The organism is Paraburkholderia sp. 35.1 (assembly GCF_050436525.1).
In the GTDB taxonomy this organism is placed as follows: domain Bacteria; phylum Pseudomonadota; class Gammaproteobacteria; order Burkholderiales; family Burkholderiaceae; genus Paraburkholderia; species Paraburkholderia tuberum.
In genome coordinates, this window is record NZ_JBNDMJ010000002.1 from 3,043,568 (window position 1) to 3,095,902 (window position 52,335).

At 61.0% G+C, this 52,335-nt stretch carries 39 protein-coding genes and 5 pseudogenes; 17 read left to right on the top strand and 27 right to left on the bottom strand.

Annotation, left to right across the window (positions count from 1 at the left end; genetic code table 11):
• Positions 1-381 precede the first annotated feature (381 nt).
• Positions 382-666, top strand: a complete 285-nt coding sequence (locus OKW27_RS19805; protein ID WP_128585829.1) for a hypothetical protein — start codon at positions 382-384, stop codon at positions 664-666.
• Between the two features lie 316 nt (positions 667-982).
• Here the strand turns inward: OKW27_RS19805 and OKW27_RS19810 are convergent, their stop codons facing one another.
• The 3 genes from OKW27_RS19810 to OKW27_RS19820 form a co-directional block, all read right to left on the bottom strand.
• Positions 983-2,095: a helix-turn-helix domain-containing protein gene (locus OKW27_RS19810; protein ID WP_429334531.1), complete on the bottom strand. Its 1,113-nt coding sequence runs from the start codon at positions 2,093-2,095 to the stop codon at positions 983-985.
• Positions 2,096-2,531: 436 nt separating this feature from the next.
• Positions 2,532-3,062 carry a GNAT family N-acetyltransferase gene (locus tag OKW27_RS19815; RefSeq protein ID WP_429334532.1) on the bottom strand — a complete coding sequence of 177 codons (531 nt, stop codon included), beginning with the start codon at positions 3,060-3,062 and terminating at the stop codon, positions 2,532-2,534.
• Between the two features lie 205 nt (positions 3,063-3,267).
• A complete protein-coding gene (locus OKW27_RS19820; RefSeq protein ID WP_429334533.1) occupies positions 3,268-3,726 on the bottom strand; it encodes an Lrp/AsnC family transcriptional regulator in 459 nt (152 codons plus the stop codon).
• Between the two features lie 124 nt (positions 3,727-3,850).
• Between OKW27_RS19820 and OKW27_RS19825 the strand changes: the two genes are divergently transcribed.
• Positions 3,851-4,381: an RBBP9/YdeN family alpha/beta hydrolase gene (locus OKW27_RS19825; RefSeq protein ID WP_429334534.1), complete on the top strand. Its 531-nt coding sequence runs from the start codon at positions 3,851-3,853 to the stop codon at positions 4,379-4,381.
• A gap of 239 nt (positions 4,382-4,620) precedes the next feature.
• Here OKW27_RS19825 and OKW27_RS19830 read toward each other — a convergent pair whose 3' ends face one another.
• From OKW27_RS19830 to OKW27_RS19840, 3 genes and pseudogenes are all read right to left on the bottom strand, one after another.
• Complete coding sequence (locus tag OKW27_RS19830) at positions 4,621-5,109, bottom strand: SRPBCC family protein (protein WP_429334535.1); 489 nt, start codon at positions 5,107-5,109, stop codon at positions 4,621-4,623.
• A gap of 436 nt (positions 5,110-5,545) precedes the next feature.
• Positions 5,546-5,664, bottom strand: a pseudogene (locus OKW27_RS19835) (IS5/IS1182 family transposase); the annotation flags it as partial.
• Entirely contained in the window at positions 5,652-6,284 is a 633-nt protein-coding gene (locus OKW27_RS19840) for a TetR/AcrR family transcriptional regulator (RefSeq protein WP_018421953.1), read from the bottom strand. The pseudogene OKW27_RS19835 and the gene OKW27_RS19840, both read right to left, overlap by 13 nt.
• Positions 6,285-6,569: 285 nt before the next feature.
• On the opposite strand from OKW27_RS19840, the gene OKW27_RS19845 reads away from it, so the two are divergent.
• The 3 genes from OKW27_RS19845 to OKW27_RS19855 all read left to right on the top strand — a co-directional run bounded on the left by OKW27_RS19845 (position 6,570) and on the right by OKW27_RS19855 (position 10,378).
• Complete coding sequence (locus OKW27_RS19845; protein ID WP_018421952.1) at positions 6,570-7,463, top strand: NAD(P)/FAD-dependent oxidoreductase; 894 nt, start codon at positions 6,570-6,572, stop codon at positions 7,461-7,463.
• Between the two features lie 95 nt (positions 7,464-7,558).
• Positions 7,559-8,422: a class I SAM-dependent methyltransferase gene (locus OKW27_RS19850; protein ID WP_429334536.1), complete on the top strand. Its 864-nt coding sequence runs from the start codon at positions 7,559-7,561 to the stop codon at positions 8,420-8,422.
• A gap of 561 nt (positions 8,423-8,983) precedes the next feature.
• The gene (locus OKW27_RS19855; RefSeq protein ID WP_429334537.1) at positions 8,984-10,378 is read left to right on the top strand and encodes a serine hydrolase domain-containing protein; all 1,395 of its coding nucleotides are present in this window, start codon (positions 8,984-8,986) and stop codon (positions 10,376-10,378) included.
• A 550-nt stretch (positions 10,379-10,928) separates the two neighbouring features.
• Here OKW27_RS19855 and OKW27_RS19860 read toward each other — a convergent pair.
• From OKW27_RS19860 to OKW27_RS19900, 9 genes are all read right to left on the bottom strand, one after another.
• Positions 10,929-11,645, bottom strand: coding sequence for an IS6 family transposase (locus tag OKW27_RS19860; protein WP_429334538.1), 717 nt, complete (start codon positions 11,643-11,645; stop codon positions 10,929-10,931).
• Positions 11,646-11,676: 31 nt separating this feature from the next.
• Positions 11,677-12,408: an SLATT domain-containing protein gene (locus OKW27_RS19865; protein ID WP_429334539.1), complete on the bottom strand. Its 732-nt coding sequence runs from the start codon at positions 12,406-12,408 to the stop codon at positions 11,677-11,679.
• Positions 12,409-12,657: 249 nt separating this feature from the next.
• On the bottom strand, positions 12,658-14,025 hold the full coding sequence (locus OKW27_RS19870) for a TRAFs-binding domain-containing protein (RefSeq protein WP_429334540.1): 1,368 nt from the start codon (positions 14,023-14,025) through the stop codon (positions 12,658-12,660).
• A 10-nt stretch (positions 14,026-14,035) separates the two neighbouring features.
• Complete coding sequence (locus tag OKW27_RS19875) at positions 14,036-14,569, bottom strand: hypothetical protein (RefSeq protein WP_429334541.1); 534 nt, start codon at positions 14,567-14,569, stop codon at positions 14,036-14,038.
• Between the two features lie 99 nt (positions 14,570-14,668).
• Positions 14,669-16,690 (bottom strand): CHAT domain-containing protein, encoded by a 2,022-nt coding sequence (locus OKW27_RS19880; protein WP_429334542.1) that lies wholly within the window; start codon positions 16,688-16,690, stop codon positions 14,669-14,671.
• A gap of 2 nt (positions 16,691-16,692) precedes the next feature.
• Positions 16,693-18,294: a metallophosphoesterase family protein gene (locus OKW27_RS19885; protein ID WP_090812383.1), complete on the bottom strand. Its 1,602-nt coding sequence runs from the start codon at positions 18,292-18,294 to the stop codon at positions 16,693-16,695.
• A 176-nt stretch (positions 18,295-18,470) separates the two neighbouring features.
• Entirely contained in the window at positions 18,471-21,911 is a 3,441-nt protein-coding gene (locus OKW27_RS19890) for a hypothetical protein (RefSeq protein WP_143037345.1), read from the bottom strand.
• A 386-nt stretch (positions 21,912-22,297) separates the two neighbouring features.
• Positions 22,298-26,485, bottom strand: coding sequence for a DUF4062 domain-containing protein (locus OKW27_RS19895; protein WP_090812385.1), 4,188 nt, complete (start codon positions 26,483-26,485; stop codon positions 22,298-22,300).
• 172 nt (positions 26,486-26,657) lie between these two features.
• Positions 26,658-26,927, bottom strand: a complete 270-nt coding sequence (locus OKW27_RS19900; protein ID WP_090812386.1) for a hypothetical protein — start codon at positions 26,925-26,927, stop codon at positions 26,658-26,660.
• A 463-nt stretch (positions 26,928-27,390) separates the two neighbouring features.
• Between OKW27_RS19900 and OKW27_RS19905 the strand changes: the two are divergent.
• Positions 27,391-27,774 (top strand): annotated as a pseudogene (locus OKW27_RS19905) (transposase); the annotation flags it as partial.
• Positions 27,775-28,413: 639 nt separating this feature from the next.
• On the opposite strand, the gene OKW27_RS19910 reads toward OKW27_RS19905, so the two are convergent.
• The 3 genes from OKW27_RS19910 to OKW27_RS19920 are packed head-to-tail and all read right to left on the bottom strand — an operon-like array spanning position 28,414 to position 31,359.
• A complete protein-coding gene (locus tag OKW27_RS19910; RefSeq protein ID WP_429334543.1) occupies positions 28,414-28,761 on the bottom strand; it encodes an NIPSNAP family protein in 348 nt (115 codons plus the stop codon).
• Complete coding sequence (locus tag OKW27_RS19915) at positions 28,758-30,479, bottom strand: FAD-dependent oxidoreductase (RefSeq protein WP_429334544.1); 1,722 nt, start codon at positions 30,477-30,479, stop codon at positions 28,758-28,760. Before OKW27_RS19915 ends, OKW27_RS19910 begins: the two co-directional genes overlap by 4 nt.
• Positions 30,480-30,513: 34 nt before the next feature.
• Positions 30,514-31,359, bottom strand: a complete 846-nt coding sequence (locus OKW27_RS19920) for an SDR family NAD(P)-dependent oxidoreductase (protein WP_429334545.1) — start codon at positions 31,357-31,359, stop codon at positions 30,514-30,516.
• Between the two features lie 123 nt (positions 31,360-31,482).
• On the opposite strand from OKW27_RS19920, the gene OKW27_RS19925 reads away from it, so the two are divergent.
• On the top strand, positions 31,483-32,415 hold the full coding sequence (locus tag OKW27_RS19925; protein ID WP_429334546.1) for a helix-turn-helix domain-containing protein: 933 nt from the start codon (positions 31,483-31,485) through the stop codon (positions 32,413-32,415).
• 24 nt (positions 32,416-32,439) lie between these two features.
• Here the strand turns inward: OKW27_RS19925 and benC are convergent, their stop codons facing one another.
• The 4 genes from benC to OKW27_RS19945 form a co-directional block, all read right to left on the bottom strand.
• The gene (gene benC, locus OKW27_RS19930; protein WP_429334547.1) at positions 32,440-35,229 is read right to left on the bottom strand and encodes a benzoate 1,2-dioxygenase electron transfer component BenC; all 2,790 of its coding nucleotides are present in this window, start codon (positions 35,227-35,229) and stop codon (positions 32,440-32,442) included.
• 1,478 nt (positions 35,230-36,707) lie between these two features.
• Positions 36,708-37,685: an AAA family ATPase gene (locus tag OKW27_RS19935; protein WP_429334548.1), complete on the bottom strand. Its 978-nt coding sequence runs from the start codon at positions 37,683-37,685 to the stop codon at positions 36,708-36,710.
• Between the two features lie 38 nt (positions 37,686-37,723).
• On the bottom strand, positions 37,724-39,709 hold the full coding sequence (locus tag OKW27_RS19940; protein ID WP_429334549.1) for an integrase: 1,986 nt from the start codon (positions 39,707-39,709) through the stop codon (positions 37,724-37,726).
• Complete coding sequence (locus OKW27_RS19945) at positions 39,706-40,062, bottom strand: hypothetical protein (protein WP_429334550.1); 357 nt, start codon at positions 40,060-40,062, stop codon at positions 39,706-39,708. Before OKW27_RS19945 ends, OKW27_RS19940 begins: the two co-directional genes overlap by 4 nt.
• A gap of 37 nt (positions 40,063-40,099) precedes the next feature.
• On the opposite strand from OKW27_RS19945, the gene OKW27_RS19950 reads away from it, so the two are divergent.
• From OKW27_RS19950 to OKW27_RS19960, 3 genes and pseudogenes are all read left to right on the top strand, one after another.
• A complete protein-coding gene (locus OKW27_RS19950) occupies positions 40,100-40,417 on the top strand; it encodes a transposase (protein ID WP_425199399.1) in 318 nt (105 codons plus the stop codon).
• A gap of 32 nt (positions 40,418-40,449) precedes the next feature.
• Positions 40,450-40,986: pseudogene (locus tag OKW27_RS19955) on the top strand (IS3 family transposase); the annotation flags it as partial.
• Between the two features lie 48 nt (positions 40,987-41,034).
• The gene (locus tag OKW27_RS19960; protein WP_167368848.1) at positions 41,035-42,408 is read left to right on the top strand and encodes an IS30 family transposase; all 1,374 of its coding nucleotides are present in this window, start codon (positions 41,035-41,037) and stop codon (positions 42,406-42,408) included.
• A 132-nt stretch (positions 42,409-42,540) separates the two neighbouring features.
• Here the strand turns inward: OKW27_RS19960 and OKW27_RS19965 are convergent, their stop codons facing one another.
• The 4 genes from OKW27_RS19965 to OKW27_RS19980 all read right to left on the bottom strand — a co-directional run bounded on the left by OKW27_RS19965 (position 42,541) and on the right by OKW27_RS19980 (position 45,865).
• Positions 42,541-44,622 (bottom strand): recombinase family protein, encoded by a 2,082-nt coding sequence (locus OKW27_RS19965; protein ID WP_429332267.1) that lies wholly within the window; start codon positions 44,620-44,622, stop codon positions 42,541-42,543.
• A complete protein-coding gene (locus tag OKW27_RS19970; protein ID WP_176079011.1) occupies positions 44,619-44,915 on the bottom strand; it encodes a hypothetical protein in 297 nt (98 codons plus the stop codon). The genes OKW27_RS19965 and OKW27_RS19970 overlap by 4 nt, the downstream gene beginning before the upstream one ends.
• A gap of 11 nt (positions 44,916-44,926) precedes the next feature.
• Positions 44,927-45,388, bottom strand: a complete 462-nt coding sequence (locus OKW27_RS19975) for a helix-turn-helix domain-containing protein (RefSeq protein ID WP_090812729.1) — start codon at positions 45,386-45,388, stop codon at positions 44,927-44,929.
• A 207-nt stretch (positions 45,389-45,595) separates the two neighbouring features.
• Positions 45,596-45,865 (bottom strand): DUF5372 family protein, encoded by a 270-nt coding sequence (locus OKW27_RS19980; protein WP_090812730.1) that lies wholly within the window; start codon positions 45,863-45,865, stop codon positions 45,596-45,598.
• Positions 45,866-45,873: 8 nt separating this feature from the next.
• Here OKW27_RS19980 and OKW27_RS19985 point away from each other — a divergent pair, with 8 nt between their 5' ends.
• The gene (locus OKW27_RS19985) at positions 45,874-46,188 is read left to right on the top strand and encodes an integrase core domain-containing protein (RefSeq protein WP_429334551.1); all 315 of its coding nucleotides are present in this window, start codon (positions 45,874-45,876) and stop codon (positions 46,186-46,188) included.
• Here the strand turns inward: OKW27_RS19985 and OKW27_RS19990 are convergent.
• Entirely contained in the window at positions 46,185-46,571 is a 387-nt protein-coding gene (locus OKW27_RS19990; protein ID WP_429334552.1) for a hypothetical protein, read from the bottom strand. The two genes, OKW27_RS19985 and OKW27_RS19990, sit on opposite strands and share 4 nt — an antisense overlap.
• 147 nt (positions 46,572-46,718) lie before the next feature.
• Between OKW27_RS19990 and OKW27_RS19995 the strand changes: the two genes are divergently transcribed.
• From OKW27_RS19995 to OKW27_RS20020, 6 genes and pseudogenes are all read left to right on the top strand, one after another.
• Positions 46,719-47,024 (top strand): reverse transcriptase domain-containing protein, encoded by a 306-nt coding sequence (locus OKW27_RS19995; RefSeq protein ID WP_429334553.1) that lies wholly within the window; start codon positions 46,719-46,721, stop codon positions 47,022-47,024.
• Between the two features lie 237 nt (positions 47,025-47,261).
• Positions 47,262-47,561, top strand: coding sequence for a group II intron maturase-specific domain-containing protein (locus OKW27_RS20000; RefSeq protein WP_221312266.1), 300 nt, complete (start codon positions 47,262-47,264; stop codon positions 47,559-47,561).
• Between the two features lie 79 nt (positions 47,562-47,640).
• A pseudogene (locus OKW27_RS20005) lies at positions 47,641-47,882 on the top strand (DDE-type integrase/transposase/recombinase); the annotation flags it as partial.
• Between the two features lie 126 nt (positions 47,883-48,008).
• Positions 48,009-49,139 carry an IS110 family transposase gene (locus OKW27_RS20010; protein ID WP_429334554.1) on the top strand — a complete coding sequence of 377 codons (1,131 nt, stop codon included), beginning with the start codon at positions 48,009-48,011 and terminating at the stop codon, positions 49,137-49,139.
• A gap of 252 nt (positions 49,140-49,391) precedes the next feature.
• Entirely contained in the window at positions 49,392-50,546 is a 1,155-nt protein-coding gene (locus OKW27_RS20015) for an IS110 family transposase (RefSeq protein ID WP_429332816.1), read from the top strand.
• 271 nt (positions 50,547-50,817) lie between these two features.
• A pseudogene (locus OKW27_RS20020) lies at positions 50,818-51,969 on the top strand (IS110 family transposase).
• The last annotated feature ends 366 nt before the right edge of the window (positions 51,970-52,335 follow it).

Here is a 52,335-nt window from a genome sequence, read left to right on the forward strand (position 1 = left end):
GACGTCGGAACGTCCGCGAGAAGGTGCCGACCAACGTCAGTAGCTGGCCGATCGGCGCCGATGCGGCAGCCTGCCCTCACACTGAAATGACGGGCCGAGGACATTTTGTCAATCAAGGGGCTCTACGGGTGAATCTGACACGCGACGCCGCGTTCGTATCAGGCGACACGCGATTTGCACGGCCCCTAGGAAGTTTGTGAGACACACGGTAAAGCGTACCAAGGAAGCCGCGGTATTGTCGTACGGAAGAAGGCTTTTTTACCAGATAAGGGACTCCCGCATTTGCCCGGGAAAACTCAGGGGCCGTCGCGATGTCGTGGGCGAACGTTGGCCATGGCATCGCTTTGGCGGAAGGTGCTAGACGTACGATCAGAGATAGCCATGAGCAGCACAAAAAAACAACCGACTTCGACGGACGGGGGCCTGTTGCCGGCCAGCCTCGCCGACGCGCAGCTCGACCACTTCGAACGCATAGCCCAGTACGTCACGCGCGTGAACGCTGAAAACACTTTTCGTGGGCTCGATCACGAGTATTGGGAAAGGCGCCTTGGCAGGTTGGCGGAAACACATGACCTTGTAGCCGTTCAGCGGCGCCGGGTCTTCCGGCTCCTCGACCTGCTCAAGCGGCACGCATCGGTCAGCATATGCAACCGCACCGCTGCCTGACGCCGGCCGGGGAAAACCGGACGTCAGCCTGGGGGCCGATAAGAGAACACGGTGGCGATTCCGTTCCGGCAAACGGGCGCTCGCGGATAATGTCCATCTAGGGTTCCTCCCTGTGGACCGGTCAAGTACGCCGCTAATCATGCGCCGTGTACCAGTCGGGTGAGGAGGAGTCCATCCCATTGTTCCTGGCCGGCTCCTGCCGATTTATGCCGCGGCTACAACCCGCTCCCGGCAACTTGACTTTACAGACCGCAGTCCGATCGGCGCGGGAGTCACCGCAGTCGAATAGCACCGCGTGCTCAACCTTCTTGCGCATTTATGTGGTGCCTGCCGCCGGCCAGGTAGCATGTCGCTCCAGCCTGTCCTGTTCGCGTCGGAGCAGCGGGGCATACCCGTGCAAGTCCCGCGGCGCGATATCAAAGGCGCGACGGAATGCGCGCGTAAAACTCGACGCACTATTGAAACCAAGCCCCGAGGCAATGTCCTGCACTTCGAGATGAGGAAAGCGGACCAGTTCATCAGCCGCCATTCGCAGCCTGCGGCTGGCGATATAAGTGGCCAGGCCGCCTTCATGCTCGAACAGTCGGTACACGCTGGCGCGCGATAAATGAAGCGACGCCAACACGCTGTCAGGCGACAAATCCGGGTCGTGCAGATTGGCCTCGACATAGCGCCGAACTTGTCCGTACGCTGCGGCGCGCACCGCAGCGCGAGCGTTACCGGATAGGCCCGCTTGTCGGCTGAATGCCGCGGCCAGCAGTTCGACCGCGGTGAGAAAAGACTGATGTGCCTCGTCTTTGCTCAGGCCGACGATTTGTCGATTGAGCGCGACCAGATGAGCAATCAGCATGCGCGTCAAGGGCGTCGTGGCTTCGACCTGGCGGCCATGCAGCGACGCGGCGTCGGGGAACGCTTTTTCGACCAGGGCGCGCGGCACAAAGAACAGCAGTATCCGGCTATGAAAACTCCGGACTGTGCACGGCTGATCCATGTCCAGCGCGAGGATGGTCGGCCCGGAAGATAACTGCGGTGCGTCGCGCCGTTGCTTGCCGCCCAGGAATTGGCCGGGCAGACCCTTCAGGAACACGCTGAAGCTAACGTCGCGTATGCTTTCCGTCGACACTCGTCCCAGCGACCGCACGGCCAGATTGGGACTGGTGCGGAAATCGAAAAAACTCAGATTGTCGATAGTGTAGCGAGAGAGCGCCGCGTCGAACGTCTCGTCACCGTGCTTCGAGGCAGCCTGGATGTCGTAGACCGGATTCATGCGCTCCTGCCAGGCGAGGAAGCTGTGACGGGCGTCGCCTTGCACGCTGAAATTGCTGTGCACGATGCCCGGCGCAAGCTTGGGCGGCTCCGGCGGTAACAACAAGTGGCTCAATGGCATACGGGCGGGCTGGCGACAGTTCGTTGGTCCATTGGTGCGCATCGCTGGTTTCCGTCCAGTTGTGGTCCGCCCGGTGCGGCGAGTTTCCATGTCAAGTCAGAAGGCCGCCCCGTGCGCGCCTATTGGGTGACAAAGAAGAATATCGTGTCCGGGCTGCCGAAGCCATGGAAGGCTTAAAGGGACCCAGGCGGTTCGTAGCCTTCATCCAGCCGGTCCATCAAGAGAACAAATCGACAATCGGATCGTGCAGCTAGGGCGCATTCTATCTGGCAATCCGCGCGCGAAGGTCAGCTGTCTGGGGCAAATTCGACGTTCGGATGTCCGCTTGAAAGCGTTGGTCAGCGTCCGTAGCTGGCCGGTTTGCGACGATCGTGCCCGCCCCGAGATTGCCCCTCGTCGGTGAGCCCTCTCGGGGGCGAATTTCCCCTGCACGCGGCGAGCACTCGCGCTTAACCCGGTTTTCCGTTCCTATGGCGCCTCAAGCCCCGTTTACGCAGGGATCGAGGTGGCATTCAAAGTGCACCAAATCGTACCAGGTTCCATGTAGCTTCATGCTACGTCGAGCCGTCCCGTACGCTACAAAGCCATTGCGCATTAGAACACGAGAGGATCCTTGATTTTCGGGCCTCACCGTTGCCTCGATTCGCCACAAACCCAAGTCGGCGCGAGCTTTTCTCAATGCGAGTTCAACTGCTTTCGTTGCGTATCCATTACCACCGAATCGCTCGCCGATCCGATATCCGAGCGACGCTTTGTTGAAGTATGGACGCGTCACCCCTGTGAGGTTGACTCGTCCTACTATGATCCCGTTTAGCTTTGCCAAAAACTGATAGGCCCTGTCAGCCGATTCATCGCTTAGAGCTGTTTCAATCGCATACCGCACGGCGCTTAGATTGTAGTAGCTATCCTCGCGAGCGTTTATCCAACTCTCGAAGTAAGACCGGTTCTCAAGTTCGAACTCAAGCAGTGCCTCTGAATCTTCTAACGTCGGGGTATGAATCGCTACCATAAAGTTCTCTTTGGCGGGCTGGGTCGATGGTTTTGTCGCGGCTTTCCCCAAGCCTGATTGTCGACGATATACGCGGCGGTGGCGACCGGCCGGAATTGGCCGATCACTGCCTCATGCAATCGGCATACATCGTTCGAACTTCACAAGGCAGCGATCGGCGGCACGCGACCCGGAGCGGACACAGGCCTCTCTACGTAGCAGCCGCTCAAAGTAGCGAGCCGCGGATAGTCTTCGGGGGATAACTCGCCAGCACGACAGCCGTGGTCACCGGCCCGAACTTCGCCAGCGTGTCGATCGCCACCTCCAGTTGCGCCATGTCTTCGACCACAATCCGTACCATGAAGCAGTCTTCGCCTGTGATGCGATGCGCCTCGATGATTTCGGGCATTGCTTCGAAGCCACTCAGGCAATGTTTGATCTGGGCATGCGTGGTCCTGATCCGGACGATGGCTGCAATCCCACGGCCTACGAGACCGGGATTGATCCGCGCCGCGTAACCTTCGATTACCCCTTGCTCCTCGAGTCGCTTTATACGGGCAGTGACCGCTGGCTGCGAAAGTCCGATCTGCTTGCCAAGTTCGGTGTTGCTGATCCGCGCGTTGCTCTGAAGAGCCTCTAGTATTCGCCAATCCAGCCGGTCCAACGTTGTCTGCTTAGGTTTCATTTGTGCGGTCGGGCAACTTCGGTCGATTTGACTGGTTGAGGCCATCAATTCATTTGATTTGGGATGTTGCCAGAATTCGCGCGCTTTTACACTGGAGGCTCATTCAATGATGGAGAGTTAGCAAATGGTCTACCCTGTGTTCGTTGTTCCCGGTATTGGAAATTCCGGTCCACTGCACTGGCAAAGTGTATGGGAGGCATCGCATCCCGACTGGCAGCGACTCGTTGTCGAGGACTGGGATCAGGTTGCATGCGACGATTGGGTATCTGCAATCGAACATCAATTGGCGCAAAGCGACGACGACACTCTTATCGTGGCGCACAGCCTCGGATGCCTCGCGGTGGCGCATTGGGCGAGCCGATATTCGCCCCGAGTTCGTGGAGTGCTGCTCGTCGCAGTGCCGGACCCTTCCGCATCGGCGTTTCCCGTGGCGGCCGCAACCGGATTTGCTCCTTTGCCATCGAAACAGCTACCCTTTCCTACTATCGTTGTATCCAGTTCCAACGACCCGTATGGCAGCATTGAGCACGCAGGTCGCTGCGCGAGAGCGTGGGGCAGCAAGCTTGTCGAAGTTGGAGCGCAAGGACATCTCAATGCAGATAGCAACCTGGGCGATTGGCCTGAAGGATTCAGACTGCTGCAATCGCTGGGCTAGGAAGGTTATTGCGATGAAATCGTGCCTCGGTGACGAGATTGTCGCCGATCTCCGGTATGAGGCGGAATGACCGTTCGTGGCCGGACAGCGACCGACGGTCGATCGCCAACCGGCGGCGCTTGGGTTCAAACTTCAGTCTGCTCCATCATCTCAAGCGCATCATCTGCCTCGATGCCAAGAGATACCATCGAGGTTAGGGGGAACCGCTGCACAGCGCTCAATCCATTGCCGCGCTGGATTCATCGATGCTCGATGCCGAGCAGCCGCGCGTCCAGCCGCCGCGCTAGCGCCTCGCCGCCTTCGCGCATTACTGCATCGTGGTTCCATTGGAAAACCGGTCTTAGCAACGGCGCCAATGCATTCATCCATGCGCGGTTCGTGTGCACGCACCAGTCGTAACGGACCACGGTAAGGTTGCGTCCGTCGGTCGAAAAGCTCCACCGGCCGGCGCCTTCGACGTCGCCACTGGCTTCCCCCTCCAGCGCGACCAACGGGTCGACGCGCGTCACCCGCATATCGAACACGAGACGATAGGGCAACCAGCCTTTCCACGTATAGCGTTGTACGACACCGACGCCCTGATCGGACCCAGCCTCTAGCTGGTCCACCCGCTCGACGTTATCCCACCACTCGGGCCATCGCGCCGAATCATGGATTGTCGCCCAAACTTCCTGCACTGGCGCATCGATGCGCCAAATGGTGGAAAAGCGGTATTCGACCGTCCGCAAGCTGCCTCCATTGTTAGTATTCTTCTAGAGATTTTGTCAGATGCTCACTGCACTTGCCATCATCGGCGAAACGGCATGCGTTTCCTTCGGTCGATATCTCGTCGAGCAAACTGCAACGTAGGACAGCTAGAGGCAGCCGACCAGTGCACGAAAGCAGACGGCCAAAGGCTTCACCTCAGCCCAATCCCGCCGACTGCTGCCTGACGCGACCGCCTCAGGCCGACCCGTTGCAGCCGGTCGAGCAGTCTCTGTTCTAAGGGTAGGTATCGGAGTGGAACGGTCATTCCGTGCCGTCGCCTGGGGGACAAGTCATCGGCCTCTGCGGACGCTTAGACCCGTGAGTTGGTGAGGCGGCTTACGCCGTGCAAGGATGACGTCTTGCTCGACCCTCGAATTGCTCTCGATGCGGTGGAAGCGGTGCGGCACCTGGCTCGAATGCAGCGGCCTCGCGCATCAGTCGTTCGCGCGTCATCCACAGATTGCTTAGAGCGAACAGCGTGTGCAACTCTGCGGGTTCTTCATCAAGCCGCGATAGCGCAACTTTAGATGCCACCGTGCGCGGCGATGAACATGGCGACGGCCGACCGGCAATAGGATTCGATTTCGTTGTCATCCTCTGCTCTCGCCTCATCGAAGCGTGCGACAAGCAGAAGATCGGATCCTTTGAAAAGCGCGGCAAACAAGCGGGCGGATCGGAGAGCATCGGGTACGTTCAGAATCGCTTTCGCGTGCAACTGACGCAACACGGCCTCGATTTGGGCGATGACATGGGCGGGCCCGGCTTCGTAATGGAGCTTGCTTAACGACTTTTGATTCGTCTTGTCGGCCAAAACCATGGCTTCGACACTGCGGACGTCCGGGCTCAACAGCGTGCGAAGCAGGGATGATCCCACCGCCATGAGCTGATCTTCGGCTGAACCGTCGACGCTTTCAGAAAGGGCCTGGGGTGCAAATTGATGGCAGTGGGCCACCATGGCCGCGCTGAACAGCGCCTCCTTGTTCTCGAAGTGCCGATAGATGCTGAGCTTGGATATCTTCGCCCGCTGCGCGACCTTGTCCATGGTCGTCGCTTGAAAACCCAATTCCACAAAGAGCTCGCAGGCGGCGTCGACGATCGTTTGGCGAAGCGCCTCGTTGGCGGGCCGGCCGCGCCGGCTCTGGCTGTTTTCGGTCACAACAATTCCAGTACTTGACAGTATTCAAATTCTTGCACTACGATACCACGCAGTATCTTAAATGTGCAAGCCAAGGACAGGTTTCAACCAGTTGCCCAAATCAGGTTTCCCCGGGGCGCCTGGCGATATCGAATGCGGGATTGTGGGGCCGATCAATACAGCCATCAGCAACTTTCTCGCCAATGCCGAAGCCCTACTCGCTGACCGTCTCAAGCGCGTATCGCTGGACGATATTGCACACCACGCCCAGCCCACCCCTCCAATCACAACACGGAGCCCATCACCATGGATGACGTCATCATCATCGGCGGCAGCTTCGCCGGCCTCGCCGCCGCCCTGCAGCTCGGTCGTGCCCGCCGCAAGGTCACGGTTCTCGATACCGGCCGGCCGCGCAACCGCTTTGCAGGCCACTCGCATGGCTTGCTCGGCCACGATCACAAGCCACCGCTGGACATCCTGGTCGAGGCGCGGCAGCAGTTGACGCGCTATCCAACGATCAGGCTGGTCAATGCCCGGGCCGAGAGCGTGTCTGGCGCCATCGACGATTTCTGCGTCGTCACTGACGATAACGAAAGCCTGAGGGCGCACCGCCTGATCCTGAGCTATGGCGTCGCCGACCAGATGCCTGATGTTCCGGGCTTTGCCGAAAGCTGGGGCACGTCCATCGTGCCCTGCCCCTATTGCGACGGCTTTGAAGTCGCCGGCCAGCATTGGGGCCTCGTCTGGTCCAGCCCGCAGTCGCACCAGTCTGCCAGGCTGTTCCGCGATTGGACGGACAAGCTGACTGTCTTCGCCGATGGTCATGACATTGCGCCCGATATCCAAGTCGATCTGGCGCGTCGCAACATACCTGTCGTCGATGGCCGGATCGTCGAGATCGCCCATCACAAGGGCCATATCAACACCGTCAATCTCGATACCCGCCGCAATGTCGCGGTCGACGTCCTGTTCGCCCATCCGCGCAACAAGCCGTCCGCACGCCTGCATGAATCACTGGGCCTCGCCACGGTCGATACGCCCACCGGCATCGTCCTCAAAGTCGACGAGCGCCGCCAAACCAGCATGCCCGGCATCTACGCCGCTGGCGACCTCGCCACGCCCTTCTTGCCCTCGGTCACCCAGGCTTCATCGCAGGGCGCGATGGCGGGTATCTTCGCCCAGCAGTCGATGGTGGTTTGAGAGCACAGATCCCTGCTCTTGTTGCGTCGTCGCCTTCGAAAAGGTTGGCGTAAATCGACGCGGCGAAAGGCGGATCGTCGAGTCAAGGAGATGACATGGCAAAGCAAAGTGCTGATCAGGTGGGTGACTGGAATGGTCAAAGCGGGGAGCGCTGGGTCGCCAACCAGGCCCGGCTCGACGCTCTGGTGGCGGTGTTCGGCCAGGCCGCGATCGAAGCCGCCGCGCCCGCGACGGGTGAGCGCGTGCTGGACATCGGCTGCGGCGCGGGTGCGTCAAGTCTGGCTCTGGCCGCTCGCGTCGGCGCGGGGGGCCAAGTGCTGGGCGTGGACATATCCGAACCGCTGATCGATCGAGCGCGCGCGCTTGCGCGCCACGATACGCCGGCCCTGTTTCAGGTGGCCGACGCCAGCAGCGCAGAGCTGCCCGAAGACGCGTTCGACATTCTGTTCTCGCGTTTCGGCGTGATGTTTTTCCCCGATCCGACAGCGGCGTTCGCCCATATGCGACGCGCGCTCCGGCCGGGCGGCCGGGTCGCTTTCGTCTGCTGGCGCGGTGCGGCCGAGAACGATTGGATGCGACTGCCGGTGGGCGCGCTCAAGGACATCGTCCCGCCGAGCGCGCTCCCCGATCCCGAAGCGCCCGGCCCGTTTTCGTTCGGCGACCGGGAGCACGTGGCGCGCATCCTGACGGCGGCCGGTTTCACCGAAATCGTTATCTCGCCCTTCGACGCGGCCGTCCCATTCGGCGAGGGCGAAACGCGGGACGCGGCGATCGACGACGCAGTGAGGATGACGCTTGAGGTCGGCCCGCTGTCGCGTGCGCTCGCTGGTCAGCCCGACGACATCCGCGCCCGTGCCTCCGCCGCAGTTCGTGCCGCCTTCGCGAGCCTCCCCGGCGAGGGGTCGGTGATGATCAACGGCGCGGCATGGGTCGTCATGGCACGAAATCCGGCAAGCTGACAGGGATTAACAGGGGAGATGCCTCCGCTCGGTGGAACAGGGCGTCTTTGGCCGGCCAGATTGATGTCCCTTCTGGCCGCTGAACGAGCGCTCGCCTTGCGACAATCAGATGGCCGGTTGCGAAGCAGAGCCGGCGCCTGAGCGGCCTTCCGGCGGCGCATGTGACCGGCAGTTTGTGGCCGATAGCGCCAGTTCGATGAACCTTCTATAGAGCGGCCGCTGAAATTTTCAACGACCGCATACCGGCGATTGCCGTGAATGCGTACTCTCGGCCAAAAGCCGACGTCCATCGATGGAGGTCGAATCGCCAACAATCGGTTCCCTCGTGGGAGCGCCGTTCTCGTGCGGCGGTTGCGCACCCGCCGCACGCCGCGCCTTATCAAACCGTACCTATCAGCGCTCGGGAACGACGTCGAACGGTGTAGCCAAGATTGCAATCGTCGCTATTTTTTTCTTCAAAACGTTGTGTAGACTCTTACCTCGGAAAAGAACTGCTTACGCGCCAATGGCATTACTTTCCTGTGGTTTCGTTCAGGCGCGCGCCTAAGGGACAGCAAATCAATGGACAAGAATACCCAGGCTGCCGCTCCGGACCCTATCGGGCAGAAAATCACAGAATTACTCGCTGCGATTAACTCAAACGACCGCCTTGCAGTTCGAGCGTTTCTGGATGAAAACGTCGTCTCCCCGCCGGCTTCGCAGAAACATCCTGCCCGAAACGATCTCGAATGGTTGCTTGGCCTTTTCCGAATTACGCAGGGCGTGGACTTACTGTCCTTCGCCGAAGGAACGAATAACTCGACGGTGGTGGTCACCGTCGAGGACCGAGTGTACGCGGGATGGCACGAAATTCGATTGATTATGGAATCTGGTGGGTCAGGACGCATATTCGAGATGACCGCGAGGCCAACTCTCACGGGAAACGCAACTCGGACACAACTGGCCACGACGGATTTGGCTGAGCAGGCACGCGAACTCTGCGTGAAAGGATTCAATGCCGGTGTGTTTTCCGGGGCGGTGCTCATCGCGCACGGGGGTGAGGTTCTGTTCGAATATGCATGTGGTCACGCAAACAAGCGCTTTCACATCAATAATGGTCCGGATACCAAATTTAACCTGGGGTCCGCGAACAAGATGTTCACTGCCGTTGCGCTCGCGCAGCTGACAGAAACCGGTCAGCTCAGCTTTGAGGACTCTCTCGACAATTATCTGAGCGATGAGTGGCTTCCTGCCTCCGTGTCGAGTAGGGTAAAAATAAGACACCTTCTTACCCATACCTCTGGCTTGGGAAGTTACTTCAATGAGACATTTTTCAAGACTTCCCGTGACCTTTTCCGCAGCATAGACGACTTCAAAGTACTCGTTCGGGACGACAGCCCTGCGTTCGAGCCTGGAAGTGAGTTTCTATACAGCAACAGCGGTATGTTGCTGGCAGGTGCCGTTATTGAACGGGTAACTGGTGCGGACTACTTTAGTTATGTTCGCGATCGAATATTTGTTCCGTGCGGAATGTTTGACACCGACTGCTACGACATCGACGACCCCATCGAAAATCTCGCGATGGGCTATGCTCCCACATCGCAGAATCGGTCCGGGTGGCGCGAAAACATATTCACCCACGTTGCCAAAGGCGGACCGGCAGGCGGCGGTTTCTCAACCGTTCGAGATCTTCACCGATTCGCCACGTCGCTCTTGTCCGATCGCCTGATCAGTCGTAAGACACGTGATTTGCTGTGGAGAGATCACATCGGGGCGCAGTATGGGTACGGATTTTTTGTAAGTGGTGAGGGGAGCGACTTAAAGGTCGGCCACGCTGGTGGTTTTCCGGGCATCAGTGCAGACTTCGAGATTCAACTGAATGGCGGTTTTGTTACAGTTGTGTTGTCTAACTACGACCTTGGAGCATTGGAACTATCACGGCGCCTGCATGAGCTAGTTGACCAAATATATTTTTGAATTGTCTCGATTCTCGCAACTAGCTGCCCTCCGCTGAATCTGCTTCAGCGGCCGGCACGACCGTCGAAGATGAAGTTTGAATGTCCGCTCTGGAATCCGTCGAAAGACCGCTGCGGGTCGGGAGCGTGAGCCTCTTTCATGCGAAGATGACAATCACCCAAGCGTAGTTGAAGGTTGAAGGCGGCGTTTCCCGCTAGAAGCCCAAGAAAATCGAGTTTGTCGCAGTTGAAGTGTAGCTTCTCACGAGCGTCTCCATTGTGATTCTGTTGTGATTCAAGAATTCACAGTTCCTTCAGTTTCGATTGCTGGTTAATTAACCTGTCACGCTACAGCATGGGGGCGGTATTTCGCACGCGCAGTCGCTGTTCGAATAGCCCTATATTAAGGATGTTTTCCATAAATATTTTTCGGGCGTTTCAATTCTACTAATTGGCGTAATTTTCCTCAAAATTTCAGTCGATCAGCAGTGCGATGCAAACAGCCTTGATCTGGACGGCTCTGGTGCAAATAGGTGGTGTGGACAAGATTTTCGTATAGAAAGGATACCTCATCAAGCAGACAGGACGGCCTTCCAGACTGCGGGCGCAGCGGTATCTTTGAGGCCGAGCTTCCCGAGACTGAATTGGCCTTTGCGAATACGGTGTACCAACTCAATACCTGAAAGAGTGATCGCTGCGTTCCTGAAACGTTTGAAGCCGAGCATGACTTTCGTCCGGGACTTGATGTTGCGGTGGTCCTGTTCGACCAGATTATTGAGATATTTAGAGGATCGGACCTTCGAGTCCTCAGGCAGCAAGCCGTCGGCCTTCATCTCGCGCACGGCGCGGTGCGATGCCGCGTAACCATCAAGCGTGATGGTCTTCGGTGGCTGGCCTTGATGTTTGATTGCCTTCCTGAAAAAGGCTTTTGCCGCCTTCACGTCGCGCCTGGCGCTGAGCATGAAGTCTACCGTCTGGCCCGCCCGATCCACCGCTCGATAAAGATAGACCCACTTGCCGCGCAGCTTGAGGTAAGTCTCGTCGACACGCCACGTCTGGCCGGTGAGTCTGCCAAAGCGGTTCCACCGTTTGACGAACTCCGGCGTAAAGCGCCGCACCCAGCGCAGGATCGTCGTGTGCGCCAGCGACAGACCCCGTTCCGCCATCATTTCGACCAGATCGCGCAGGCTAAGCTTGTAGCGCAGGTACCAGCGAACACACAGAATGATCACATCGCGGTCAAAGTGACGGCCTGCGAACAGTTCGTATAGGCTCTTCGGCTTGCTCATCGTCGGCTCTCAATTCGTTCAGCCCGATACCTTAACCGATTTGCCCCCACGCTATTTGCACCAGAGCCGCGGCTGTGCCGGTTTGATCGCCCGGCGCACCGCTCAGCGACACTTTGAGGTTCGGATTGTGATCAAATGTGTCGATCATCTGGCTGAACCGCTTCGCCCATTGCTTCGTTTCGTCTTCCGCCAGCCATTCGATCTTGATGACAAAATCGCGCAGAATCGACATGAAAGGCACGGGTGTCTCCTTGCCCATCACGGCACCTTGCGCCTCTGCCATGGCTTGCGCCCAGGTAAAGCGAAAGTCCGCCAGCAGAACTTCGAGCCTCGCTTGCGATTGACGGAAGCGAATCCACGAACCGGACGCATCGAAGAACTGGTCGAAGACCACGAGCGCGCCCGCAATGGCCAATAAGACATAGCCTATCTCCGCTAGCGGCAACGCAGCGATTATGTCGAGCCAAGTTGAAGGGGCGTTCGGCGTCTTGCCGACTGCGGCGATCTTGACTAGAAACGTAAGCAGGATGGGTGCGAGCGTTCCGAGTGCAAACAGCAGTAGTGACGTGAAGCGGATCCGCTTGGCGACGGCAGCGCGCTCAGCGGCCTTTGCGTCGTACCAGTCGATCCGGTCGGTCGCGTGTGTGACGGCCGTCGAGAACAACTGGCCCAAGGTCGCCTCCCACGCAGCCTCCTGGTATTGATCCGGCCGGGCGGGAAATTGCCGGTATGCGCCACCGTGTGCTTCATTCGGAGTAGCCATGATGTTCTCGCGATGAACCTGCTATACGCATCGGTGAGCAGTTTGCAGAGCTCGTCGTTGCGAGTTGCCAGACTTTTTCTTCATCACGGTGTCGAGTTGAGATGAAGACATCAAAGAACTCAGGAATACTCGCTTTCTCTTCGGCCACGATAACCCCCGTAACGACTGCGTGTTCCTGGCGCTTCCAAATGCATGCACGGCACCTCCTGCGGAGATATCACGGGGTGGAGAGCCCGCGCCGCGAACGCCTCATGTCCCGTCGCTTTGTATGCCCGATTGCGTGGCCAGCCAGTCGGCCACCGCGACGAGCCGCGCGTGTTGAGCCTCGTCCGCGACCAGCCGCGTGGCCACGCGCATATCGTCCAGCACACTCTTGATCTTCCACCGCGTGACATCTTCGCGGGCCACCTTTTGCGCGAGGTCCTCGGCGAGATCCGCGTTACCGTCGTCGAAGGCGAGGGCTAGCCACGTCGGCCTTAGCCATTCGTCCGTGATGCCATGCCGGAATGCGCGGTCGCAGGCAGCCTTCGCGAGCGCCAACGCGGTTTGCGCGAGCTTCAAGTCTCCGTCGCGATTGCGCTCTCGGTACAGACGCGGAAGATTCGACGCGCAGTAGAACTCGTTCAGGTCAAGATCCATGCCCCGCTCGTAGTAGTCGATTGCCTGGTCGCGCAACCTCGACCGCGTTTTCGGATCGTCGGTCTTCTGGTACAGCCGTTTGTACCGGCCTCCCAGCAAGCCGAAACGTTCTGCCGACGGCCCGGCTGTCGCCACCAAAGCCTCTAGTAGAACGATCGCAGCTTGCACGTCGCCCGTCTCCGAAACGGCGAACGCGCGCTGGGTCTGCACCTCGGGCTTGTCGCGGTATTCCCGCGGCAGCTTGTCGATGAAGTCGAGCAGCTTGCTCCAGTCGGCCTTTTCCTCGATCGAATCACGCAGTAGCAGCAGCAACGCGAACACCACGCTCCCAATCAAGGGCGGCACACCGTGCTCCTTCACCAATTCCTGCGCCGCCTCCATGCGCTCATTCCTGGGTAACTGGCGCACGTTGCGCACGGCGGACTGGAACACAGCGAGCTCCATCATGTGCTGCTTCATCGTAGATGCGAGGGCCGGATCCGGGTTGCCCGGGAAGCCGCTGATTGCCTTGAACATCGGCGATTCGCCGTCCGTGAGCGTACTGATGCCGGGCATGATGCACTCTTTAATGTGCTGCGCGGTGTCTTTGTCGATATCGCCGTTCGAGAGCGGATAGCGTACCGTGCGCATCTGCGCCACGTCGAAGAGCGGCTGCGACCAGTCCGCCGCGAGCAGCACGCAGCCCGTCTGCCTGGCCGCGTGCCGGATGCCGACCTCGTAGTAGACGTTCCCATTGGGGATGGTCATGTCGGCGAGCACGAGGTCCGCGTAGAAGATGCGCTCGAGCATCTGCGTGATAATCATCGAGCCTGTGTCCTGATCCGCGCGCACGGGCTCGTAGCCCAGCGCCTCGATCACGGGTACATAGGCCAGGTCCCATAATGCATTGAAGTCGATCTCACCCGGAGCGTGCGCGGGGTCGGCCTGCGTCCGCTTGCGCCCGTAGGGCATGATGACGAAGCAAAACGGTTTGGGCATGATAGGCTCACTATGTCGATCCGAGCGGATGGATGGGCTGCTCGGCAACGCCGCCGGCCGCGGTGACAGCCTCGTACATATGGCCGGCGCCGCCCGGCCCGTCACCCGCCTGGCCGTCCCAGACGCAAATGAAATGAACCTTTTGTGCCCCGCGCCCCAGCGCACGTTTGAGCATCCGCAGGTTGTTGCGCTCGTAGGGCGATGCCTGACGTTCCGCGTCCGTGCGGGGTTCGGGCAGCACGAAAGTGCGCGCGTACTCATGCGCCCGCGCGGCTTCGAAGCGCGCGTGCCAGTCCGAGTTCGCAAAGTCGACCGAGTCCTTCACGAAAACCTGCGGCTCGAAGGGCAGATAAAGATCGAGATGCGCGCCGCGCCCGAGCATGAGTTCCGCGAAGATCAGGTCGCCGCCGCATGCACCGCCGCAGATGGCGAGGTCGGCGCTGCCAGCCTGGAGATCGTCGAGCACTGCAGTCATGTCTTTCGTCACCGCGCCTTCCCGTTCGGGCGGGAAGCGCGGCTGCGGTCGGTCGGGGCGGTCGATCATGTGCCCACTGAAGAGAAAGACATGCTTCGGTGAAAAGTTTTCAGTCACCCTGGCGCTCCTTGTCGATGTCCGCCGAATGGCGTCCCAAGCGCTGCGTGCTCAATAGTTCCATTCAGGTTCTTCACCAGCTGGCAACGCACTGAGCATCTGTTCCGCAATTCCTTGCAGCCCGGGCCATTTCCCGCCGATCATGGGGCCGAACCACTCAAGATAACGAAGGATCTGGCGCCGGGTGGAAAACACGTGAAACGATGATGCACCCGCCAGCTCAACCAAGCTGCGGCAAGCGTGGATCGCCTTGTCCGTCGATGCTCGGTCAGGAGGGAGTGGAACATCCTTCAGCCAGGGTTCGATCAGGCTCAGCTCGGCGATATTGCCGTGGGCCCAGGCGCGGTCGTAAATGGAACCGTTCTCGGCGTCGTTCTGCGATTGGGCGTCCGCCGTGATCCACAAAGGCCTTACCTTGGATTCCGCCCAGTCCGAAAGCGGCAGCCGGCCCAAAGACCGCAGGAACAACGTGAGCGACACATATTGCACGAGCTCCCAAGGATGCGATCGGTTCAGCAGATAGGCTTGCCAATACCAGGTTCGCGCGCGCTCAAGCTTGTCCAGCACTTCGTTGCTGCCTTTCTTCGTCGTGTGGGTAGCGAATTTGAGCGATTGGTAGAGCATGTGCGCTTCGCGCTTCTCGGTGCTCGCAAGCTGCGCCAGAATCCGGGCCCTATGGGCAGGATACGCTTCATTCGCCGCTTCGAGCCGCTCCTTGGCATAGGCAACTTTTGTCTGCACGTGGCGGAGCATCTCCTGACGTTTGTCCTCGTCGAGTGCATGATGACGCTCACTGGTGTTGGATTCCCGGTCGGAAAACGCCACCATGACACGATCCGACACACGCAATGCAGTATTGATGCTGCCCATGGCCTGCTGAATGCACGCGTTGGCCAGCTGATCGTCGAAATTGGGCGGCAGCGATGCATACGCGACGATACTCGCCCAGTCGTGCTGGTCCTTGAACCAGGCGTGCAGCCTCCTGCGCAGGCCGACCAGCAGTTTGCGCGGGTCTTCGCCCCAGAGCAGGCCCTGATAGAGATCCTGCACGAGCATCACCGAGCCGCCGAACGACAACGGGTACTGGCTCGCGATCACGAGCGGAATGCCTGCCTCGTGCAACGCATGTCCGACACTCGCCCCGACACCCGTCACGCCGCCACCATTGCCGCCGTTGCAGCTCGCGAGCGTCACGACGGCGGGCCGCACGAACTTGCCAGCCTTGTCGCGGCACGGCGTGCGCAGGATGCTCGCGAGCCGGGCACCGGAGACGACCTCATAGCCATTCGGTTCTGTATGCGAGATCAGCGCGACGCCGAACCGCTGGTCGTAGCCGCCCGGCAAATCTACGCCATGCGCGAGGATGTGGACATGCGTGTAATCGTTGGCCGCGCAGGCGCGCTCAAGGCTCGCGACTGTCGCGTCTGGTAGCACGGACAGCCGGTCCTCGACGATCTCGAGCCGCTCGTCGTCGTCAAGATCGTCAGACAGCGGGAGCCATGGCGCGAGCGCCTCGCGCAGCGCGAGCAGATGCGCGCCGGCCGGCACTTCCTCGAACCCAGGCGGGGAGGCATAGGCGAACAGTATGCGCGGCTTGCTTGGCCAGCGGACGAACTCCTCAGGCACGCGCCGCGTCTCGCGTGTGATGCAGAGGGGTTGCTGTGTCTGCAGGGCAAGCGGGTGGCCTTCGCCGGGACAGCCGCCGGGCGCGGTCGCGAGCTCGAAGGGCAGGAGCGCGAGCTCAGAGGCGGACAGGATCAGCCGCAAGTGCGTGACCGGCTCCTCGCTCGTGGCGTCGGCGCTGCGGCGGTTGAGGTCGGCGGTCAGGCCGGGAATTTCGCCGAGCAGCTTGCCCAGCACCGCTGCAGTGTCGCTGAGCTGAAATTCGCGCACCTCCGGTCCGAGCTGGTAGCTGAGCGCGCGCAGCCGGTGGAGCATCTGATTGTGCTCGAACGGCACATGCAGCGTCACCGCGCTATGGTTTTCGCACAGCGCGATATAGGCCGTGAGCGGTGAGAGCAACTGGTTGTGCGATGGGCCCTGACGGAGCAGTTCGAGTGTGATCTTGCGCATCGTCAGTTATCCCGAAGGCTGTTGCTAGTGGTATGGAGTGTGAACTCGTTTTCCGCGTGCTTGACCACCTGCCGCAACTCGGCTTTCGCGCCGTTGCCGCCGTCCTTCTTCCATATGGCCACGACCGTGCATGGGTGCATGACCAGTGATCCGGAGCGAAAGCTGTCGAGCGTCGACATGTCGCCACCGTTGAGCACGTCAAAAACCTCCTCAAACTTTCGCGGATCGCTCCGTGTCTCGGAATCGATGCGGATCAGCCGCGCCCAGGTCCCGCTGTTGAAGTACCGCCCCTTGCCGTTTCGGCGGCGTAACGCGCGCGCGAGATGCGTGTGTCCCGCGACAATGATGTCGATCTCCGGGCCGATCTCCTTATCGAGCAGCTCGGCGGTTTCGTCACGCGCCGTGATGTCGAAGCTCCGATCCTTGTCGAGCTTTTCGAGCGCCTCGCGCAATACTTCGCTCGTCGGCGCGTCGCGCGACCACTTGACCAGCGCGGTCACCATGTCAAGCCGCTTACCCTGCTCGTTCGCGACGAACGCGAGTGGATCGACGCCTTGGCGAACCAGGGCATCGGCCACCGCGAGCATGGCGCGTCCATCACGCTCCTGGCGCGAAGCGGGCAGCTCCACCGGATTGAGCAGGCCGCCGGGCACGGGCACGGGCTGCACCGGATCTCCGGCCGGCAGTTCCTTTATTCCCAGCATGCCGCCCGGCTTGTACATGCCGGCCCAGGCGCGCGCGAGCCCCACGTTGGCCAGCCTGATCGCGCTGTTGAAGTCGAGCATAGCCTCGGGCGCGCAGGCCGCAAGCGTCGGCACGACGCCCTCCGCTTCCGGCTTGAGCAGATCGACGAACGGATACTTGCGCTTGATCGAATTCATCACGTCGATAACCATGCGCGTGCCGGCGTTGGGAATCCACGGGTCGACAGTGCGCCTCAACTGCTTGTCCCGGCCGATTTGCCTTATCTTCTCGAAGTCAGCCGGATTCCATCGATCCACCTCGTTGCCATGCACGCACAATACGGACTGGCCACCGACGTCGCAGTGCACGCCCGAACCGTCGAACACGAAATGCAGGCGCGCGTGCGCTCCGCTCGAGAGAGGCGCGTCCTTCGTCAGGATCTGCTTGAGGCGCTCGCGCACCCAGGGCAGCGCGAGCTCCAGATCGTGATTGCCAAGGTTCACGATCAGGCGACGCCTGGCCTGCTGGAGAAAGACCGGGAACGCATCGAACACTGGCCTGAACGTGGGGTCCTGCAACGCGATGCGCTCGAGCTTCGCAACCGCGCCGTCCGGGTCGAAGTAGGTGGCGTTCGGTTCAGCGAGGAAATCGATAAAGTCGCCGTTGATGACAAGCGCGATCTCCTTTTCGGGATCGCGTCTTGCGAGGTCGTTGATCAGCCACGCGAGTTCGCTGGCGGAGCCGAAGATCTGGAAGCCCGGGGTGCCGCCGAGATGGAGATCGGAAATGACGTAAACCTGATCGACGCTGTGCATCGGAATCAATTCGGCCTCCCCCTGTCCAAGTCCATCAATGCGCGGCGCGGGACGCGTGCCCGGATGCAGGCGCGATCGCGCCTGCACGACCTCGCGCCGCGCCATTCTCGCTCTTTTTGTAAGAAGATAGGTGACGCGAATCGCGCCCTGGAAGGCGATGTGTTGCCGAGTGTGCGGCCTCGCACATTGGAAGCGCACTTCCGTCCCGGATGCCGACGGAATCGACGCGGCAGGTCGCAGGCTTCGTCGAGTGTGTTCGCTGAAATGGTGTCAGGCGCCAACTATTTTGAATCGAATAGGGTACGCACCCGGCTCCTTAGCGACGAAGCCTCTATGCCGAATGCTTCATCGTCAAAGATATGCTGAAAACCCAGGTCCCGGAGTTCGGCTGCCGTGTCATTGACGGGCTCGGTCTGCGCGCTGCTCGCAACGAACGGAGAACGAACGTCCTTCGGCTGCCGCATGATGATCGCGATGGTGTCGTCTTGACGTGACATCTCCCGGATTACCTGGATCTCGTGATCCACGCCGGCGTTCCCCAAGGTGCTTCCCGCCGGAAGCAGCAGAATCACGACAGCCGCCTCTGCGATAAGTGAAAACGCCACCCTGCGCCACTCGACGTCCGTGACGAAGAGCTTTGTCGGCAGCGTCGGTGGTTTTGGGTCGAGCACGTTCAGAACCGTCAGCGGGTTAATATCCTGAGGGAGTACGGTGCACGCTTTATCTACGAGATGGGTTTCTTTCGGGTCCAAACTGAACATTCGCCACTTCACCCTCGGGTCCTCGGACGCGTCGACCACGCCATGAAACGACTCTGGCATCTCGTGGATCGCCACGTCCATCGAGAATGCACGAAGTATTAGCGTGAATTGCGCTTTACCCGCGAGCCGGTTCGCAATGAGCGCTTTTGCGCCGCTGGACGAACAGGTGATCTTGTCTCTCGCAATCATGTCCTCCGCGGAGGGACGCATACCGTTTATCCTGGCGAGAGCCAGCTGGTAGCGAACTGAGTCTAATTCGGGAACTCCCTCGTCTTCGAGTTTGCGGAGTTCACGGCTCGGTTCACGCATCAACATGTCGAACAGCGCAATGGCGCGATCCGGCGAGTAGTCTGCAAGCTCGGAAATAAAGTGGGCGAGGAACGTTCGTCGTTCCACCGGATCGCGCGCCAGCTCCGACGAGCTGGCGTAAGCGCGCGCGATGTGCTGCACTCGAGACATATTGGTCGCGATCTGATCAATTGCCCATTCCGGGCCATGCAAAGAGGCAGTCTTTACTAGTCGGACGATCAACCGTGGCAAGCGTCGACGCTGCAGTGCTTCGAACTCGAGTGGAAGTTCGTTGAGCGCCGCCTCGATCTCGCTCGAAGCAGGCGCGTCAGCGTCTCTCCACCGCAGGATCATCCGCAGTGCTTCAAGCATGATCGGCGCAGACTTGGCCACGATACCGGAAGCCAACAAGGTCAGAGCCGCCTTTCGTTGAAATCGCAGGGTTTCATCAACCGTGAAATCAAAGTTGACGCATCCGGCCCACGGAATAAACGTCAGGTTCATCAACCGCTGGCCGGTGATCGCCTGATGCAAACCCGCTATCGCGAATTGTTGATGGGTGATCAGGCGTTCGCCTCGATCGACCAGTACGTCGGGATAAATAGCGATAGGCTCCCCGGAAACCGAGCGCTTCAATAAGATGAAAATTGATTGAACCTGGAAGGGAAAACGGCAACTAGTACAACTCTCGTCTCCACGAATATTTCTTTTAAAGTTTGCAAAACGGGGGGAATCGGCATCCTCATGAATGACCACCGGTAGCGTGATTTCTAGCATCGCCTGGCAGCGAGGGCACGCAATATCGGCAATTCCGAAAGTCGACGCCCCCTCGGTTTCCAAACGCATCGTCCCGGTCGACCGATCATCGGTTTCAGGCATCAGGAGCAAACTCACGACATCGATCGGCTTCGCCTTATCGGGAAGTTGCAAAACGTCATGCCGGAAACGCTTGAAGTAGGCCCTCTCCAGTCTCACGATGCCGAGGTTGGCCGATATTTGGGCCTGGACACGTTGCGCAATATTGGCCACGCCATCACGTCCCAAGAACTCGAGTTCGTCGAGCGCCGCTTCCAGGGACTTGACGTACTCGGATAACGCAACGCTTTCGAGCACGTTCAACTCGCGAAGTGCACAGTCGAGTGCCTTGCGGGCGCGACCCAATGAAACGTCTAGCCCGTGATGTGCAGCCAGTATCGTCATGCTCACCAAGTTGGCATTCGCAGTGACGTATGGCTCGCCGCTGCTGAACTCAATGGCTTCCTCGAGCAAGGCGATAGAGCGATCGAACAGGTCAAACTCGTGAAAATCCCGAAGCCGACGCCCAAGTGCCACGGCAAGCATCCTGATGGCGGACTCTGCCAACTCCGTGTTCTTCGCCGCTCGAGCTTCTGCGATGGAGCGTTCAAACGCCTCACAGGCCTCAGCAAGACTCTTCTGATCGGTTTCGGGTGCCGGGCTTTGTTGATTCAGGTGAGAAAACCTTGTATCGCCAGTCAGACTGACTCCGACCAGCTTGTAGGCAACGGAACTCAATTCATGTTTGCCTGATTCAAACGCCAGCAATGCGGCTGCTCGCGCATACGATCGAACGCGAGACAAGACCTCGGCATCTTTTTCCGGAGATAAGCCTCGTTCCACTTTCATCCAAGCGTTCGCGCGCAAGAGTTGGGTCTGCGCCCCGGCCGACATGTCTCTCGACCGTTCGCGCGCGGCATCCAGTACATCCATATAAAAATCGTAGCGAACGGCGGCACCCTCGTTGTAGCCACGTGGCAACAGATCTATCGCCCGGATCAATCGGCACGCGCAGTCGAACATGCCGTCTTCGTTGCGAAGCTGCTGAAACGTGTCGAACGCCCGATCGAGGTAAATTGCGCTGTCACGCGCACGCTCGATCGACCCCGCTGACGGGCGAAGCTCAGCGAGCGAAGCCGCAACGAGGTTTGCGTTCGCCCACGCATCCGGATCCGCGAGCGGATCGTAGGCTGCCATGAACTCGTTGATCTGGCGCCACGCTGCATCGAAGGTTCGCTCTGCCTGATCGAGCGGCTCCTGCGCTGCTCGCAAGCGACTCAATCCTATTTGAGAGAGATATAGCGAAGCGTCCGCGGCCTGCTGGACTGCACCGGTCACGCGGTAGCTGTCGTGCGCAGTCGTGAAAAGCACCTCTAGTCGGCGCAGTGCGTCCTCGTCCTCAGGAAAACCCTCACCCCGAATAACAAACATGCCCGCGTTGTAGCCCAGCGGACCGCATCTGCGAGGATCGCCTTGTATTTCAGGATCCGCGAGCGCATCCGCACAAGCGTGAAGGGCGTCGCCCAGTTGTTTCCCGGTCAAGCCGCGCGATACCTGTATGTAGGCTTCCGCGCGCAAGTGGAGGAACTCTGATCGGAGTTGAGCGAGATCGATGCGCGCGAGCCAGGCGATGCCGGCATCGGCATGGGCCAGGATTGGCGCAAGCCGTTCGACACTCCGCTCGACGTTCACGCGAAGCAGGGCACGCGCCGCATAATAGTGAAGTCCGACGCATACCTCTGGGCACTGCGAGTAGTCATGGTCCGCGAGCGTCCGCTGGATTTTCTCGATCAACCCCCACAAAGACGGCCCATCTCCCGCGGAGTTCGCCTCCTTAAGAAGAGTCAGGCCGATGTCACGAGGACTCGTCGCGCCCATTCCTTTCCCCTTGGACACAGATCACGAGATCAGTTTAGGCGTACATATGTCGCGATGCCAGACAGTGCGTTGCCCGGATACGCATTCATACGCAATCCTCAGACCTATCGAACAGCGGTCTTCATCCATCCGTCGAGACCGCGACATTCTCCCCACGCTCGAATGTCATCTTCCGATGCCGACAACGTGCCTCACACCGGCCCGGGTGCATCGAGGCCAGCTCTTTCACTTCTATTTCGACGATGCAGGCGTGTTGCGCTCGACGCAAAAGAGCCCGGACCCGCTTCATGGTCACCTCGACGATAATCCGTCGAAGTGAGCGGCATGGACGCCAGGCGCGTTGCAATGCGATCGCGAAGCGGTGGCGCGCGAAAAGCGTTCAATCGCTAATGGTTATCCTGCGGATGATTGCGGTCTTCATTGCCGGCGCGCGCCTCGCCGCCGTGCTCACCGGACGGACCGCCCGGGTGCACGGGCGCCTGGCCGATTCTCAGGAAATAGATATGGCCCGTCGCATCCCCTATGAGAAGTAAATTCGTATCAACCATCAACGCGCCCCTCGGACTTCCTTCACAGACGTAGCGGCCCGTCTCTTCCCCATCTTCAAGCCGCCACACCCGCAATGTGTGATCTGCCGACCACGACAGCGCCTGCCCGTCCGGCAGCAGCAGCGCGCCCTCCACCGTGCTCTTGTGGCCGGTGAGCGTCCGGCTTGCGCCCGTCGTCAGGTCCCATATCCGCAGCGTGTGATCCGCCGACCACAACAGCGCCTGCCCGTCCGGCAGCAGTAGCGCGCCCTTCACCGCCTTTTCGTGCCAGGTAAGCGCCCGACTTGCGCCCGTCGCCAGGTCCCACACGCGCAGCGTGCGATCCGCCGACCACGACAGCACCTGCCCGTCCGGCAGCAACACCGCGCCCCGCACCGGGCCTTTGTGGCCGGTCAGCGTCCGGCTTGCACCCGTCTCCAGGTCCCATATCCGCAGCGTGTCCGCCGACCACGACAGCACCTGCCCGTCTGGCAGCAGCAGCGCCCCCCCAACCGGCTTTTCGTGCCAGGTGAGCGCCCGACTTGCGCTCGTCGCCAGATCCCACATTCGCAGCGTGCGATCCGCCGACCACGACAGCGCCTGCCCGTCAGGCAGCAGCAGCGCGCCCTCCACCACGTCTTCGTGCCCGGTGAGCGCCCGACTCGCGCCCGTCGCCAGGTCCCACACTCGCAGCGTGCGATCCGCCGACCATGACAGCGCTTGTCCGTCCGGCAGCAGCAGCGCGCCTTCCACCGCCCCATTGTGGCCGGTGAGCGTCCGGCTTGCGCCCGTCGCGAGGTCCCATATCCGTAGCGTGCGATCCGCCGACCACGACATCGCGTGTCCGTCCGGCAGCGCCAGCGTCCCCTCCACGGCATCTTCGTGCCCGGCAGGCGCCTCGCTTACGCCGGTCGCCAGGTCCCACACCCTCAACGTGTGATCCGCCGACCACGACAACGCGTGCCCATCCGGCAGCAGCAGCGCGCCCTCCACCGCGCCTTCGTGGCCGTTGAGCATCCGACTCTCGCCCGTCGCCAAGTCCCACACCCGCAGCGTCCGATCCGACGACCACCCGCCACCGGACCACGACAGCGCCTGTCCGTCCGGCAGCAGCAGCGCACCCGCCACCGCGTTTTTGTGCCCGGTGAGCGCCCTACTCGCGCCCGTCGCCAGGTCCCACACCCGCAGCGTGCGATCCGCCGACCATGACAGCGCTTGTCCGTCCGGCAGCGACATCGCCCCCACGACAGCGTCTTCGTGCCCGGTAAGCGTCCGACTCGCGCCCGTCGAGAAATCCCATATCCGCAGCGTGTACGCCTTCCAGGCTCCCGACCACGACAGCACCCGCCCATCCGGCAGCAGCAGCGCGCCCCCCACCGCCTCTGTGTGGGCGTAGAGCGCCTTAGCTGCGGCGATCACCCGGTCTGCGACAGTCACCCGGTTTGCGCCCGTCGCCAGGTTCCATACATGCAGAGTGTCAACCGGCGGGCCCCACAGCCCCGCCGACCAAGCCCCCGACCATGACAGCACCAGGTCGTCCGGCAGCAGCAATGCGCCCCGCACCGGGCCCTGGTGGGCGGTGAGCGCCCGGCTTTCGCCCGTCGCCAGGTTCCATATCCGCAGCATGTCCGCAGACCACGTTAGCGCCTGCCCGTCGAGTAGCAGCAGCGCGCCCACCACCGCCTCTTTGTGGCCAGTGAGCACCCGGCTAGCGCCGGTCGCCAGGTCCCATATTCGCAGCGTGCGATCCGCTGACCACGAAAGCGCCTGTCCGTCCGGCAGCAGCAGCGCGCCCCCCACCGCGTCTTTGTGGCCAGTGAGCGTCCGACTCGTGCCCGTCGCCAAGTCCCATATCCGCAGCGTGTGATCCGCCGACCACCACAGCATCTGTCCGTCCGGCAGCAGCAGCGCCCCCCCCACCGCGTCTTTGTGGCCAGTGAGCGTCCGGCTTGCACCCGTCGCCAAATCCCATATCCGCAGCGTGTGATCCGCCGACCACGACAACGCCTGCCCGTCCGGTAGCAGCAGCGCGCCCCGCACCGTGCTTTGGTGTCCAACGAGCGTGAGCCGGAGCGCACCGCCCACGGGATCAAGCCTCGGGAAAAGCGCCCCCAACCTTTGGCGTGCCAGGCGTGGCGCGATCCTTTGAAGCAAGTCGTCAAGATCGTGCGCAAGGCCCGGCCGAAAGCGGCCAAAGAGCTGGTTTTCAAGCTGATCGGGATACGGGGCGAGCACGTGGGCAGACTTACGCAGTGCGTCGGCAAGCAATTCGACTGCTCGATCCTCCTTGCGGCTTGCTGTCTTATCTTCGTCTTGCTGCATGCTGAGGCGTTCGCAGTCCCCGATGATCGCAGCAACGCCGACCGCTGTGAGCTTGGCATGCAACCAGCCTGGATCGAACAGACAGTCACGCAAGCGTTCAGGTTGGCCTGCCTCGACGCAATGCCAGCCGAACCATCGCCAGGCATAGGAGTGATCGGACGGGATTCGAGCCGGAACGCCCCATGAATCGATCAAGCGCTGGTGAACGGCGGAGCGATTGCCCGCTAGGGCTGCCAATCCCGCCCGCACCACGTCATGCAGACGCACCGTATTTTCTTGCCGATTCCACGTAATGACATGCATCTGGTCGAGGGGACGCAGGAAATCTTCTTCAATCGTGAATTGGTCATTCCCCCACAGCTCAACGATAGCCCGCACCGGAATCGCGGTGTGCCCCGGGAAAATACCCAGCTCGTAGGCTCTAGGGCCGACTGCAGTCTGGCCCTCCTCTATCCCGATCTGCAACGTCAGCCGTACGGCCTGGTTGCGGCTCTCGGCATTCCGTACGTCCAAACCAAAGACACCGCGCCTGGACAGTAACTGGGTCACATGTTGATAGGCTGCCTCGATAGCTCCACGCGCATGGAACTCCTCGATGAGACGTGCGTTGGCCAACTCGAGTAACAGCGCCCAATTACCCAGCCTATCGGCAAGCTCACGAAAGCGAACGTCGTCCCTCGCAACCGGCAGATCACGCGCCAGCAGCGCAGCCGCCTGCTCCTTCGTCATCTCGTCGACGGGCACCGTCTGGGCCGTCGGAATCAACTGCTTGATGCGGGACGTGTACAGCAAACGGGCTGTACCCAACTCGCTAAAGGGTTTCAGATGAAGCGCATTCCATACGTCATCAACCACCAGCAGAACACCGCGCCTCGCGATTCGCTCGCTAACGGCGCGTCGCACGTCTTCCGCCGACATGAATGCGCTGTCCATGTCCCGAGCATCGGAACACAGCGCGTGGTACCACTCGGTGAGGCGAGCCTGAATATCAGGCGCCTGACCCAGCTCGGTCCAAAGCACCCCGCCGGGAAACGCGGCAATGATCTCAGGGTCGTGACATACGGCCGAAGCCAAGGTGGTTTTGCCGAAACCGCCCGCTCCTTGGATCGCCGCAGTGATCGCGACCGCCTGGTGTGACGTCCCGGACAGCAAGTTCCTTTTGATGTCAGCGGTCTCGCGTGCCCGAGCCACGAAGCCCACTGGCATGGGCGGAACGAGAAAGGGGCGCTTGACCGCACCGCTACGCAGGATGGCAGCCAACACGTCGGTGGCTAGCTGCTGCGAGTCGGCGAAGAACTGCCGCGTTTTTTCCGTGCCGAGTTCAGCGCGCAATGCCGTGATGCGCTTGCCGCTTTCGCCGTTTCCGGTCCAGTCGTCCCGATAACACTCAGGCCACTGCTCTCGGGTCGACTCGTCGCTCAGGAATAGCAACGTCGGAATGTGTCGCGTGAGAGCCCGGCGGTACTCCAGCTCGGTGATAGAAAGACCTGCCTCGTTCCCGTGCGCGATAGGAGGAACGAAGCCATAGCGCCAGCCGAAGACGCCGACATAGAGATCCGACTGAGCCACGTCCCTCAGGCAGAGATCCATGGGCCGGTCGTCGGCGGCGGTGTACGCCTCCATGCGTGCGACCTGGAGGCCGCCTTTTTCCAGCGCCTTGAATACGGCGTCGCGATAGTCCTTGAGGTCCACGTAGGTGGAGGAGAGATAAACGCGCAGGGCCATGGTGTGCGGCTCCGGAATGTGCGTGAACTTTCTCTTCTATAGCTCGTTCGGCGCGTAATAGCAAAGGCATCCCCTCGACAAAGGGCACGCCAACAACCATTTTCCGACTTGACAGTAAGCGACTCGATCCGCCCCACCGCGCTCAACGACGCAACTCAGCTTTCTCATCCGGCTACTCGACAGTGCAGCCGGCCGGGCTAATAGCGCCCGTTGCTGCCGTAGAACGCAATAAATCCGTCAATCCGGAATGCTTGTAAAGGCGGGTGTATTCACGCAGAAACTCAAAGCCTTTCGGCTTTCCCACGCCACCCAGAAGCCATCTGGCCCAAGCGAATTTCTCAATAGTTCCAGGCGGCATGTAAGTTTGGCCCCTGTCGTCCGGCTGACCAGATTCGGGTTCGATAGTGATCGGCGTCCCGTTGGCAATAAGCATCATATTCATGCGGGTGCACACAATACTATCAACACACCCCCGGGCTATAGATGCCCCGTTATAACCTTTTGAGGATGCGAAGCAATTGTACGCTTCCAAGGAATATGTTTCATAGTAGTAGGCATCCGCTTGGCGGGCAGCGGTAGCGGGAGAGCCTTCCCAACAGTTTTCCTTCCGCGGGATGCAATCGTTAGGTGTATCTGCTCGTGTAGAGGGTCTGACAGCGCAGGCGATGTTGCCCTGTTTGCCTTGCGGCGCCCGACTTTACAACAGGCGCCGTTCACCATTCCGATCGATAAGGACACGACTCAGAGGCGCCGCCTTTGCCTTTACCTCGCCGGCTGGTCGTGCAACTGATGTTGCATCGAGTCGAGGCGTCTCGGTCTTCAGAACTAGTCGTACTGTGTCATAAAATACTCACAGCAAAGCGATACCTGGTACTATTGAATAATACAGACTCCAGGCGATCGCGATGAAAGAAGATGTCGACGAATTTGACGCGTATCTGAATCATCTGGCGCAGGCGTTAGGGCACGCCGATCGCCATGCCGGCCTCAAGGGCTACTGTTCGGGCCTGGTATTGCCGCTGTCACGCAAGAGCGTCGAGCCGATGGCCGCGCATATTGACCCACTTCACGCGAGTGCGAAGCACCAGTCACTCCACCACTTTGTGGCCAAGGCAGAATGGTCTGATCGTGCGCTCCTGCAGCGGGTACGCGAATGGGTGATGCCCGCGTTAGGCGCGCACGCTGCTGAAGAGGCCGGCTACTACTGGATTATTGACGACACCGGTTTTCCAAAGAAGGGGCGTCATTCGGTCGGGGTGGCACGCCAGTACTGTGGGCAGCTCGGCAAGTCAGTACGACTCCGTGGCAGCGAGGCTGGCCGCCGTGGGGAAGTGAAGCGCGGGGTAGTCGTACCTTTCGTGCAAAATCTGGCGCTTCGCTCCGAAAAGCAGTGACTTTTCAATAGTTTGCTAGATCCAGCTGGGCGTAACGGACGCGGAAACGGCAAGCCTTACTGGGCGCGACTCTCCGGGAGACTACCGCCAGATTTTGCACGGGAAGGACGAATACCCCATCTGTGGGGCAACCAGACTTGAGCCGGTCCCTCAATTGATGAAGCACGCGGGCTCACTGAGGGAGCCCGCTTCGGCCGACATGCGCGTTTCGGGCATTGGGCCGGATTCCGAGCGGACCAGCCGTTCGAGTGAACATCGCATGGCTCCGCCGAGTAGCCGAAATTACAGTAACCGATAGCACCGGTTCCGTAAGCGTTCTGCGGAACTGACATCGGTGTCTTCAAAAGGCAGCAATCTGGCTCTGCGATTGACAGGGTAGTGTCGGCCATGAAGAGACGGTCTACTGTGCTGCCCAGTTCGTCGACAATCGCTCACCGCAGCCGACGCACTATCGTTTCAATCGCTGCAGGTATCAACGACCAGCGCGATCCGACGCTCGGCTGTCAACTAACAGCAGAACTCTCGAGCATCGACCTACTCTGCGACACTATCCAGCGCGGCGGCACGAATGAGCCGTGTCTCCTGTGCCGTGATCAGATGGCCGGATGCCTTGAGATAGGCAGGGAAATCCGGATGCGTATCGCGTGCAAGGCACCGTCGTTCGTAATCTGCCAGATCGTCATACCCCCACAGGTGGGTGAACTGGTTCTGCGGCCCGACCAGACTGGTCCAAAAACCGAGCGGATGTCCAAGCGTCTCGCGCAGGATTGGCATGGCGAGCCTGTCAAACACGTCGAGAAACTCGGGCATCTTGCGCAGCGCGATCGTGTAGACCCGGAAATCCAACAGGGGCTTTGCCAGATACATGGGGCGGGTGCTCATGCGTACACCTTCTCTTTGGAGGTCATGGCTTTGGTGGCGATCGCGTTACCGGTGACATAGCCGAACGTCATGTTCGGCCCATGGGTGATACCGGCGCCCGGATAGTTGCCGCCCATCACGCTGCGGCGGTCATTGCCGACCGCGTAAAGGCCCTCGATCTCGCTGCCGTCGGCCCGCAGCACCTCGCCGGTGACGCTAGTCCCGAGGCCGTCGAACGTGCCCAGATCGCCCATCACGACCTTCACCGCATAGAAGGGGCCGGTCGCAATAGGCGCAACGCAAGGATTGGGCTTGTTGTCCGGATCGGCGAGATAACGGTTGAACGATGTGCGACCGCGATGGAACGACGGGTCTTCTCCGCGCTCCGCATCGAGATTGTAGGCATTGACCGTCATCTCAAGCGCATCGGGAACGATCCCGCAAATGCGCGCCAACTCGCCGATCGTCTCACCCTTGATCAGGTAGCCTTTGCGCAGCAACGGCCCCACTGGCATCGGCGCGGGCTTCGCATAGCCCAGTCCATACTTGCCCAGCGCCACCTTGTCGCAGATCAGCCACATCGCCGTCTCCCGCTCACCCTCGCAGGCGCGGATCAGTGCCGCGCCGACATCGTGATAGGAGTTCGATTCATTGGTGAAGCGCCGACCGCTCCGCAACACGCCAATCACGCCGGGCTTATAGCGGTCGAGCAGATGCGGGAATACGCCAGTGCGGCCCTTGCCGAAGGGCACCTTTGAGACAGGCATCCAGGCCGACGCATCGGCGAAGCCGAGCTTCACGGCACCACCCACCTTCTCCGCCATGGTCAGCCCGTCGCCGGTATTGCCGACGGGCGTGGGCGACAGATGCTCACCCCCACGCTTCACATGCGGATAGACCTGCGCGATACGCTTGAGATCGTGCGGGAAGCCACCACAAGCCAGCACGACGCCGTGTCGCGCGGTGATCCGAAGGTCACCGTCCGCAGCGCTCGCCCGCACGCCGGCCACCTTGCCGTCCTCGCTCAGCAGTTCCTTCACGGGCGTCGACGTGAGGATCGGAATGTCGATCGCCAGTGCCGACTTCGCGAGCCTCGCGGCGAGCGCGTTGCCGCTCGTGACGTTGATCCCCCGCCGGTAGAGCGCCAACTCCTTGACGTGCGTTGCCAGACGGCGGGCCACATAGAGGAACGAAACAAGGGACCTGGTCGCGCGAAAGAAGTGCTTGAGGTCCGCATTCGAGGAATTGAACATCATTCCCATGAACGTGATCGTCTCGAGCGGCGGCTTGAGGCGGCGCATGTCCTTGCCCAGCCCGCGAATGTCATAGGGCGCGGCAAGGATCGAGCGGCCGATGTCGACGCCGCCGGGCGCATCCGGATGATAGTCCGGATAGAGCGTGGGCACGAACTTCATCTCGGTCTCGCGCTCGAAGAACTCGACCATAGCCGGCCCGTTCTCGATAAAGCACTGGACCGCGGCGGCATCGAAGTTGTTGCCCGTCTCGCTCATCATGTATTCGCGCACGCGCTCGACGGTGTCAGCCGGGTTCTGCTGTCGACCGTATTTGCTCAGCGGAATCCATAAGACCCCGCCCGACAGCGCGGTCGTACCACCGAACACGGGCTCCTTTTCGAGCACGATCACATCGAGGCCGCGCTTGCGTGCAGTGATCGCAGTGGCGAGGCCCGCGGCGCCCGATCCGACCACGACCAGATCGCAAGTGATCTCCTTGGTCATATCCAATCTCCTTGTCGTTATGGTGTGATCCAGCTCACGCGGCCGGGGTCGCGTTGAAACCGGGGCGCGGGACCATGTCCATCAGCATGCAATCGAGCCCGCCGTCGACGAGCACCTCCGCGCCATTGACGTAGGCAGCCAGGTCAGAGGCGAGGAACATAGCCGGGCCGGCGAGGTCCTCTGGCTCGCCGATGCGGCGGCTCGCGGTGGCGGCGGCGCGGCGAGCCTCGAAGCCGGGCTCCTCATAGAACTTCGCGGACAGCGCGGTGCGGATCATGCCGGGTAGCACACAGTTGCTGCGCACCCCGCGTGGGCCCCACTCCGCCGCCAACTGCCGCGAAAGCAGCAACACGCCCGCCTTGCTCGGGCTATAGGAACCGCTATTGGTCTGCGGATTGAGCCCCGCAATCGAGGCAACGTGGACGATACTGCCCTTGCCCGCCGCCAGCATGTCTCGCCCGAAAGCTCGAGCACACAGGAGATAGCCGGTCAGGTTAACGGCGATGGCCTGGTTCCAGTCCTCGATCGAGACCGTCTCGAGAGTTCCGGCGCGCAGAAGCCCTGCATTGTTGACGAGCACGCTGGTCGGCCCGAGTGCTGCGCGAACCTCGCCAGCAGCTGCGGCAACCGAGGCTTCGTCCGACACGTCGCAGCCGATCGCCTGCGCCACCGCACCGGCCTTCCGAAGTTCGGCGGCGACCGCTTCAGCGCCGGCAAGATTCCGATCCACAAGCGCCACATGTGCTCCGACTTCGGCGAAGGCGCGTGCGATGCCGGCACCAATGCCGCTGCCCGCACCCGTGACCACGCAGACCTTTCCGTGCAGGTTCAGCGCGTATGGGGTCGACGCAGCTGCGCGATTTTCAAGTTCCTGTCTCATGCAATTACCTTCCTGAAATTTGTATGCGATTACGCTTCTCTGAAATTCGTATCGCCATTGAACGCCTCGAGCGCATATGGAACAATGGACAGAGATTACATAGAGCAGGACATAACGTGCATCATGGCCTCTGACCAGCAGCGCCGCCGGACCGTGCTGCATTTCGCGCTCTATGGCGCGGAAGCGGACCAACCCTGGGTCGACATGGTCCATTACGAACGCATTCCCCTGCGTGCCGGCCGTTTCGACTTCGACATCGAGCCGCACGTCCACGATGCGCTGATCCAGGTGCTCTACGTCACCGCCGGGGGCGGCGAGACCTTCATCGACGGCAAGACCTGGGCGGTCGTTGCGCCATGCCTGATCGTCGTGCCAGCGCGCTCGGTCCACGGCTTTCACTTCCGCAGCGACATCGACGGTCACGTCATCACCGCAGCGCAGTCCGCACTGGAATCGCTGGCGATGACGGCCGCGCCCGAGCTGCTGGAATTCATCCGCACGCCGACCGTGCTGTCGATCGATCCCGACGTCGAGCGCGGCACACCTCTGGACACCCTGTTTCAGTCAATCGGGCACGAGGCGGAGAGCCACGAGCGCTGGCAGTTCACCGCAGGCGCAGCACTGACCATCGCCCTGTTCGTCAAGATCGGGCGCCTCAGCGAGAGCGCGCGGCTTTCAGCCAGTTCCGAGCAGCGGACAATGGCCGCGCGGATCGAACGGTTCCGCGCCCTGCTCGACCGGCATTGCCGTGAGCGGCGGCCGGTCGCCAGCTATGCCGACGCGATGGGCGTGACCACCGGCCAGCTCTCCCGCATCTGCCGTACTACGTTCGGGGTCTCGGCAATCGAGGCGATCGATGCACGCTCGATCCACGAGGCCAAGCGGCTGCTCGGCTATTCGACGCTCAGCGTGAAGCAGATCGCCAGTGAACTGGGCTTTCAGGACGAGGCCTATTTCGGTCGTTTCTTCCGCAAGCAGACGGGACTCCGGCCAACCGAATATCGCTCCGCGGCCCACGATCGATCCTTGCCGCCAGAAAAGGCGAGAGCGGGCTGACTCGCCCTCGCCCCCTGATCCGCTTCAGGCCGACAACCCACCTAGCCTCACGAACAGGTGCTCCGGCCCGGAGTTGGTCAGATTGTTGCCCCGCACATACTGGATCGGCCTTGCCGGATTGAGCGCAATAGCGCCAATCCTGCGGGTCAGAGCCTTCGTCGCGATCAGCGTCTCCAGCCTGGCGAGCGGCGCGCCAAGGCATTTGTGCATGCCGTTGCCGAAACCCAGATGGCCGCTGGAATCGCGGTCGATGTTGAACGTCTCGCCTTCGGCGAACTTGCGGCTGTCGCGGTTCGCAGCCGACAGCAGCAATCGCACCACCGCGCCCTTGGGCAGATCGACGCCCGCGATAGTGGTCGCCTCGGTGGTGATTCGGCTCACGCGCTGGACGGTACCGCGATAGCGCGCCACCTCCTCGACGAACCGGTCAGCGTCGGTGGGGTTTTCGCGGATACGTCCCAGCAGACCCGGCTGCTCGGCGAACATGCGAAAAGCGTTGGCGACAAGGATCGTCGTCGTGTCGTGCCCGGCGATGAAGACGAACGCGCACAGCTCCTTCGCTTCCTTTTCCGAAAGCAGCCCGTCCTTCCACATGCGCGCGATATGTCCGCCGATCGACTGGCTGTCGGTGAGAGCGAGCCGCTCCAGCGCTTGCTTCAGGTAAGCGAAGAACGCCAGCGCGCTCTGCTCGTCAGTGCCGGTCCCCGGCGCATTGCGGGCGAAGCGCCCGAAATAGCTAAAGGTCTCGTCCGACCAGAACTTCATCTTTTCCTCATCCTCGTTCGGCACGTCGATCATCGTGGAGATGGTCGAGATGCTGAGCGGGATCGCGAAATCGTTGACGACATCACCGCCGCCTTTGGCAATCATCGCGTCGAGCAGGTCCTCCGCCCTTTGCGCGATCTGATCGATAAAGGGATCGAGCGCCAGCGGCAGGAAGGACGGCTGGACGACCTTGCGTAAGCGCGAATGGTCGGGTGCATCGAACAGCGTCAGGAACGTCAGCGGCGGCGGGCTGACGACCTCGGAAGAAAACAGCTTCGGGTTGCGGATCGCCTGGTAGACATCGTCATAGCGCGACACGAACCACACGTCCGAAGTCGACGACTGGCAACGCAGCACTGGCGCATGCTCCCGCATCCAGCGGTAGTGCTCGTAAGGATCGCCTTGCGAGCCGTCATCGACCACCTTGAATGGCTCCAACCCCTCGGGCCAGTCCAGTTCGTGTGAATAGGACGGAAGCGTGCTGCCCGTGAATGGGCAGACTTGCGGCGCGCTCTGCGGCACGGCAGACGGGAGAGCGGGGGCCGCCGCGGCCACGGGTGCCTTCTTGCCCATCGCCATGCGCTCCAGCGCCCGGCTCATCGTGGCCTTGGAATGGAGCGCATGCAGCGCAATCACGTCCCGCGCCGCGTTCAGGTCGCCCAGTTCGAAGGCGGCGACAATGTCCCGGTGCTGCTGGACGATATCGCCGACGATCTCGATCTGGTCGGTCAGCGCGCGAGCGATGTAGTCCTGCACGGCCAGTTGCCGGTAGAGCGCGATCAACTGTGCGTTCCCGGAAGCTTCGATCGTGAACATGTGGAAGGCGTGGTTCGCCTCGATGTAGCGTGGAACGTCCGTAAAGTGCCGCCCGCGCACGAACGGCGCCGTCGCCTCGGCGAGCTGGCGGAAGGTGATCAATTGCTCGCTCGACAGCCGGCCCATGGTCAGCTGAGCCGCCCCCAGTTCGAGAGCCATGCGCAGGTCGAAGGCTTCATCGACATCGACAGGAGCGATGCGCTCCTCGCCGGTCTGGACCACCAGGCCTGTACCGGCGAACTTCTCATAATAGAAATTGCGCGGCGTCAGCCCTTCGGACGACAGACAATCGCGTACCGCATCGACCATCGGCGGCGGGCCGCAGAGGTAGACATCCGCATCGCCACCGTTGAGCTGGGAAGCGCTGATGTGGTGGGTCACATAGCCCTTGTCGGGATAGGCACTGTCGGGGCTGGAGACGGTGCAGGCATAGGTGAAGTTCGGCAGGCGCTGCGCATAGGTTTCGAGCCGGTCGATGCCAACCAGATCCTCATCGGTGTTCACACCCAGGATCATGTGGATCGGATACGGGCTGCCGCCGTCCTCGACGATCTTGTCCAGCATTGAGAGGAACGGCGCGAGGCCCGTGCCACCCGCCAGAAACAGCACCGGCCGTTCAATGGCGCGCAGGTAGAAGCTTCCCATCGGGCCGCGAAACTCGATTGGGTCGCCTACTTTGGCGGTTTCGCAGAGCCAGGTCGACATCACCCCTTGACGCACATTGCGCACAAGAAAGGACACGTGCGGCTCGGACGGCCCCGAGCTGAAGGAGTAGGACCGTGTCTGGTCGGTGCCGGGCACCTGGACGTTGACATACTGCCCAGGAAGAAAGCCGAGATCCGCGCGGTTCTCGAGCTCGACCGAAAAGGCGATCGTGGTGTCCGACGCTCGTTGGCAGGCGACGATCCGTCCCCTGTGGGAGGAGGGGCCGGTACCCGAGACATCGGAGTTCGTGGCGATCTGGATCACGCAGTCGGAACGTGGGCTCATCTGGCAGGTGAGAACCTTGCCGGCGCTCGCCTCCTCCGGGCTAAGTGCATCTTCCACGCAGTCGCCCAGAACGTACTCGCCAGACTCGCAGACCGCCTTGCAGGTGCCACACACACCATCACGGCAATCGAGTGGAATATTGATCCTGGCGCGAATGGCGGCATCGGTGACGCGCTCGCCCTCCTCGCACTCGATGAAGCGGGTCACTCCGTCCTCAAAACGGAGGGTTATCTGATGGGCCATGGCGGTGTCTCCTCTAGAGCCGCCCGAACATACCGCTGCGCTGGCGGTATGTTCGGGCGGGGTGGCGCGCGAGGTAACCTTGCTTCTCGCAAGCGCCGGTGGGTTTAATGACGCCAATTTAGAGCCTGAGCCGCGTTCCCCTCAACGGACAGAGACGACGTTCACCCGGACAAAACGTGCATTGTGATGAATGCGGGATGACCGTAGTAATCTGGACGTCTCCCGCCTTCCGCGTCCAGAAAATACACATTGACCACATTAAATCCGCCGCGCTTCGGAGCGGGTTGATCGCCGCTGCTCTGTTCGCTCCGCGTGCGTATTGGCCAAGTCGGGCTACGTCACAGCGTGATGCATTTCGAAGGTGCGCTGATTGATGACGCAGGGCCAACCTGAATTGAACCGGCAAATCGCCGTCCCGGGCGCCCATCGCCGATGCAACACGCCCGCTCTCGGCTCGACTATCGTTGGGCGCGCCGGCGCGTCACGCCTTGGGCAATCAGATCGTGGCCGAAACGACGTTCGTCGTGAGATCGGGCGCACACCGCGACGACGACAGCCGCCTGGCCACCTTCACCCACGATCGTGTGCCCCCTGCGTCAGACTACTTGTCGTGTGACTTTCTTGAAATGAGAGTGTCTGATCTGGTTTCCAAGTTGGGTTGGGTTCGGTTTTTCGCTTCACTTTTCGTAGAGCGAAGTAAAGTCGTCACCAAAAACGAAGTAATGTTGTCAACACCACTTTTGCGTATCGCACACGACCGTTTTGAGCGTCGATAATTGGAAGCTTCCCAAGCACCCGCATCTGCCACACAAGCCCGCGAGCTACGCGTCGCGGTCGTCACTGCCAAGGCAAAAACTGCCTGCCATGCGATTGTAGAAATGTCGTGCGATGGCAATACGATGCTCCCTGCGCATTGCTGGCTTCGTTGCAAAAGCTGGGGGAGATCGGGTCGCGTAAAAAACGCCGCATTGCGCACAACGATACGGTGAGCCCACAAGCCTTGCGTTCAGAATGTATGGTGTCTCCTGCCCGCAATGCCGGCATTGCGTCTCGAGTTTCTGTCGGTGAGCGGGACAGCGGTTTTCACTGAACATCTGATACGTGACGCTGTGATGGCCAAACGACATGCACTGCCTGCAATACCGGAACGACCGGTGATGCCTTCCCCGCTGGCCAGCGTCAAGAAGTGAAGCACACAACACCTTGCCGGGCAGTAGGAGCCTGCGCCTTAATTGCTTCAGATCAACGGCATCGCGCATCGGCTCCACGCCTTCGTACGGGTCAATGCACGCACCCGTCAGCCGGACCAGCGCGTGCCCGGGAAGTCCGTTCGCACGCGCGAACTTCCACAGGATCGACACGATCGATTCGCCTGGTAACAGCCACCTTGCATCGAATATGAAGCCCAATGCCGGGTCAGTCGTCGCTCGTCGAGATTGAGGATCGGGAAACGCGGCGCGATAAGCGCGGGCGCCTCCTTACGCGTGGACGAGCACACGACCGGTTGCATGGCGCGACTGGACATAACCAGAGCGGCGCACTGCGTGCGCCCACAACGATGGGTCCGGACAGTACCCCGGAGCATCCCTGAGTTCGCTATCCTTGAGTATGATTTCGACGGCCCGCGCGAACGATTCCATAGGGATCTCGAGACGGCCAGGCAGGGTCGCCTTGTGATGGGCGGCCTCGAACGCATTCCACAGTACGGCTGCATCGCTGACGAGTCGATAACTTGCCTCGAACGCCTGTGGCAGGTAGAACCTCGTGAAGCTCCATTGCGTGCCTTCGGGATAGGCGGTCTGATCGTATCCGTTCAGACATGTGGCGACATCTTCGGCATTGCGTATGCCATGGAAAGCAAGTTCTTCGACCATCAGGCGCGCGACGATCTGCGTCTTGCCGGCGATCTGCAGGGCACTTTTCTGTGCGAGCAGCTCCTGCTGGCCAACGAGAAACGTGAACAGCTTGATCTGCTGACGGTCGAGCGCATCGTGTACATCCCGCAGCCACTCGTATTCGTTTTCGTTATAGCGTTGGGCTTCATCGCAGAAGAGCAGAACCATCCCGCTGCCAGCGCGCGCAGCCGCTTCCCGGATCCGCAACGAAAGCCGCATGCGTTTCGAGGGGTTGGTGCCCGCGTTTGGATCATGATCGCCGACAGCTTCGAGCAGGTTCGAGAAGAACGGCCCTTCCGCATGCCGCGGCTTGTGTTCACACCGGGCGTGATAGCTCGTCACTTTGGGATATTCCCTCGCAAGCAGCAGACGCACGTATTCTATCGAGCGCGTCTTGCCAATCCTCGGAGCGCCGTATATCAGTGCGCCCGTCACACGGTAGCGAAGACAGCTCAGGACGAGTTCGTAGAATGATTCGATAGCCGGTGTAGCAATCCGGTAGTTTCCGGTGACGAGCGGGTGCAGCGACGGATCGACTGGACGCGGGACCTGAAGCGACATGCCTCCCTCCTATGAGTATCACCTGTCAGAACCACTTGTTAGAACACCTGCCCCGTCCCGATGCCAAGCGTGCGCGGACGAACCGGTTCGACGGCCGCTGCATCGGCGACCAAATCGGTCACCTCCGCTGCTTCCGCCGACGGCATTGTTGGAATCGCGTCTGGTCCTAACGGGCCTGTCGGTGTTTTGGCCGTTGGTGCGTTTGCGAGAAGGCGCAGCGTACGCGCTGCATCGGATGCGGCCCTGCGCGACCTGCCTGCTGCTGCGACCTTGGTCTGTACGTAGGCGTCAATCGGATTTTCGGCCGACATATGTCCTGATCTCCTGCTGCTCCTCGCCTTCAGGATTTCCCTGCGCAATGTCAGGTTGTGCGGCATCACGCGCCAGGCACCCTGTGCGTTAAGGACACCGAGCTCACTGCCATCGGCGAGGAAAGCTCGCACGCAGCGCAGATCGTCAGCGTTGATGTAGATGCGAAGCGACTGGCCAATCAGCTGGGCGCTGCTGGCAAGGACCATGTTGGTATAGCGCACGCCGAACAGGTTGATGTGAGGACGGACGCCGAGCGCAAGATAGCCGCGCACACGGCAGTGCCGCGCGGACTGCATCAGGCATAACGTACGCCGGCGCACTTCCGGCAACCAAGCCAGTAGCTGCCCTCTTCCACGAACAAAAAACTCCATCGCTTCGAGCGGCGTCACACCATTCAGCCCGCCGTGAGCTGTGCCGTGATAGCTTGCAATCGAATAAGCCATCAGCTCGTCCAGTTCATCAAGCGACACATACAGACGGAGATTTCCCTTTGGGTCGGCCAGCGCGCGGCGCAGGTCACGAGGATGTGAGCCCGTATAGCCTGGGAGGCGCGAGGACAGCCTGCTGGCGATTGTGCCAAAGAAGCGTTCAACATACGGGCGCTCGTCCGGACTGTGCTTCGGTCCCGCAGTGACGACGCAGCCAACGAACTCGCAGAGTGCAGCCAGCGTTTCGCTCGCGAGGTTCGCCTTCGCATTGTCGAGCCGCATGCACTCCCAGCTGACGTAGGCAAGTTCGGGCAGGCGCTGTGACGCGAAACCATCCTGCCGCTGGCAGACAAGTCCGGGGATGGTGAAGGCGCGCATCGGCCGGGGTTCGAGCGCGTTCTCGATCGTCTTGATCACATCGTAACGACTGTATTCGCGGGTCAGCGCGAGGTGATAGCCGAGCACGACCCGCGTGCATACGTCAATGATCACGAGCAGCCATACGCGCTCGATTTCAAACTCATGCTCGAAGCCGAGCGGATCGCGAACGACGACCTTAAGTCGTACATCGAGCCGGTGACCATCGAACTCGACCACCTGGTACGGACGCGTCGCCGCGGGAGCGGGTGCATCGTCCGTACATGGCAGTCCCTTCAGATGCGAGGCACCGGCGGAACCTGCGGCCGTTCCGAAGCCGCGCAACAACTCCGCCTTTACTCGCGAGGACAGCGACCGGATCGCGCGCCCCGTCGTGTTAAACGGATAGTCGGCCGCCGTCAAGCCCAGTTGCCGGCATTCCTGCAAAAATCTTTGATGCAACGCCCCTAAACCGTTCAGCCTGATCCGCATGCCCTCGTCGGAGGGTATCTGCTTGAGTGTCACGCGGCGCTGTCTGATCTGCAGGACGAGCCAGGCAGCGAGCTTGGGATACCGCTCGAGCAGCAAGGAAAGCGCACCGACTGCACCGCCCCGTTCACTACGCAGAGTAATGGGCAGCAGGCGTGTATATCCCGTCACGCGGGCATGAGCGACAAGCGCGCGAAAGCCGTATATCCGCCCGTCGGCATGCAGCGAGAGCGCCCTGTCGAGAAACCGGTAAAGCTGTCTGCGATTGATACCCGTAGTGTTCTCGATACTGCCTACAGGTTCGCCGCTCGCGTAACGTTCGATGGCGTCGATATGTCTCTGAACGCGACCGCGCGCGGTGGCGTCGAGTTCTGTCCATGCCAGTGTTGGCCACAAGGCGAGGTCCAGTGCCTGGAAATCAGGTCTGCGGCGGCTCATGACATGGCCTGGATCGCAACGAAGCGCGTCAGAAAGGAAAGGCTTTCGGTGTGTAACTCTAGTGCCCGGATGCGACCGCCATGCAACAGTTCGAAGACCGCTGCGCGAACGAGCGCAGGGTCGCCCGTAGAAAACTCACGCTCTATCGCCATCAGCGATTGGGGTGACACGACGAAGCGCTCGATCGCGCCGGGCAGCGAAGGCTTGACGAGGCCGCGTGCGGCGACAAGCACGGGCAGCATGCGCTGCCAGTTTCCAGTCCAGACACGCGCAGCTGCCCTTTCTGCCGCATCGATGTAGCGCACGGCGAAGGCTTGCGAGTCAAAGTCAACACGACTGAGATTGACCCGCAAAAACGGACACCTATCCTTTTGATCAGGAGGTGTCGAAATGGGCAGGCATCGTACCCCATACCCTGTGGAATTCCGGGCCCACATGGTTGAGCTGGTGAAGGCCGGAAGAACGCCTGAGGAACTGGCTCGTGAGTTCGAACCGACCGAGCAGACGATCAACAACTGGGTCGCGCAGGCCGATCGCGATGCGGGTGTGCGTCACGACGGGCTGACCACGGCCGAGAGGCAGGAACTCACACGGTTGCGTCGTGAGAACCGGCAACTGAAGATGGAGCGGGACATTCTCTCGCAGGCTGCGGCCTGGTTCGCGAGGGAGACGGGAGCCGTTCCGCCGAAGGGCGGTACGGATTCATGAGAGCGAACCGGGCCAGGTGGCCCATTGCCACAATGGCACGGCTGCTCAGGGTCTCCACGAGCGGCTACTACGCATGGCTGGTGCGAGAGCCATCGAAACGCTCATGCAGCGATGCGCAACTGCTCGAGCGTATCCGCACGCTGCATGCGAGTTCGCGCGGCACGTATGGGGCGCCACGTATCCATGCGCAGCTTGCGCGTGAAGGCGTGCACGTCGGACGCAAGCGGGTCGCACGCCTGATGCGCATGGCCGGCCTGCATGGTGCGAGCCGGCGGCGCTGGCCACACACCACGCGGCAACGCGCGGGGGCACGGCGCGCTCCGGATCTGGTGCGTCGGCACTTCTGTGCCGAGGCGGCGAACGTGCTGTGGGTGGCGGACGCCACCTACATCCCGACTGGCGAGGGGTTTCTGTACCTGGCTGTGGTCCTCGACGTGTTCAGTCGTCGCATTGTGGGCTGGGCGATGTCCAGCCATCTGTACACCGAACTGATGTTGCGCGCACTCGATATGGCGTTGCTGCAGCGACGCCATGAAGGCATCATCCTGCACTCAGACCAAGGGTGCCAGGGCGGATTCAACCGGTCGTTGCAACACCTTTGATCGAGGAGGTGTTGCATGGGACGAAGTGCAAAGCAGGTGTATCGGTTGACAGGGCGAGAAGCGATGTACTCGCCGGGTGCGCCATCACTTGGACATGTGATGGAGCGTCGGTATTGGCAACAGATCGCAACGGGCATTACAAGCGAGAAAGCAGCGGAGGCGGTAGGCGTATCTCAAGCGGTAGGCTCGCGCTGGTTCCGCTATCGTGGCGGCATGCCACTATTCATGTCGAAACCTATCGCTGGTCGATACTTGTCGTTCGCTGAGCGGGAAGATATAGCGTTGCTCTCGGTACAAGGTCTTGGGGTACGCGAAATTGCCCGGCGTCTTGGACGCAGTCCGTCAACCGTTTCGCGGGAACTCACACGCAATGCGGCAACCCGTGGTGGGTGCCTCGAGTATCGTGCTTCGGTCGCGCAGTGGAAGGCGGAACGGTTCGCCAAACGACCAAAGCCAGCGAAGCTGGCGACGAACGCACGGCTGCGCCAATACGTACAGGAGCGCCTTGAGGGCAAGGTACATGACGCTGATGGTCGTGAAATTGCGGGGCCCAGGCAGGCACCGTTCAAGGGGCGCAATAAACCACATCGCGGTGACCGAAAGTGGGTCAACGGCTGGTCACCTGAACAGATTGCCAATCGATTGCAAGCTGATTTCCCGGATGATGAATCTATGCGCATCTCTCACGAAGCCATTTATCAAGCGCTCTATATTCAAGGGCGCGGTGCGCTCAAGCGCGAGCTGGTGGGTTGCCTTCGCACCGGGCGCGCGTTGCGCGTTCCCCGAGCGAGAGCGCGTGCCAAGGCGTGGGCGCACGTCAGCGAGGAGGTGATGATTTCCAGCCGGCCTGCAGAGGTGCAAGATCGTGCTGTGCCAGGCCATTGGGAGGGCGACCTGATTATCGGCTTAAACCGATCAGCCATCGGGACGTTGGTGGAAAGATCAAGCCGCTTTACGATGCTCGTGCACTTACCTCGCGAGAAAGGCTATGGGCTAATTCCACGCACGAAAAACGGGCCTGCGCTGGCCGGCTACGGAGCTGTTACGATGGCCAACGCACTCAAGAAGACCGTGGCGGACTTGCCTGCTCAGTTGTGGCGATCATTGACCTGGGATCGTGGCAAGGAACTGTCCGATCACGCCCGCTTCACGATCGAGTCCGGCGTGAAGGTGTTCTTCGCTGACCCGCACAGCCCATGGCAGCGTGGTACGAACGAAAACACCAATGGCCTTCTACGACAATACTTTCCAAAGGGCACAGACCTGTCCCGGTGGAGTGCTCGCGAGATCCAGGCCGTTGCTAACACATTGAATACCAGGCCCCGGAAAACACTCGGCTGGAAGACGCCTGCGGAGGCCTTGGACGAATACCTAAAATCTGTTCAATAATCTAGTGTTGCGACGACCGGTTGAATCCGCCCAGTACACGTCCATTGCATTCGGGCGGCGCTGCCGCGAAGCTGGCGTGCAACCGTCGATGGGCACGGCCGGCGACGCGTACGACAAGGCTTGCGCTTCACACTACACCTCCTCGCGGCGATCAGAAACGACGTCGGGGTGGCGACGCCGGCAGGACAGCTTGACGCCCATCGCCTTTCTGGGCGCGTTATTGCCCGGTGGGTCGTACAGGCACTCGTTCTTGTCGCTGTAGGCGTGACCGCGGATGAGTCCGCGACGGTTCCATATCTTTACGCTCGTCGGCGTGACGTGCAGCGCGTCGGCCATCTCCTGCAGCGTCAGGAGACCCGCTTCGCGCAACCGGTCATAGCGTGGCTTCAGACAGTAGTTACGCTGCAGGCGCGCGACCATTTTTGCATTGAAGGGCCTACCCGTGCCCGACGGCGTACCACGTTCGTTCAGTATATTCGCGATCTGCAGGACAGTATGGTGATTGAGCAATGCGTCAATCTCCTCGATCACCGCGGCGGGGGTGATCCATCGTTGCCACGATTTCAGCGGCAACGGCAGCCTGAGGGTCCGGTGAGCGCCGCCCTTGAAGCGGATGTGTGCGGTAACCTGCTGGTCGCGGTTCAGGGTGACGTCTTCCAGAAGCAGCCTCATCATGCGTTTGCGTTCCCGGTCGGGCGTGGCGGGATCGCGCCATAGCCGGGGGAAGTTGGACGCCAGCGAGACGATGACGGCGCGCTGCTCGTCCGTCAGAATGCGCGCGTCCTGTTCGCGGCGACGCCGATAGTCCTCGTTAGCCTCAGTCAGCGCTCGAAGCTTATGGTTCCAGTCCGCTTCGAGTGAGTCAGCAACCAGCCGGTTCTCGGGGTCGACGCGCATGTAGCGACGCTGCGCCAGATCGGCTTCATACTGGGCACGCTCCACCTGCTTGTGACGCAGACGGTCGGCTTCTTCGATGCGGGACTGGAGTTCGTGCTGAACCGCCAGGCTCACCTCAATGGCAAGCGGATTGAGCGCTTCGACGAGCAGTTCGCCAATGGCCTCATCGATGGCCGCGCCGTGGATGCGCTGGCAGACCGGTTCGGCCTGTTCGATGCCTTCGCGCTGGCAGATGTACTCGGGACACAAGCCGCCCTGGCGGCTGTGATAACGGACCGTCATGCGGTTCCCGCATCGACCACAGACCACGAGTCCCTGAAGAAGTGCTGGACCCTCACGCGGCGCGCCACGGCGCCGGTCGGCTCCGATCACCTGTGCGCTCTCATGCAAACGCTTCTGGTTCTGCTCGTACTCTTCCCAGGACAGATAACCGGCATGGGCACCCAGAATCAGCGTATCCCACTGGTCTCGCGGGGCGCGAATCACACGCGTGCGTCCATCGACTGTCCTGCGCGTATGCGTGCGACCGTAGACGAACGCGCCGGCATACCTCGGGTTGTGCAGAATGCGCACCACCTGGCTGTGACCGAGACTGCCCCACAGCAGTTCGCCTTTGTGTGGACCTTTGCAGCACCGTCGCGGAAACGCCAGCTCGAGGTGATGCGCAGCGCGTGCGGTGGCCATCGCCGATCCCGTACCGCGGAAGGTGTCGAACAGCCACCTCAGACAGTGCTGGACCTGCTGGTCCGGATCGAGAACGACCGTGCCCGTGGCGTTATACACGAAGCCGACGGGCAGGCGCATCTGCAACTCACCGCGCCTCGCCTTGCTTAGGATTCCTCCTTGCAGTCGTGCGCGCAGCACATGCAATTCGGCCTCGCTCATGGTGCCCTTCAGCCCCAGTAACAGCCGGTCGTTGAAATGGGCAGGATCGTATACGCCATCCTCATCAAGGATCAAAGTGTCGGTGATTGCGCAGATCTCGAGTAACCGGTGCCAGTCGGTGGAGTTGCGCGCCAGGCGCGATACTTCCAGTCCAAGCACGATGCCGGCATGCCCCACGCCGACTTCGGCGACCAGGCGCTGGAAGCCTTCCCGGTCCGCCGACGAAGCGCCCGACTGGCCGAGGTCGCTATCGATCACAATAATGCGGTCCTCGGACCACCCCAGGGCGACGGCCCGTTGGCGCAGAGCGTATTGGCGCTTGGTGCTCTCGGTGTTCTCGAACACCTGGCGCAATGTGGATTGCCGGATATACAGATAGGCGTTGCGCTTCAGATGACTCGCCTGGACCTTCTGGTGAGGATCGCTCTTCATGCTGTTGCCTCCTGACGCCCATATAGAAGCATTGAAGCCAGAATCATCGTCGCCTCCTGATGCAGCTTGAAGGGGACGATCTCTGCCTCACCCGGCGGCGGCGGCTGCCGCCGTACAACCGTGGTCGCGCACTGCGCCCATGCCTGCATCCACGCTCTCATGCCGCTGCGCATCAACAGCACGAGGCCCTGACCGCGAGGAATCTCGCACGGCAGTCCAAGTGCCTGTTGTCTCAGATCTTCATAACGCGAGACCAGTCCGTCATTGCACAGCGCACGCTCCGGCAATGACACAGACGGTTTCGTTACGGTTTTTTTTGGCGCAGGAACTGCCGTTCGATACTGCGCGGATGAACCTGTACGCCGAAGTTCTGGTGCACCAGGCTGGCCAGTCGCTCCGCTCGCACAGCCGGCTCGGCAACCCGCGCCCGGTTCAAAAACTCCATCACCGCCGGTGTCAGTTTGTGGCCGCTGTGCGGGCCCGTCTTGTGGGGGATCAAACCGGCCAGACCCGCGTCCTCGAAGGCCGCCTGGGCCTGATAGACCGATGGCCGCGAGAAGCCGAACGCCTTGGCGGCTTCGCTGATGGACCACTTGTCGATGTGCACCGCGCGCAGCATCTCGTACTTGACCTGCAGCAGATCGTGCGGGTCGAAGAAGTCGCCGTCGCGAAACAGCGGATGAGTCACGGCATCGGAGCGCGGATTGAGGCTCGCCTGTTCCCGCAGCGCGCGGTGCTTGTCCTCTTTGCGTCGGTCTGTCGCCATGCACGAACTCCAAGGAAGGCGGGCAAGTCAGTGTAAATACAATTATGTACAAAACGTCAGGATATACAAGGCCGATTTATGAAATATCATCGATTTCATCCGGAAAGCAAAGCATTATCTCTGGCACAGCGGATCGTAATACAAGGCGACGTCAGGCGTAATTGCATTTACACATGCGGCGTATTTGGCTTTACAGTGCTTGCGTTGTCATGGCTCCAGCGTCGCGATCAAACGCCCCAGTTCAAGCAGTTCTTCCACACGAAACAAGGCGCGTCCGGCGGCGACCACGTTGAATGGGTCCTCGCCGACGACGCTCGTCCAGCTGGCGGGCAGCGCCCGCAGTCGGCCATTCGCGTCGTGAAACCAAACCCTGTCCTCATGCCAGTTCCGGGCGTGAAGGACCAGTTCGAATTCTTGCAAATGAAGGGGATGGTACGGATGAGTTACCTGAAAACGTCGGCTTTCAACGTCACTCACGGGCGCAGTTGTCTGCGAACTCCAACGCGATGTGCGAATCGTTCTTCGGGACGCTCGAAGCGGAGCTGCTATTGCGCGAACACTTTGCGACCCATGAACAGGCCAGGCGGCGCATCTTCTGGTTCCTGGAGGGCTGGTACAACGTACGCCGCCTGCACAGCAGCATTGGCTACTGCTCGCCGCTTGAATTCGAGAACATCAACGTTAAAAGGCAAACCGTGTCGCCTTGCGGGTTGCCCACCGGCGGGCAGCGTCATGGTCGTGAGAGGCGACCCGCCGCCCGCCCGTGGACAACCCGCGACTCAACGCTTAATGGAGGCTAGATCACATCAAATTGCTGGCTGCAAATCCGTCCGTCGAACCGGGTCAATCTCAGACTTCGCGGGAGATCGGACGCCGGTGTCGCTTCCGGTAGTAGTACCAGGAATTCATGGTCATCAGACCTTGCCCAGAAATCGACGATGCGGCGTTGCCCGTCAACTTTCATGAAGCCAGGCCGTTCACAGAATGTCTTTGTAGCAGGATCCGCTTCGAGCATCAGCCAGGCTTCGAAGGCGCTGCGCCTGTAGAGCGTCAGGCGTCGCCCAAGCCTTGGACTGAAGACGTCATACCGGTGTGCGCCGCGAGGACGCGGCAGTGTGAGCGGCTCGAAGCTTCGCAAAACGTCAACCATGTGCACCGCCTGCCTGAGGATGTCATGGTTCAAGACGAACACGAGTTGACGAATTTAATGCGCACTGATGCGAAGTGACGACATTACTTCGCTCCTAAACGAAGTAATATCGTCAACTCCGAGGCTCCCGCCCTTCCTGGCGGGCATTGGCGAGTGACAAGATTACTTCGCTCTACGCTGGTGGAGTTTGATATCAAGGCGGCTTTCGATCAAATCGATCATGGCCTCTTGCTAAAGGCGGTACGCAAGCACATCAAAGAGGATTGGATCCTGATGTACATCGAGCGGTGGCTGACTGCACCATTCGAAACTGCACAGGGTACCCGCTTGCAGCGGGAACGCGGTACGCCGCAAGGGGGAGTGGTCAGTCCGATCCTGATGAATCTGTTCATGCACTATGCGTTTGACGCCTGGATGCAGCGTCACTTCCCGAAATGTCCCTTTCCACGCTATGCCGATGATGCGGTAGTCCATTGCCGCAGCTAGGAGCAGGCGCAGGAGGTCATGCACGCCATAGCCTCGCGGCTAACGGAGTGCGGGCTGACGATGCATCCTGACAAGTCAAAGATCGTGTATTGCAAGGACAGAAGTCGCACCCAAACCTACCCGAATGTGACCTTCACATTTCTGGGCTTTCAGTTTCGTCCGCGAAGGGTGTTGACCAGGCACGGGCAGGTCTCGACCAGCTTTGTACCTGGTGTCAGTCCTGACGCCCTGAAACGGATGAGACAGGTGGCGCGGGGGTGGCGGTTGCAGCGCCAAACGTCGAAATCACTGTTCGAACTCGCTGAGCAATGTAATCCCACGATATGTGGCTGGTGGAACTACTACGGGGCTTTCTATCGGACAGCCATGCATGAGTTGAGTCGGTATCTCGACCGGAAGCTCGTGCGCTGGGTTCAGCGCAAGTACAAAACACTGCGACGGCACAAACGGTGCAGTGAAGAGTGGTTGCGCAAGATGAAGAAGGCGTACCCGCGAGAGTTCGCGCACTGGCAGTATCAGGGGGGACAGGTTGGATAACGGGAGCCGTGTAAATCGAGAGGTTTACGCACGGTTCTGCGAGAGACTCGGGGCGCAATTCCCCGGGTCTACTCACCCCTATGTGAAGGTCCGGGGCACATGGAAGTATCTCTACCGCGCCGTCGACAAGGCTGGCAACACGGTTGACTTCCTGCTGCGAGCCAGGCGGGACGAGGAAGCCGCCCGACGGTACTTCGAGAAGGCCATCGATCAGAATGGCGCGCCCGAAACCGTAATCATCGACAAGAGTGGTGCCAACCTGGCCGGACTGCACGCATCAACGCAGAGCGCGAAACGCCCATCAAGATCCGCCAGGCCAAGGCAGTATGACTTTCCGTGAGGCAGGGGCTGGCCAGCCGTGACGAATCAGACGCGGGTTAGCATTGCTGCCAGAGCCGCACGGTGTGGACAGCGCCACACCCGGCGATTTCCGGCACGGAGGCCAGCATGGAAAACGATAGCACGGTGTACGTCGGTCTGGATGTTCACAAGGATTCGATCACGGTCGCCTACGCGATCGGCATGGGCGACGTGGAACTGCTCGGCAAGATCGGTACGACGAAGGCCGATATCGACCGCCTGTGCAGGCGCCTGCAGTCAAAGGGGCCACACGTGCACATCGTCTACGAAGCGGGTCCGTGTGGTTATGGGCTTTACCGGCAGCTCGTCCAGAAGGGATTCGACTGCATCGTGTGTGCACCATCGCTGATTCCGAAGAAGCCCGGCGAGCGCGTGAAGACGGATCGGCGCGATGCGATCAAACTGGTGCGAGCGCTGCGCGCCGGTGACCTGTCAGCGGTCTATGTCCCGGGCGTCGAGGATGAGGCATTCCGGGATCTGGCGCGGGCATGGGCCGGTGCCAGAGACGATCTGAAGCAGGCGCGGCAGCGGCTGAAGTCGTTCCTGCTCTCGCATGGCGTGCACTATACCGGGAACGCGAACTGGGGCGCCGCCCATCGGCGCTGGCTCAGCGCATATTCATTCGGGCACCCGTGGCGGCAACTGGCGTTTGACGAACACCGGCGCACGATCGAGGATCGACTCGCGCAGTGTGAACGCCTCGAAGCAGCGCTACGCGAGGCAGTCGTCAACTGGCGGTTTTATCCAGCCCTGCTGGGACTGCAGGCGATGCGGGGCGTGCAGTTCGTCACGGCCGTCGGGATACTGTCGGAACTGGGCGACCTGTCACGCTTCGAACATCCACGTCAACTGATGGCATGGCTGGGGGTGACGCCGTCGGAACATTCCTCGGGCGACAAGCGACGTCGGGGTAGCATCACCAAGACCGGCAACAGCTACGCCAGAAAGCTGCTGGTCGAGGCGGCCTGGAGCTACCGGCATCCTGCGCGCGTGAGCCGCGACATCCAGCGTCGGCACGAAGGTATTCCGAAGGCCATTATCGATCGCGCCTGGGACGCGCAGGTCCGGTTGTGCCGGCGATACCGGAAGCTGGCAGTGCGCGGCAAACACGTCAATATCGCGACGGTCGCCGTCGCCCGTGAACTAGCGGGCTTCATCTGGGACAACAGCCGCCTGGCGATGTCGCTTGCCACGTCACGCAGCGCACAGACCGCGTAAGCCGCCCGTCACTCAACGCAAGACAACAAGTGGAGGAGTTTCCTGAAGGCGGCGTAGCCCGGCACTCGAGTAACCCGCGAAGATATTTCGCAACGGGCATCACCAATTTGCGGCCCAAGACAGCGGCAGGCTCATGAGGCGGACCTCTGTAATGCGGTAGCCAATCCGCGGATATCAGATCCTATGAAGCGAGGGCCTCGACGTGCTGACGTCTAAAATCAGCTTGCCGAGGTTTGCTTACAGGAGAACATCATGCGTACCGATCAGGCATACACGGGTCATGGTGACGTACTCGTGCTGGCAGTGTCGCTGGAACTGGCGGCGGCCAAATGGAAAGTCGCGCTTCACGACGGCCGGCGCGAGAAGCCGGCCGTGCACACCCTCGCACAACCACAGGCCGCAGCGCGTCTGCAGGCGGTCCTGGACCTGATCGAGGCACACAAGGAGAAGTGGTCGCTGCCGGCCGGCGTACGCACGGTCGTGAACTACGAGGCCGGGCAGGACGCGTTCTGGATCTGTCGCGCGCTGCAGGTGCACGGCATCGAGTGCTACGTCATCGATCCGGCCAGCACCCCGGTTGAACGTCACAGACGGCGCGCGAAGACCGACCGGCTCGATGTAATCAAGCTGGTGATCAATCTGCGCGCATGGCTGCGCGGCGAGCGCGACCGCATGCACGTTGTGCACGTGCCGTCACCGCAGGATGAGGCATCGCGCCAGCTGATGCGCGAGCGCGGCCAACTGCAGAAGGAAGTGCTGCAGCACCGCGACCGGATGCGCAAGCTCCTGGTCACGCTCGGTTGCTGGGATGCGGTCGATCACCGTACCTTCGCCAAGCGGCTCGAACGCGAGGAGGTGCGCTGCCATGACGGAGCGCCGTTACCGCACGAGCTGCGTGAGCGTTTAATGCGCGAGTGCGAACGCCTCGCACTCGTCGAACAACAACTTGCGGCGCTGGAGAAGACGCGACAGGCAAACGTACCGGCACCCGCGCGCCAGCGTTGCGATGCGCTGGCGCGCCTGCAGGGGATTGGCGAAGTAGGCGCCTCGCGCCTTGCCCTCGAGCTATTCTGGCGAGAGTTCGACAACCGCCGCGAAGTCGGTGCGTGCATCGGGCTCGTGCCACAGCCCTACGACAGTGGCGAAAGCCAGGTCGACCAGGGGATCAGCAAACAGGGAAACCGGCGGGTGCGCGCGCTGCTGATCGAGATGGCCTGGACCTGGCTTCGCTACCAGCCCGGCAGCGCATTGGCGAAATGGTTTAACCACCGCACACAAGGTACGGGACCGAACCGACGCGCGCGACGCATCGCCATCGTCGCGGTCGCGCGACGTCTTGCCATTGCGCTGTGGCGCTATCTGAAAGACGGCGTCATCCCTGACGGCGCACAGCTGAAGTCCACATAAGCCCCTACAGTTTGGCAGGAAGGAGATAAAGGTTTGGCCAGGCAGTGACGTGGCAAACATGGTTGAAGTGAACATCCCGTGGTCACACTGGGTTGCTGAAGCAACCGAATACTTTCAGATGGGGCATGTTCCCGGGGCGAATGATTCCGGCGTAACGCGCATGCAGGATAAGGCTGGTGATACGCCAGCGGATAGATGCTATGAAAGGGACGCGATAACGCGGAGCCCTACAATTCCCACATCGCATCGGTTCGCGTTAAAGGAGGGCATCATGCGAAATTCCGCTTACGCAGCTGGCAGAGAGGAACTCGTACTGGCGGTATCACTTGAGCTTGCCACGGCGAGCTGGAAGATAGCGTGCCACGACGGTCGCCGTGACAAACCCGCGGTGCACACCCTCACCGATCCGCAGGCCGGGGCGCGCCTGCAGGCCGCACTGGATCTGATCGAGCGCCAGAAGCAGCAATGGTCGCTGCGCGCCGGCGTGCGCACCGTTGTCTGCTACGAAGCCGGACAGGACGCATTCTGGATCTGTCGTGCACTGCAGGCGCATGGCATTGAATGTTACGTCATCGATGCCGCCAGCATTCCGGTCGTACGCCACAGGCGGCGCGCGAAAACGGACCGGCTGGATGCCATCAAGCTCGTGCTCAACCTGCGCGCGTGGCTGCACGGCGAGCGCGACCGCATGCACGTCGTTCACGTACCCTCAGTACAGGACGAGGCGCTGCGTCACCTGACCCGCGATCGCGCAGAGCTCCAGAAGGAGGTCCTGCAGCACCGCAACCGGATCGGAAAGCTGTTGCGCACGCTCGGCTGCTGGGACGACCTCAAACATGGGTTCGCCAGCCGGCTTGCCCGGGGGGAGGTCAGGTGCTACGACGGTTCCCCACTGTCCCCCGAAATGCACGACCGGCTCCTGCGCTAATGCGAACGGGTCGCCCTCGCCAGGCAGCAGCTCGCTGCCCTGGAGAAGGCGCGTCACCAAGCCCTTCCCGCCACGGTGCGCGAAAGAATCGATCACCTCACACGCCTGAAGGGAGTGGGCCAGATTGGAGCGTCCCGGCTGGTGCTTGAACTCTTCTGGCGGCAGTTCGACAACCGCCGTCAGGTCGGTTCTTGTACCGGTCTCGTTCCGCAGCCGTACGACAGTGGCGACAGTCACACCGATCAGGGCATCAGCAAACAAGGCAACCGTCGCGTACGGTCACTGCTGGTCGAGATGGCCTGGTACTGGCTGCGCTACCAGCCTGGCAGTCCGCTTGCGCAGTGGTTCCGCCATCGCACTGAGGGCACCGGCGCCAACCGCCGCGCGCGACGCATCGCGATCGTCGCGGTGGCACGGCGGCTGGTGATCCTCCTGTGGCGCTACCTCGAGCACGGTGTGATCCCCCAGGGAGTACAGATGAAGCCGTCCACATAGCCAGACACACGTCGATAGCCGCAACCCTCACTAACGGTCATACTGGCTGACCATCAGGGTCATGAAGCGGAAGTACCCGTTCACCACCGTGGTTGTTCATGCAACCGATGCTGATAGATGGGGTACCTCCCCGGAACGCTTTCCGGCGCACTGCGCATACTGCATCAGGCTGGCTCCACGCCAGCGGATAGAAGAAGGTCGGGACGCCATGTCCCACGCGCGCGACAACCGGCTTCACGTTTGCCCAGGCAGTGCCAGGGAGATGCGCAGAATCGGACGTGTCATGGCAAGCACGGCTACACGAATGCCGCCTGCATGGTGGCAGGCGCAATAACCCACGCGCCCGCCACCCCGTACCAGCGTATT

What these genes read in the sequence shown, in the direction of transcription:
- OKW27_RS19850 (WP_429334536.1), top strand. Translation starts at nt 7,559, where the DNA reads ATGGCAAAGCAAAGTGCTGATCAGGTGGGTGACTGGAATGGTCAAAGC.
- OKW27_RS19820 (WP_429334533.1), bottom strand. Translation starts at nt 3,726, where the DNA reads ATGAAACCTAAGCAGACAACGTTGGACCGGCTGGATTGGCGAATACTA.
- OKW27_RS19940 (WP_429334549.1), bottom strand. Translation starts at nt 39,709, where the DNA reads ATGAGCCGCCGCAGACCTGATTTCCAGGCACTGGACCTCGCCTTGTGG.
- OKW27_RS19935 (WP_429334548.1), bottom strand. Translation starts at nt 37,685, where the DNA reads ATGTCGCTTCAGGTCCCGCGTCCAGTCGATCCGTCGCTGCACCCGCTC.
- OKW27_RS19825 (WP_429334534.1), top strand. Translation starts at nt 3,851, where the DNA reads ATGGTCTACCCTGTGTTCGTTGTTCCCGGTATTGGAAATTCCGGTCCA.
- OKW27_RS19815 (WP_429334532.1), bottom strand. Translation starts at nt 3,062, where the DNA reads ATGGTAGCGATTCATACCCCGACGTTAGAAGATTCAGAGGCACTGCTT.
- OKW27_RS19910 (WP_429334543.1), bottom strand. Translation starts at nt 28,761, where the DNA reads ATGAGCACCCGCCCCATGTATCTGGCAAAGCCCCTGTTGGATTTCCGG.
- OKW27_RS19875 (WP_429334541.1), bottom strand. Translation starts at nt 14,569, where the DNA reads ATGATCGACCGCCCCGACCGACCGCAGCCGCGCTTCCCGCCCGAACGG.
- OKW27_RS19915 (WP_429334544.1), bottom strand. Translation starts at nt 30,479, where the DNA reads ATGACCAAGGAGATCACTTGCGATCTGGTCGTGGTCGGATCGGGCGCC.
- OKW27_RS19810 (WP_429334531.1), bottom strand. Translation starts at nt 2,095, where the DNA reads ATGCGCACCAATGGACCAACGAACTGTCGCCAGCCCGCCCGTATGCCA.
- OKW27_RS19965 (WP_429332267.1), bottom strand. Translation starts at nt 44,622, where the DNA reads ATGAAGAGCGATCCTCACCAGAAGGTCCAGGCGAGTCATCTGAAGCGC.
- OKW27_RS19975 (WP_090812729.1), bottom strand. Translation starts at nt 45,388, where the DNA reads ATGGCGACAGACCGACGCAAAGAGGACAAGCACCGCGCGCTGCGGGAA.
- OKW27_RS19950 (WP_425199399.1), top strand. Translation starts at nt 40,100, where the DNA reads ATGGGCAGGCATCGTACCCCATACCCTGTGGAATTCCGGGCCCACATG.
- OKW27_RS19885 (WP_090812383.1), bottom strand. Translation starts at nt 18,294, where the DNA reads ATGGCGCGGCGCGAGGTCGTGCAGGCGCGATCGCGCCTGCATCCGGGC.
- OKW27_RS19865 (WP_429334539.1), bottom strand. Translation starts at nt 12,408, where the DNA reads ATGGCTACTCCGAATGAAGCACACGGTGGCGCATACCGGCAATTTCCC.
- OKW27_RS19920 (WP_429334545.1), bottom strand. Translation starts at nt 31,359, where the DNA reads ATGAGACAGGAACTTGAAAATCGCGCAGCTGCGTCGACCCCATACGCG.
- benC (WP_429334547.1), bottom strand. Translation starts at nt 35,229, where the DNA reads ATGGCCCATCAGATAACCCTCCGTTTTGAGGACGGAGTGACCCGCTTC.
- OKW27_RS19925 (WP_429334546.1), top strand. Translation starts at nt 31,483, where the DNA reads ATGGCCTCTGACCAGCAGCGCCGCCGGACCGTGCTGCATTTCGCGCTC.
- OKW27_RS19870 (WP_429334540.1), bottom strand. Translation starts at nt 14,025, where the DNA reads ATGCCCAAACCGTTTTGCTTCGTCATCATGCCCTACGGGCGCAAGCGG.
- OKW27_RS19805 (WP_128585829.1), top strand. Translation starts at nt 382, where the DNA reads ATGAGCAGCACAAAAAAACAACCGACTTCGACGGACGGGGGCCTGTTG.
- OKW27_RS19960 (WP_167368848.1), top strand. Translation starts at nt 41,035, where the DNA reads ATGGGACGAAGTGCAAAGCAGGTGTATCGGTTGACAGGGCGAGAAGCG.
- OKW27_RS19880 (WP_429334542.1), bottom strand. Translation starts at nt 16,690, where the DNA reads ATGCGCAAGATCACACTCGAACTGCTCCGTCAGGGCCCATCGCACAAC.
- OKW27_RS20015 (WP_429332816.1), top strand. Translation starts at nt 49,392, where the DNA reads ATGCGTACCGATCAGGCATACACGGGTCATGGTGACGTACTCGTGCTG.
- OKW27_RS19855 (WP_429334537.1), top strand. Translation starts at nt 8,984, where the DNA reads ATGGACAAGAATACCCAGGCTGCCGCTCCGGACCCTATCGGGCAGAAA.
- OKW27_RS19895 (WP_090812385.1), bottom strand. Translation starts at nt 26,485, where the DNA reads ATGGCCCTGCGCGTTTATCTCTCCTCCACCTACGTGGACCTCAAGGAC.
- OKW27_RS20000 (WP_221312266.1), top strand. Translation starts at nt 47,262, where the DNA reads ATGAGACAGGTGGCGCGGGGGTGGCGGTTGCAGCGCCAAACGTCGAAA.
- OKW27_RS19860 (WP_429334538.1), bottom strand. Translation starts at nt 11,645, where the DNA reads ATGAGCAAGCCGAAGAGCCTATACGAACTGTTCGCAGGCCGTCACTTT.
- OKW27_RS19900 (WP_090812386.1), bottom strand. Translation starts at nt 26,927, where the DNA reads ATGAATATGATGCTTATTGCCAACGGGACGCCGATCACTATCGAACCC.
- OKW27_RS20010 (WP_429334554.1), top strand. Translation starts at nt 48,009, where the DNA reads ATGGAAAACGATAGCACGGTGTACGTCGGTCTGGATGTTCACAAGGAT.
- OKW27_RS19890 (WP_143037345.1), bottom strand. Translation starts at nt 21,911, where the DNA reads ATGGGCGCGACGAGTCCTCGTGACATCGGCCTGACTCTTCTTAAGGAG.
- OKW27_RS19845 (WP_018421952.1), top strand. Translation starts at nt 6,570, where the DNA reads ATGGATGACGTCATCATCATCGGCGGCAGCTTCGCCGGCCTCGCCGCC.